General features: G+C 60.8%; 58 protein-coding genes and 1 tRNA gene (2 of these 59 cut by a window edge). 24 read left to right on the top strand and 35 right to left on the bottom strand.

From position 1 onward, the window contains the following. A protein-coding gene (locus A4A58_RS27740) for an acyltransferase family protein (protein WP_068738343.1) crosses the window boundary here: on the bottom strand, positions 1-1,158 show its 5' portion. It extends 132 nt beyond the left edge of the window; the window shows 1,158 of its 1,290 coding nt (coding positions 1-1,158); it begins with the start codon at positions 1,156-1,158; its stop codon lies off the left edge, out of view. Positions 1,159-1,428: 270 nt separating this feature from the next. Here A4A58_RS27740 and A4A58_RS27745 point away from each other — a divergent pair, with 270 nt between their 5' ends. Beyond that, positions 1,429-1,611: a hypothetical protein gene (locus A4A58_RS27745; protein ID WP_068738346.1), complete on the top strand. Its 183-nt coding sequence runs from the start codon at positions 1,429-1,431 to the stop codon at positions 1,609-1,611. Positions 1,612-1,741: 130 nt separating this feature from the next. On the opposite strand, the gene A4A58_RS27750 is transcribed toward A4A58_RS27745, so the two are convergent. From A4A58_RS27750 to A4A58_RS27765, 4 genes are all read right to left on the bottom strand, one after another. Next, a complete protein-coding gene (locus A4A58_RS27750) occupies positions 1,742-2,497 on the bottom strand; it encodes an IclR family transcriptional regulator (protein ID WP_068738348.1) in 756 nt (251 codons plus the stop codon). A gap of 83 nt (positions 2,498-2,580) precedes the next feature. After that, positions 2,581-3,669 carry an extracellular solute-binding protein gene (locus A4A58_RS27755; protein ID WP_068738350.1) on the bottom strand — a complete coding sequence of 363 codons (1,089 nt, stop codon included), beginning with the start codon at positions 3,667-3,669 and terminating at the stop codon, positions 2,581-2,583. A 31-nt stretch (positions 3,670-3,700) separates the two neighbouring features. Then, entirely contained in the window at positions 3,701-5,494 is a 1,794-nt protein-coding gene (locus tag A4A58_RS27760; protein WP_068738351.1) for an ABC transporter permease subunit, read from the bottom strand. Continuing rightward, positions 5,491-6,642, bottom strand: coding sequence for an ABC transporter ATP-binding protein (locus tag A4A58_RS27765; RefSeq protein WP_068738507.1), 1,152 nt, complete (start codon positions 6,640-6,642; stop codon positions 5,491-5,493). Before A4A58_RS27765 ends, A4A58_RS27760 begins: the two co-directional genes overlap by 4 nt. 251 nt (positions 6,643-6,893) lie before the next feature. Here A4A58_RS27765 and A4A58_RS27770 point away from each other — a divergent pair, with 251 nt between their 5' ends. The 9 genes from A4A58_RS27770 (at position 6,894) to A4A58_RS27815 (ending at position 16,696) form a co-directional block, all read left to right on the top strand. Then, positions 6,894-7,700, top strand: a complete 807-nt coding sequence (locus tag A4A58_RS27770; protein WP_068738353.1) for a CoA transferase subunit A — start codon at positions 6,894-6,896, stop codon at positions 7,698-7,700. Beyond that, positions 7,700-8,467, top strand: a complete 768-nt coding sequence (locus A4A58_RS27775) for a CoA transferase (protein ID WP_068738509.1) — start codon at positions 7,700-7,702, stop codon at positions 8,465-8,467. The genes A4A58_RS27770 and A4A58_RS27775 overlap by 1 nt, the downstream gene beginning before the upstream one ends. Before the next feature lie 33 nt (positions 8,468-8,500). Further along, positions 8,501-10,813, top strand: a complete 2,313-nt coding sequence (locus A4A58_RS27780; RefSeq protein ID WP_068738355.1) for a molybdopterin-dependent oxidoreductase — start codon at positions 8,501-8,503, stop codon at positions 10,811-10,813. A 15-nt stretch (positions 10,814-10,828) separates the two neighbouring features. After that, a complete protein-coding gene (locus tag A4A58_RS27785; protein WP_068738357.1) occupies positions 10,829-11,398 on the top strand; it encodes a peroxidase-related enzyme in 570 nt (189 codons plus the stop codon). A 77-nt stretch (positions 11,399-11,475) separates the two neighbouring features. Next, entirely contained in the window at positions 11,476-12,162 is a 687-nt protein-coding gene (locus A4A58_RS27790) for an L-fuculose-phosphate aldolase (protein ID WP_068738359.1), read from the top strand. A gap of 33 nt (positions 12,163-12,195) precedes the next feature. Continuing rightward, positions 12,196-13,155 (top strand): sugar kinase, encoded by a 960-nt coding sequence (locus A4A58_RS27795; RefSeq protein WP_068738361.1) that lies wholly within the window; start codon positions 12,196-12,198, stop codon positions 13,153-13,155. Between the two features lie 39 nt (positions 13,156-13,194). Beyond that, entirely contained in the window at positions 13,195-13,941 is a 747-nt protein-coding gene (locus A4A58_RS27800) for an SDR family NAD(P)-dependent oxidoreductase (RefSeq protein ID WP_068738363.1), read from the top strand. A gap of 358 nt (positions 13,942-14,299) precedes the next feature. Then, entirely contained in the window at positions 14,300-14,719 is a 420-nt protein-coding gene (locus A4A58_RS27805; RefSeq protein ID WP_068738365.1) for a hypothetical protein, read from the top strand. 1,428 nt (positions 14,720-16,147) lie between these two features. Next, a complete protein-coding gene (locus A4A58_RS27815) occupies positions 16,148-16,696 on the top strand; it encodes a tetratricopeptide repeat protein (protein ID WP_139069960.1) in 549 nt (182 codons plus the stop codon). A 130-nt stretch (positions 16,697-16,826) separates the two neighbouring features. Here the strand turns inward: A4A58_RS27815 and A4A58_RS30975 are convergent, their stop codons facing one another. The 5 genes from A4A58_RS30975 to A4A58_RS27830 all read right to left on the bottom strand — a co-directional run bounded on the left by A4A58_RS30975 (position 16,827) and on the right by A4A58_RS27830 (position 18,580). Next, positions 16,827-16,976, bottom strand: coding sequence for a hypothetical protein (locus tag A4A58_RS30975; RefSeq protein WP_158005751.1), 150 nt, complete (start codon positions 16,974-16,976; stop codon positions 16,827-16,829). A 12-nt stretch (positions 16,977-16,988) separates the two neighbouring features. Continuing rightward, a complete protein-coding gene (locus A4A58_RS30980; protein WP_204378215.1) occupies positions 16,989-17,138 on the bottom strand; it encodes a hypothetical protein in 150 nt (49 codons plus the stop codon). A gap of 72 nt (positions 17,139-17,210) precedes the next feature. Next, positions 17,211-17,534 (bottom strand): hypothetical protein, encoded by a 324-nt coding sequence (locus tag A4A58_RS27820; RefSeq protein WP_068738371.1) that lies wholly within the window; start codon positions 17,532-17,534, stop codon positions 17,211-17,213. Positions 17,535-17,615: 81 nt separating this feature from the next. Continuing rightward, positions 17,616-17,798: a hypothetical protein gene (locus tag A4A58_RS27825; RefSeq protein ID WP_068738373.1), complete on the bottom strand. Its 183-nt coding sequence runs from the start codon at positions 17,796-17,798 to the stop codon at positions 17,616-17,618. A 77-nt stretch (positions 17,799-17,875) separates the two neighbouring features. After that, positions 17,876-18,580: a metallophosphoesterase gene (locus tag A4A58_RS27830; protein ID WP_068738375.1), complete on the bottom strand. Its 705-nt coding sequence runs from the start codon at positions 18,578-18,580 to the stop codon at positions 17,876-17,878. 182 nt (positions 18,581-18,762) lie between these two features. Here A4A58_RS27830 and A4A58_RS27835 point away from each other — a divergent pair, with 182 nt between their 5' ends. Both A4A58_RS27835 and A4A58_RS27840 read left to right on the top strand, forming a co-directional pair. Beyond that, positions 18,763-18,966 (top strand): hypothetical protein, encoded by a 204-nt coding sequence (locus A4A58_RS27835; RefSeq protein WP_139069961.1) that lies wholly within the window; start codon positions 18,763-18,765, stop codon positions 18,964-18,966. 317 nt (positions 18,967-19,283) lie between these two features. Further along, positions 19,284-19,592 (top strand): hypothetical protein, encoded by a 309-nt coding sequence (locus tag A4A58_RS27840; protein ID WP_068738379.1) that lies wholly within the window; start codon positions 19,284-19,286, stop codon positions 19,590-19,592. A 65-nt stretch (positions 19,593-19,657) separates the two neighbouring features. Here the strand turns inward: A4A58_RS27840 and A4A58_RS27845 are convergent, their stop codons facing one another. The 7 genes from A4A58_RS27845 to A4A58_RS27875 form a co-directional block, all read right to left on the bottom strand. Next, complete coding sequence (locus A4A58_RS27845) at positions 19,658-19,867, bottom strand: hypothetical protein (protein WP_068738381.1); 210 nt, start codon at positions 19,865-19,867, stop codon at positions 19,658-19,660. A gap of 172 nt (positions 19,868-20,039) precedes the next feature. After that, entirely contained in the window at positions 20,040-20,402 is a 363-nt protein-coding gene (locus A4A58_RS27850) for a hypothetical protein (RefSeq protein WP_244499894.1), read from the bottom strand. Positions 20,403-20,470: 68 nt separating this feature from the next. Beyond that, a complete protein-coding gene (locus A4A58_RS27855; protein ID WP_068738383.1) occupies positions 20,471-21,232 on the bottom strand; it encodes a S1 family peptidase in 762 nt (253 codons plus the stop codon). Between the two features lie 43 nt (positions 21,233-21,275). Further along, a complete protein-coding gene (locus A4A58_RS27860) occupies positions 21,276-21,620 on the bottom strand; it encodes a hypothetical protein (protein WP_139069962.1) in 345 nt (114 codons plus the stop codon). Between the two features lie 82 nt (positions 21,621-21,702). Further along, entirely contained in the window at positions 21,703-23,232 is a 1,530-nt protein-coding gene (locus tag A4A58_RS27865; RefSeq protein ID WP_068738387.1) for a recombinase family protein, read from the bottom strand. Between the two features lie 180 nt (positions 23,233-23,412). Continuing rightward, a complete protein-coding gene (locus tag A4A58_RS30985) occupies positions 23,413-23,775 on the bottom strand; it encodes a hypothetical protein (protein WP_068738389.1) in 363 nt (120 codons plus the stop codon). Positions 23,776-24,123: 348 nt separating this feature from the next. Then, the gene (locus tag A4A58_RS27875; RefSeq protein WP_068738392.1) at positions 24,124-24,375 is read right to left on the bottom strand and encodes a helix-turn-helix domain-containing protein; all 252 of its coding nucleotides are present in this window, start codon (positions 24,373-24,375) and stop codon (positions 24,124-24,126) included. A gap of 131 nt (positions 24,376-24,506) precedes the next feature. On the opposite strand from A4A58_RS27875, the gene A4A58_RS27880 reads away from it, so the two are divergent. The 4 genes from A4A58_RS27880 (at position 24,507) to A4A58_RS27895 (ending at position 28,579) form a co-directional block, all read left to right on the top strand. After that, entirely contained in the window at positions 24,507-25,757 is a 1,251-nt protein-coding gene (locus A4A58_RS27880; RefSeq protein WP_139069963.1) for a hypothetical protein, read from the top strand. A 263-nt stretch (positions 25,758-26,020) separates the two neighbouring features. Further along, positions 26,021-26,794, top strand: a complete 774-nt coding sequence (locus A4A58_RS27885) for a PP2C family protein-serine/threonine phosphatase (protein ID WP_068738396.1) — start codon at positions 26,021-26,023, stop codon at positions 26,792-26,794. A 26-nt stretch (positions 26,795-26,820) separates the two neighbouring features. Then, the gene (locus tag A4A58_RS27890; RefSeq protein WP_139069964.1) at positions 26,821-28,146 is read left to right on the top strand and encodes a hypothetical protein; all 1,326 of its coding nucleotides are present in this window, start codon (positions 26,821-26,823) and stop codon (positions 28,144-28,146) included. Between the two features lie 16 nt (positions 28,147-28,162). Then, positions 28,163-28,579: a hypothetical protein gene (locus A4A58_RS27895; protein ID WP_068738400.1), complete on the top strand. Its 417-nt coding sequence runs from the start codon at positions 28,163-28,165 to the stop codon at positions 28,577-28,579. 321 nt (positions 28,580-28,900) lie between these two features. Here the strand turns inward: A4A58_RS27895 and A4A58_RS30545 are convergent, their stop codons facing one another. Beyond that, entirely contained in the window at positions 28,901-29,332 is a 432-nt protein-coding gene (locus A4A58_RS30545) for a hypothetical protein (protein ID WP_139069965.1), read from the bottom strand. 387 nt (positions 29,333-29,719) lie between these two features. On the opposite strand from A4A58_RS30545, the gene A4A58_RS30550 reads away from it, so the two are divergent. The 3 genes from A4A58_RS30550 (at position 29,720) to A4A58_RS30555 (ending at position 32,386) form a co-directional block, all read left to right on the top strand. Next, complete coding sequence (locus tag A4A58_RS30550) at positions 29,720-30,325, top strand: hypothetical protein (RefSeq protein WP_139069966.1); 606 nt, start codon at positions 29,720-29,722, stop codon at positions 30,323-30,325. A gap of 4 nt (positions 30,326-30,329) precedes the next feature. After that, positions 30,330-30,875, top strand: a complete 546-nt coding sequence (locus A4A58_RS27910; RefSeq protein WP_068738405.1) for a hypothetical protein — start codon at positions 30,330-30,332, stop codon at positions 30,873-30,875. Between the two features lie 494 nt (positions 30,876-31,369). Next, on the top strand, positions 31,370-32,386 hold the full coding sequence (locus A4A58_RS30555; RefSeq protein WP_139069967.1) for a hypothetical protein: 1,017 nt from the start codon (positions 31,370-31,372) through the stop codon (positions 32,384-32,386). A gap of 60 nt (positions 32,387-32,446) precedes the next feature. Here A4A58_RS30555 and A4A58_RS27925 read toward each other — a convergent pair. The 6 genes from A4A58_RS27925 to A4A58_RS27950 all read right to left on the bottom strand — a co-directional run bounded on the left by A4A58_RS27925 (position 32,447) and on the right by A4A58_RS27950 (position 38,451). Continuing rightward, positions 32,447-32,522 (bottom strand) — tRNA-Lys (locus A4A58_RS27925). A gap of 173 nt (positions 32,523-32,695) precedes the next feature. Continuing rightward, positions 32,696-33,349, bottom strand: a complete 654-nt coding sequence (locus A4A58_RS27930) for a Spy/CpxP family protein refolding chaperone (RefSeq protein WP_068738412.1) — start codon at positions 33,347-33,349, stop codon at positions 32,696-32,698. Between the two features lie 138 nt (positions 33,350-33,487). Continuing rightward, positions 33,488-34,813 (bottom strand): TRAP transporter large permease, encoded by a 1,326-nt coding sequence (locus A4A58_RS27935; RefSeq protein ID WP_068738414.1) that lies wholly within the window; start codon positions 34,811-34,813, stop codon positions 33,488-33,490. Beyond that, complete coding sequence (locus A4A58_RS27940) at positions 34,810-35,385, bottom strand: TRAP transporter small permease (protein ID WP_068738416.1); 576 nt, start codon at positions 35,383-35,385, stop codon at positions 34,810-34,812. Before A4A58_RS27940 ends, A4A58_RS27935 begins: the two co-directional genes overlap by 4 nt. A gap of 144 nt (positions 35,386-35,529) precedes the next feature. Then, complete coding sequence (locus tag A4A58_RS27945) at positions 35,530-36,531, bottom strand: TRAP transporter substrate-binding protein (RefSeq protein ID WP_068738418.1); 1,002 nt, start codon at positions 36,529-36,531, stop codon at positions 35,530-35,532. 339 nt (positions 36,532-36,870) lie between these two features. Further along, positions 36,871-38,451, bottom strand: a complete 1,581-nt coding sequence (locus A4A58_RS27950; protein ID WP_068738420.1) for a 2-isopropylmalate synthase — start codon at positions 38,449-38,451, stop codon at positions 36,871-36,873. Between the two features lie 484 nt (positions 38,452-38,935). Between A4A58_RS27950 and A4A58_RS27955 the strand changes: the two genes are divergently transcribed. Beyond that, positions 38,936-39,829: a dihydrodipicolinate synthase family protein gene (locus A4A58_RS27955; protein WP_068738422.1), complete on the top strand. Its 894-nt coding sequence runs from the start codon at positions 38,936-38,938 to the stop codon at positions 39,827-39,829. A 180-nt stretch (positions 39,830-40,009) separates the two neighbouring features. On the opposite strand, the gene A4A58_RS27960 is transcribed toward A4A58_RS27955, so the two are convergent. The 3 genes from A4A58_RS27960 to A4A58_RS27970 all read right to left on the bottom strand — a co-directional run bounded on the left by A4A58_RS27960 (position 40,010) and on the right by A4A58_RS27970 (position 42,816). Next, positions 40,010-40,978, bottom strand: coding sequence for a polyphosphate kinase 2 family protein (locus tag A4A58_RS27960; RefSeq protein ID WP_068738423.1), 969 nt, complete (start codon positions 40,976-40,978; stop codon positions 40,010-40,012). 65 nt (positions 40,979-41,043) lie between these two features. Next, positions 41,044-41,751 carry a hypothetical protein gene (locus tag A4A58_RS27965; protein WP_068738426.1) on the bottom strand — a complete coding sequence of 236 codons (708 nt, stop codon included), beginning with the start codon at positions 41,749-41,751 and terminating at the stop codon, positions 41,044-41,046. A gap of 9 nt (positions 41,752-41,760) precedes the next feature. Beyond that, on the bottom strand, positions 41,761-42,816 hold the full coding sequence (locus A4A58_RS27970) for an ABC transporter substrate-binding protein (protein ID WP_081422107.1): 1,056 nt from the start codon (positions 42,814-42,816) through the stop codon (positions 41,761-41,763). A 129-nt stretch (positions 42,817-42,945) separates the two neighbouring features. Here A4A58_RS27970 and A4A58_RS27975 point away from each other — a divergent pair, with 129 nt between their 5' ends. Continuing rightward, positions 42,946-43,407, top strand: coding sequence for a cupin domain-containing protein (locus A4A58_RS27975; protein ID WP_068738428.1), 462 nt, complete (start codon positions 42,946-42,948; stop codon positions 43,405-43,407). Between the two features lie 201 nt (positions 43,408-43,608). Here A4A58_RS27975 and A4A58_RS27980 read toward each other — a convergent pair whose 3' ends face one another. Both A4A58_RS27980 and A4A58_RS27985 read right to left on the bottom strand, forming a co-directional pair. Beyond that, positions 43,609-44,397 carry an ABC transporter permease gene (locus A4A58_RS27980; RefSeq protein ID WP_068738430.1) on the bottom strand — a complete coding sequence of 263 codons (789 nt, stop codon included), beginning with the start codon at positions 44,395-44,397 and terminating at the stop codon, positions 43,609-43,611. 187 nt (positions 44,398-44,584) lie between these two features. After that, positions 44,585-45,385 (bottom strand): ABC transporter ATP-binding protein, encoded by an 801-nt coding sequence (locus A4A58_RS27985; RefSeq protein ID WP_068738432.1) that lies wholly within the window; start codon positions 45,383-45,385, stop codon positions 44,585-44,587. A 136-nt stretch (positions 45,386-45,521) separates the two neighbouring features. Here A4A58_RS27985 and A4A58_RS27990 point away from each other — a divergent pair, with 136 nt between their 5' ends. Both A4A58_RS27990 and A4A58_RS27995 read left to right on the top strand, forming a co-directional pair. Next, positions 45,522-46,331, top strand: a complete 810-nt coding sequence (locus A4A58_RS27990) for an ATP-binding cassette domain-containing protein (protein ID WP_068738434.1) — start codon at positions 45,522-45,524, stop codon at positions 46,329-46,331. After that, positions 46,328-47,887, top strand: coding sequence for an ABC transporter permease/substrate-binding protein (locus tag A4A58_RS27995; protein ID WP_068738436.1), 1,560 nt, complete (start codon positions 46,328-46,330; stop codon positions 47,885-47,887). Before A4A58_RS27990 ends, A4A58_RS27995 begins: the two co-directional genes overlap by 4 nt. 63 nt (positions 47,888-47,950) lie before the next feature. On the opposite strand, the gene A4A58_RS28000 is transcribed toward A4A58_RS27995, so the two are convergent. The 4 genes from A4A58_RS28000 to A4A58_RS28015 form a co-directional block, all read right to left on the bottom strand. After that, positions 47,951-49,657 (bottom strand): sulfatase-like hydrolase/transferase, encoded by a 1,707-nt coding sequence (locus A4A58_RS28000; RefSeq protein WP_068738515.1) that lies wholly within the window; start codon positions 49,655-49,657, stop codon positions 47,951-47,953. 191 nt (positions 49,658-49,848) lie between these two features. Continuing rightward, entirely contained in the window at positions 49,849-51,594 is a 1,746-nt protein-coding gene (locus A4A58_RS28005; RefSeq protein WP_081422109.1) for a sulfatase-like hydrolase/transferase, read from the bottom strand. 182 nt (positions 51,595-51,776) lie between these two features. Continuing rightward, positions 51,777-53,033: an ABC transporter substrate-binding protein gene (locus A4A58_RS28010; RefSeq protein WP_068738519.1), complete on the bottom strand. Its 1,257-nt coding sequence runs from the start codon at positions 53,031-53,033 to the stop codon at positions 51,777-51,779. A gap of 114 nt (positions 53,034-53,147) precedes the next feature. Continuing rightward, entirely contained in the window at positions 53,148-53,876 is a 729-nt protein-coding gene (locus tag A4A58_RS28015) for a FadR/GntR family transcriptional regulator (protein WP_068738438.1), read from the bottom strand. Between the two features lie 342 nt (positions 53,877-54,218). On the opposite strand from A4A58_RS28015, the gene A4A58_RS31880 reads away from it, so the two are divergent. Continuing rightward, positions 54,219-54,524, top strand: coding sequence for an energy transducer TonB family protein (locus tag A4A58_RS31880; RefSeq protein ID WP_068738440.1), 306 nt, complete (start codon positions 54,219-54,221; stop codon positions 54,522-54,524). A gap of 74 nt (positions 54,525-54,598) precedes the next feature. Here the strand turns inward: A4A58_RS31880 and A4A58_RS28025 are convergent, their stop codons facing one another. After that, positions 54,599-55,426, bottom strand: coding sequence for an SDR family NAD(P)-dependent oxidoreductase (locus tag A4A58_RS28025; protein ID WP_433993658.1), 828 nt, complete (start codon positions 55,424-55,426; stop codon positions 54,599-54,601). A 175-nt stretch (positions 55,427-55,601) separates the two neighbouring features. Further along, positions 55,602-56,053 carry the 3' portion of a TetR/AcrR family transcriptional regulator gene (locus A4A58_RS28030; RefSeq protein WP_081422110.1) on the bottom strand. The gene runs 277 nt beyond the window's last position, so 452 of the gene's 729 nt are visible here — the last part of the coding sequence; its start codon lies off the right edge, out of view; the stop codon is at positions 55,602-55,604.

Consider the following 56,053-nt stretch of genomic DNA (forward strand, 5'->3'; position numbering starts at 1 on the left):
GACGTTTGCTCCCTTTGTGCCGACCGGTTCCACCGGCCTGGTGCCGCTGAAATTCTGTTTCAGCTTCGCCATCGGATTTTCCAGCAGATAGTAAGACAGGATCGACAGACCAAGCGTAATGCCGAAAGCGATCGCGACCTGGAGGATCGGCACCTCGGTGCCATGGGTCGCAGCATCGTTGAGGCCGAGATAGAACAACACCGGCAGGTGAAACACATACATCGCGTAAGAGAGAGAGCCGAGCCTACGGAACAGGGACAGCGACAGGATCGCCGTCATCACACGCTTGACAATGCCGCGATCGAACACCAGCGTCGCGACGAAGGACACGCTCACCATCGAATAGGCGATCAACGCAAGGATCCAGTAGACTGGTTGCGAGGTGATGATGCCGAGGTCGCGGCCCTTGCGATCGATCACGAGGATCACCAACGCTGCGACCACGAGCGCTGCACAGCGCCAGCCGCGCAGCGGCCGGTTCTCGAATTCGCGCAGCGCCAGCCAGCCGCCGCGTGATAGCGACAGCATGCGGGTGAACAGCGACATATAGACGACGTCACCCGCCTCTCGCGGCTCGTGATTGATGAGCAGCAGCGCCATCAACAAACCGCTCGCCACCGCCAGCAGCGGAATCACCCGTCCGGTCACGACATTAAGCCAGCCCGGCGCCACGATGAGGATCAGGAGCGGCCAGAAGAAATAGAACTGCTCCTCCACCGACAATGACCAGGTGTGTTCCAGCGGGTTCGGCACCGCATGCAGCGGATGATAGAAATTGAATGTGTAGGTCAGAAGACTCAGCATATCCGCTGGGCCTAATCTGAAGATGAAGTAGCAGGCGAGCACCGTGAGGTAATAGACCGGGAAGATGCGCAGCGCCCGGCGCATATAGAAGTCCTTGAAGGAAATGCGGCCGGTCTTGGCCCGCTCGCGCAACAGCAAACGCGTGATGAAGAAGCCAGAGATCACGAAGAAGATGTCGAGCGCGATATAGCCCACACGTGACAGCTGATTGGCGTACCAGATTGCGTTGTAGGCGCTGCTGTCCAGCACCTGCGGGCAATGGGTGAACACGACCACCACCACGCCGATTCCCCGAAAGCCGTCGAACGCCGGAAATTTCTCCAGCCGCGTGGCGATACCTGCATTCTCCGACATTGCGATCTCCCCGTTTGAACCGGGGATAGCAACGGCGCGAATAACGAGGGTGAAGGCGATTTACATGTCTACCACCTCAGGTGAAATGTTCGGCCTTAACCTGAATGCCCGTTTGCACGGGAGCGTTAGGGTTGACGCCGCCGCGTTTACCACAACCTGGACAAACTTCACTGCGACTCCAACACCGCTTACGATCCGTTAAGGATCTGGGAACAGGCTGGGAACGATCGAAATTGACTCAACTTGTATCGACAAGTGTGAGGACAGCAGATGACCAGGGTTCAGTATCTCAGAGAACAAGCGACCCGCGCCGAACGGTTGGCAAAGACTATTCTGGATGCCGTCACCGTCACGCGACTTGTCGAAGCATCGCACGCATACCGCCAGGAAGCCGATCGCCTTGAGCAACACGAGGCGAGCGATCAGGCGACAACGATGTGGATGCCTCACTAGTTGAACGGGCGCAAGAGGCATCAGAATCCTTTGCTCGACAAAAAGGACGACTGAACGCCGCTAAGTCTGCCCGCCCTGCGAATCAGAGCCTAACTAGTGAACAGCGCCCCTCGCCGGAAAAATACCGCGTTCACGTCGCACGAACATGGCCGAGTGCCAGGCCGATGGTGTGCGCCGCTTCCATCACGTGAACGGCGTATTCCTTGATCTGCTTTCGTTTGACCCGGATGTCCGGGCCAGACATGCCGATGGCTCCAACGAGTTCACCGGAGCGTCCAACGATGGCGCAAGCACAGGCGGCGATACCTTCCCGCCATTCGCCATGCAACACTGACGAGTAGCCTTGTACCCGTGCCGCATGGATGTCTTCGCGCAACTCCTCGATGGTCGTTCGCGTCGTATCCGTATAACGCCTGAGATGTGGGCGAAAGTTCTCCAGATATTCGTCTGGCATTTGCGCGAGCATCGCCTTCCCGGTTGCCATGGTGAATGCAGGCGCACGCATGCCGACGCTGGTATGCGCACGGATATGATGCGCGCTTTCAATCTTGTCCACATAGACAACGTCGGTGCCCTCGAGCACCGACAGATGAACGGTCTCTCCGGTGACTTCAGCCAGCGTCGTCATCGCCGGGCGTGCGATACGGATCAGATCCATGCGCTGAATGACGTGATTGCCGAGCACCCATAGCTTGGTTGTGAGCTCGTAGGTGCTGTGCGGCGGAATCTGGCGAACGAAGCCCTGCGATTGCAGCGTCGCCAGCAGTCGATGCACATTGCTCTTGGTGAACTTCAGCTCATTGGCGAGATCGGTGACCCCGCGCGGCTGCTCGCTCATCGCGAGCGCCTCGACGAGCCTCAGTCCCTTGATAAATGCCTTATCCATCCAAGCAGCCGATGTGGGGGAGTTCTCTGTTGCGAACAGACCGGCGGCCCTGGGCCGCCGGCCTCATTGTTGTATGGCGCGATTTACTGGGCAAGCAGTGCGTTCAGCTTTTCCTGCGCATATTCTTCATTGGTTGAATTGCCAGCGGGCGAAGGCGCCCCCCAGAAGTCCGGGCTCCATTCGATCGCCTTGGAGATGTTCTCAGGATTGTTCGCCCAATAGCGCGCGACGTTCTTATCCGTCGCCGCGTCGAACACGACCTTCGATGGAAGCGCGACCGGGAAAGTGGAGGTCAGCTGGGCGGCGCGCTTGGGGTCGAGACGCCAGGACAGCAGCTTGAGTGCGTTATCGTAGTTCGGCGCGCCCTTCGGGATCGAGAAGAAGTCGTAATAGACGAAGCCCTGATTGAAGGTGAGATCAATCGGAGCGCCTTCCAGTGCCAGTTTGCTCATCGAGCCCGTATAGGCCTGGCACATATCGGCTTCGCCATCGAGGATCAGCTGCGGCGGCTGCGCGGCGGTGGTCCACCATTTGACGATATGCGGCTTGATCTCTTTGATCTTCTTGAGCGCACGCTCCATGTCGATCGGATACAGCTTGCTCTTGTCGACACCGTCGGCCATCAGCGCGGCCTCGAAGGTGAAGCGCGGCCAGGCTGGCATGCAGCGGCGCCCCGGAAACTTCTTCACGTCCCAGAAGTCGGCCCAGTTCTGCGGTGCCTTATCGCCCTTGAACTTGTCCTTGTTGTAGACGAGGCCGACGCCGATCACCTGCAGCGCAATACCCTTCTTGCGCTTCAGATTGTCCGGCATCGCCGCCAGGGTCTTCTGCGCGGATTCCGACAGTTTGGAATAGTCGATGTCAGCCAGGCAGCAGTCGCCGAGCAGCTTGGTTTCCTGATCGAAGATGAAGGTCAGATCCCACTGCGCCTTGCCGGCTTCGGCCTGCGCCTTGATGCGCGGACCGCTGCGCGCTTCCTGCACGGTGACGACCTTGATGCCGGTTTCCTTCTCGAACGGATCGTACATCACCTTGCGCAGCGCATCGCCATAGCCGCCGCCTGGATCCTGCATGATGACGACGTTGCTCTGGGCAACGGCCAGACCCGTCCCCATGGCGATGAACGCCGCCGAAGCCAAGGCCGGCAGCCTAAAGCGTTTCATTCCCAGCATAGTATGTCTCCTCCTGTTTGATCGTTTGTCATCAGGTCGCTTTTTGCGACGTTGCGAGCACTGGCCGGGCGAGGAACAGTCCTCCCACGACCAGCAGCACTTCGAGCGTGGACACGACAGCCAGTACCGGATTGAGCCGGTAATTGATGTCGCCCCACAGCATCAACGGAAGCGTCTTCAGTTGCGCGCTCGACAGGAACAGGGTCAGCACCAATTCGTCGAACGAATGCAGGAACGCAAAGAAGGTCGCGGCCGCAAGGCCCGGCGCAATGGCCGGCAGCGTCACCAGCCGCAGCACCGTGAGCGACGACGCGCCATGGACCGCGGCGGCCTGTTCGAGCCGCGAGTCCACGCCCTGCAGCGCAGCAGACAGGATCACCACCACAATCGGCAAACCTCCGATGGCATGGGCCGCCGCAAGGCCAAACACCGAGCCGACCAGATCGAACTTCAGGAATAGCGTGTAAAGCGACAGGCCGAGCACCACCGGCGGCACGATGATCGGGCTGACCAGCAGCAGCATGATCACAGATTTGCCGCGCACATTACCCCTGACGATGCCCAGCGCCGCGCATGTGCCGAGACCGACCGCAATGAAGGCCGAGACTGCCGCGATCAGCGCGGATGTCCAGAACGCGCGCATCCAGTTGGTGTCGGAGAAGAACTGCTCGTACCAGCGCAGCGAGAAGCCCGGCGGCGGGAAGGTCAGATAGCTGGCGCTGCTGAACGAGATGATCATGACGACGATGATGGGTAGGATCAGCAGCGCGACCACCACGCCGCCCATCAGACGGACCGTCCATGTGCCGCAACTGGCCGGGAGCATGCCGAATAGCCGGAGCAGCGGCCAGCCGATGGCGTCAGCGAATGCGCTGCCGAAGCTGCGACGTGCGGTGCCGGACGTTGCCGCTAGTGCGGCCTTCCCTGCTGTCGTCTCGGTGAGCTTGCGCCCGCCCCAGATGAATTCCAGGCCAAGGAAACGTCCGGCGATGGCGACCACCAGCAGCGTGATCAGCAACAGCACGACGCCCAGCGCTTGCAGGAAGCCCTCCGACGTCACCGAGTCCGCCTGCTGCGTGATATGCATGGCGAACATCTGGTCGCCCGGGCCACCGAGCAGCGTCGGCGTGATGAAGAAGCCGATCGCGGCCACGAAAACCAACAGGAAGCCGGCGCCGATGCCGGGCAGCGTCAGCGGCAGCAGAACCCGCCAGAATACGGCGATGGGCCCGGCACCGCTGGCCAGCGCCGCGCGCGTCAGGCCAGGATCCAGCCGCGACACGCTCGAATAGATGGTCAGCACCATCAGCGGCAGCAGCACCGCCGTCATGCCGAGCAGCACTGTGCCGCGATGAAACAAGAGCTGAACCGGCTCGCTCAGGATACCGATCGATACCAGGAACTTGTTGACCGGGCCGTTGCGGCCGAGCAGCACCATCCAGGCATAGGTGCGGATCAGGATCGCGATGAAGTATGGCAGCACGATCGCGGTGGCGATCAGAGCACGGGTAATGCCGCGGGTGCGATGGATCAGCAGCGCGGTGGGATAGCCGAACAAAAGGCACAGGAATGCGACCGTGACCGAGATCTGCATAGTCCGGACCAGCGATTCCCAATAGAGCGGCACCGCAAAGACGCGCTGAAAATAGGTCAGCCAGCTCGGCCCGCTGATGCTGATGCGAATGAGATCGACCAGCGGCAGCAGATAGATGAACGACAGGAAAGCGACCGCGGGCAGCAGCAGCAGCGCGGGGTTCTTGAGCTTCATGGCCAGGCTGGAACTCGCCTGATGCCGCGGCTCCTCGGACAGCGAGATCGTCGTCATGTCAGCACCCAGCAGTCTTCCGGACCCCAGCTCACATGCAGGCGATCGCCAACATCGGGCAGCGGCCGCCTAGCGGTGTCGGTGCAGCGGATCAGCAGCGTGTCGCCGCCGTCCATCTGCGCCTCGATGCGCAGGATCTCACCAAGGAAGATCGCCGACGTCACAGTCACCGGCGTCGAGCTTGCGGTCGGCTCATTGGCAATCGCAATGCGCTCGGGCCGCACCAGCACGGTGACGCGGCCAACATCGATGGCGTCGCGGCTCTCGGCATCGAACACATAGCCGGCGCGGTTCTTCAGCGTCACAGTGGTGCCGCGCTTCTGCATGATCTCGGCTTCAATCAGATTGCTCTCGCCGACAAACGACGCCACGAAACGATTGGACGGGTGGCGATAGATCTCGAGTGGGCGGCCGATCTGCACGATCTTGCCGGCATCCAGCACGGCGATGCGATCGCTCATGGTGAGCGCTTCGCCCTGATCATGCGTCACGAACAGGATCGTGCTGCCGATCGTCTGGTGCAGATCGCGTATCTCGATCTGGATCGATTCGCGCAGCCGGCGGTCGAGCGCGCTGAGCGGCTCGTCCATCAGCACGACCTTCGGCCGCATCACGATGGCGCGCGCAATCGCGACGCGTTGCTGCTGTCCGCCGGACATTTCCGACGGCGATTTGTTCGCATGATCCGACAGACGCATGATTTCCAGCGTCTCGGCGACGCGCCGCTCGGTGGTGGCGCGATCGACGCCGGCCATGCGCAGCGGGAACGCGACATTCTGTGTCACCGTCATATTGGGAAACAGCGCATAGCTCTGGAACACCATGCCGAATCCACGCTTATGCGTGGGCACGTTGTGCACCGGCCTGCCGTCCACGAGAATCTCGCCGCCGTCGAGGCTCTGGAAACCGGCCAGCAGGTTCAGCAATGTGGTCTTGCCGCTACCGGACGGGCCGAGCAGCGTGATGAATTCGCCGGGTTCGATATCGAGATTGATGCGATTGACGGCATGGAACTGGCCGTATCGTTTCTCGGCATCGCGAACTGCAATGCGCGAACCGATGACCTGACGCTCGCTTGCGCCGCCCGACTGCGATGCCCGAACACCCGCGCCGGGATATCCCACGCGCAGCGCCAATGGCTCAGCCATCATCAACCTCCCTGGTCGTTCTATATTATGAGACGTTATTCCAATTATTGTTGGCATGACGCATCGTCTTGTCAAGTGAATGCGCGGTGCGACGCCGCGCCAATCATCATCGACTTACCGACGGCTTTGCATTTTCCCCTATCCGCAAAGCGCTCCGCGACACAAACGGATTGACAGCCGCGGCGCCGCGCGACTAATTTTATTTAGAACTACGTTCTACAATATAGAACAAATAAATCGGGAGGCGAATTGTGGTAAGCGATCTTCGCGCGTTGGCGAAGTATGTGGAGCCGGGAGTCCGGCTGGCGCTGCCGGTGGATTATGCCGGCGTCTCGATGGCGATGACGCGCCCGATCATTGAGCGCAACGCGCGCAATCTCGATCTGGTCTGTGTGCCGACCGGTGGCCTTCAGGTGGACCAGCTCATCGGTGCCGGTCTGGTTCGGTCGGTCGAGACCAGCGCCGTATTGCTCGGCGAAGCCGGCGGCGCGCCGCGCTTCAACGCAGCCGTCAAGGACGGCGCGATCGCATTGAAGGACGCCACCTGCCCCGCTATCCATGCCGGCCTGATGGCCGCGCAAAAAGGCAGCCCATTCATGCCAATGCGCGGGCTGATCGGCAGCGACCTGCTGCACCACCGCAGCGACTGGCGCGTTATCGACAATCCGCTGGCGGATGGCGGCGATCCCATCGTGCTCATCCCCGCGATCAAACCGGACATCACGATCTTCCATGCACCGATGGCCGACCGATTCGGCAATGTGTGGATCGGGCGACGCCGCGAGCTCGCCGCGATGGCCTATGCATCGGCCACCACGCTTGTCACTGTCGAGCGCATCGTGGACGAAAGCCTGCTCGCCAGCGAGATGAGCGCGGCGGGCGCGCTGCCGGCGCTCTATGTCACCGAAGTCGCCGTCGCGCCGAAGGGCGCGTGGCCTTACGGCCTGTGGGGCGAATATCCGACCGACACCACCGAGATCCTGCGCTATGCGCGCGCCGCGCGCAGCGCCGTGGGTTTTGCCGACTACATGACGAACGCACAGATGGAACCCGCATGATGAGCGAGGTTCACCCGCGCGAGATCCTGATCTGCACCATCGCCAAACTGCTCGACGGCGTCCGGCATGTCGCTGTCGGCGCGTCCTCGCCGATCCCCGCGGCCGGCGCCATGCTGCTGCGCGCACTGAGGCAGCAAGCCGGAGAGAAAGGCCCGCGCATCTCGATTCTCGGATCGGTGGAGCACAATTTCTTCACCAACGGCTCGGCCGAACTGTTCGATTGCGCCGGCCAGGGCCGCATCGATGCCTTCTGCCTCGGAGGCGGCCAGATCGACGGCCGCGGCAATGTCAACCTGGTGGGCACCGGCGACTATCCGCAGACGCCAGTGCGATGGCCCGGCTCGTTCGGATCGGCCTATCTGTATTACGTCGTGCCGCGCGTGATCTTGTTTCGCGAGGAGCACACGCCGCGCGCTCTGGTCGAGAAGGTGGATTTCATCAGCACGCCCGGCGTCAGCAACGATGGCGTTTACCGCAGTGGCGGCCCGATCGCACTGCTGACCAGCAAGGCGCTGTTCCGCTTCGACAAGACGCGTCCGGGCTTCGACCTGCAGAGCATCCATCCCGGACACGACCTCGCAGGTATCAAGGACGCCACCGGCTTTCAGTTCGCCCATGAAAGCCAGCCGGAACAGACCGCGCTGCCGAATCCGCAGACGCTGGCTTTGCTGCGCGGGCGTGTTTACGACGAGGTCGCAGAAACCTATCCGGACTTCGCCGCGCAGATGCGGCGCGAGATCGAACGGCCGCTGTCCCATGCATCCTGACGGGACCGGCCAGCAACGACACGGAGACGATGCGTGAGTGAGATCAAGCGGATCCCGCATTGCAGTCACTGGGGCGCCTATACGATCCTCGTGCAGGACGAGCAGATCGTGGGCATCGAGCCGTTCGCCCACGATCCCGCCCCCTCGCCGATCATCCATTCGGTACCGGAATGGGCCAATCCTGAACGCCGCGTTCTGCGTCCGATGGTGCGCTCCGGCTGGCTCGACAAGCGCGAACACAGCGATCGGCGCAAGCGCGGCGCGGAGAAGTTCGTGTCCGTCAGCTGGGATGAGGCGACCACGCTGGTGGCCGACGAAATCCGCCGCGTCTCCAGTACCCATGGCAATGCGTCGATCTTCGCGGGCTCCTATGGCTGGACCAATTCGGGCCGGCTGCATCATGCGTCGTCTTTGCTCAAGCGCATGCTCAATCTGGTCGGCGGTTTCACCCGGCATGTGGATACGTATTCCATTGCTGCTGGCCCGGTGATTTTGCGCCATACGCTGGGAAGCTCGGATGCTTGCGACGGTCAGGCCAATACGCTCGACACCATAGCCGCACACACCGAGACGCTGGTGGTGTTCGGCGCGCTGTCGCCGCGCACCGCGCAGACCGAAGCCGGTGGCATCGGCGCCCACCGCCTCGAATCCTATCTCAGGAAAATCGCCGAGCGCGGCATCCGCATCGTTCACGTCTCGCCGCTGAAGGACGATATGCCGGATTGGGTCGATGCCGAATGGTGGCCGATCCGCCCGAACACCGATACCGCGCTGATGCTGGGCCTCGCCGGCGAGATCGTGAAGGCAGGCCGGCCCGCCCGGGATTTCCTTGATCGCTGCACCAGCGGCGCCGAGCGACTGCTCGGCTATCTCGACGGCTCGTCCGATGGCATTCGCAAGGATGCAGCCTGGGCCGCGGAGATCTGCGGGCTCGATGCCGATGGCATCCGCCAGCTGGCGAGACGCCTCGTCGATACCCGCAGCATGCTTACCGTGAGCTGGAGCCTGCAGCGCGCGCATCATGGCGAGCAGCCGTTCTGGGCAGCACTCGGCCTCGCCTCCATCGTCGGCCAGATCGGGCTGCCGGGCGGCGGTGTCGGCTACGGCTATGCCTCGCTGGGCGGCGTCGGCTCGCCCTTCAATCTCGGCAAGTCACCGGCCATCTCGCAACTGACGCGCCCGATCGACAGTTTCATCCCGGTGGCGCGCATCAGCGACATGCTGCTCAATCCCGGCGCGACCTTCACCTATGAGGGCGAGACGCGAACCTATCCGGACACAAGGCTGGTCTACTGGGCAGGCGGCAATCCCTATCATCACCATCAGGATCTCAACCGGCTGTCCGAAGCCTGGACGCGGCCCGAGACCATCATCGTCCAGGATCCGATGTTCACCGCGACGGCGCAGCGCGCCGATATCGTGCTACCGGCAACCACATCGATCGAACGCAATGACCTCGCCGGCAACAAGCGCTCCGACTTCATCATCGCGATGAAGCAGGCCATCAAGCCGGTCGGAGACTCGCTGCCCGACTTCGAGATTTTCGACCGCATCGCCGGCAAGCTCGGCGTTGCCGACCGCTTCAACGAAGGCCGCGACGAAATGGGCTGGGTCCGTCATCTCTACGAGGCGAGTCGGCAGGACGCTTCCGAGCGGCTCGGCTTCGACATGCCCGACTTCGAAACATTCTGGCACGACGGCTACGCGCGCTGCCCGGTGCGCGCCGACCACACTTTCCTCGCCGATTTCCGCATCGATCCCGAGGCGCATGCGCTCAAGACCGAAAGCGGTAAGATTGTGCTCGGCAGCGAGACCCTCGCCCGGCTCGGTTATGCCGATTGTCCGTCGCATCCGGCCTGGGTTGAGCCGGCGGAATGGCTCGGCAACGGCAGCGATGCGTCCGATTTGCATATGATCTCGCATCAGCCGGCCGGCCGACTGCACAGCCAGATCGAAACCGGCGTCGCCAGCGTGGCCAACAAGCGCAACGGCCGCGAACAGGCACGGCTGCATCCCGACGACGCCGCCGCACGCGGCGTCAGTGACGGACAGACCATCCGCATCTGGAATGCACGTGGCGCCTGCCTCGCCACTGCTGACGTCACCGACAGCGTGCGCCCCGGCGTGCTGGTGCTGCCGACCGGCGCCTGGTTCACCCCGCGCGCCGAGACGGGTCTCGAAGTCGCCGGCAATCCGAACGTGCTGACGCTAGACATCGGCACCTCGCAATTCGGCCAGGGCTGCTCGGCGCATACATGCCTGGTCCGCGCCGAACCCCATATTGCAGATCAACGCGACGCTTTTGAAGAATACCAGGACAGACTGGTTGCACTCGCGACCGCCTGAGAGGAAACAGAAACCATGACCACCCCAGCCATCAGCCGCTTCCCCGTCCCCGAAATCTCCAGCCTGCCGGAGGACATCCGCACCCGCATCCTCGCGGTGCAGGAAAAGTCCGGCTTCGTGCCCAACGTGTTCTTGACGCTGGCACATCGGCCCGACGAATTCCGCGCCTTCTTCGCCTATCATGATGCGCTGATGGACAAGCCAGGCCCGATCACCAAGGCCGAGCGCGAGATGATCGTGGTGGCCACCAGCAATGCCAACCAGTGCCAATATTGCGTGGTGGCGCATGGCGCCATCCTGCGCATCCGCGCCAAGAACCCGCTGATTGCCGACCAGATCGCGGTGAACTATCGCAAGGCTGATATCACGCCGCGGCAACGCGCGATGCTCGATTTCGCCATGAAGGTCTCGATGCAGGCTTACGAAGTCGGCGATGCCGATATCGAGGCGCTGAAGCGCCACGACTTCACGGAGGACGACGTCTGGGATATCGCTGCCATCGCCGCCTTCTTCGGCATGTCGAACCGGTTAGCGAATGTCACCAGCATGCGGCCGAACGACGAGTTCTTCGCCATGGGGCGCTGACCCGCCTCACACCGGATATAATGATCGCCCGCAGCGGCCGGTAAGAGCCGCAGCGACGACTTTCGAGGAAACAAGCCATGACGCATCCAAGCCCCGCAGACGTCGCAACCCGGCAGGCCATCATCGATGCCTGCCACGAAATGTCGGCTGCTGGTATCAATCAGGGCACGTCGGGCAATATCAGCGTCCGCACCGAGGACGGCATCCTGCTGACGCCGTCCGGTGTTCCCTACGACAGCATGCGGCCGGAAGACATCGTTGCGATGAAATGGGATGGCTCGTGGACGGCACCGCAAGGCCGCGTGCCCTCGACGGAGTGGCGTTTCCACCTCGACATACTCAAGGCCAAGCCAGAAACGAATGCCGTCGTGCACGCGCATCCGATCTTCTGCACGATCATCGCAATCATGAACCGCAGCATTCCCGCGATCCACTACATGATCGCGGCGGCCGGCGGCAACGACATCCCCTGCGCACCCTATGCGCAGTATGGCACCGCGGAATTGTCGCAAGCGGCACTGGAGGCGCTGCGCTATCGCCGCGCCTGCCTGCTCGCCCATCACGGGCTGATCGCTATCGGCCCTAATCTGCGCAAGGCGATGTGGCTTGCGGTGGAGGTGGAGGTGCTCGCCAAGCAGTATCACGGCTGCTTGCAACTCGGCACGCCGCCGCTGCTGCCGGATGCCGAGATCGACAGCATCCTGAAGCGATGGGGACAATACGGCCTGCGCGACAGCGACGGCACGCCGAAAACCTCGACCTAACCAACCAGCACCAACAATTGCGAGACTTGCCATATGGCCCATCCCCACGACGTCAGCGTCTGCGGCACCTACATCCTGGACGTCCTCGGCGTCCCCATCACTGAAATCCCGGCCGGCGGCGGCCGCGCGCTGATCGATGAGATCCGGCTCACGGTCGCCGGCACCGCGGGCGGCACTGTGGTGCCCTGCGCGCGCCTCGGACTGAAGGCGCTCGCTGTCGGCGCGGTCGGCGCCGACGAGAAGGCCGACTGGGTGCTGAATGCGATGGAGCGCGAGGGCATTGATATTTCGGTGATGGAGCGGATGGCCGGCGTGCCGACCTCCGCCACCATCCTGCCGATCCGTCCGGATGGCTCGCGGCCGGTGCTGCATGCGCGCGGCGCCTCCGCGCGCTGGAAGATTTCGCCCGAAGCGCAGAAAGCCGCTTGCCGCAGCAAGGTCCTGCATCTTGGCGGCGTCGGGTCGCTGCTGGCGATGGACGGCGAGCCCACGGTCGCGCTGCTGCGCGATGCCAAGGCGGCCGGCTGCATCACCACCGTCGATCTCATCCAGGCACGCGGCGAGACGCTGGCGCTGGTCGAACCGCTGATGCCCTATACGGACTTCTTCATGCCGAGCATCGACGAGACCCACGCGCTGGTCGGCACCGACGACCCCGCGGCCTGCGCGCAATATTTCATCGGTAAGGGCGCCGGTGCCTGCGCGATCTCGCTCGGCGAGCACGGCTCTTTCGTCATGACGCGTGACGGGCGGCAATTCACGGTACCGGCCTTCGAGGTGACGGTGCGCGACACCTCCGGCTGCGGCGATTCCTATACCGGCGGCTTCATCGCCGGCCTCGTCCGCGACTGGGACCTGCTGGACTGCGCAAAACTGGCGACAGCCACCGCCGCCATCGTCGCGACGGGGCTCGGTTCCGGCGCCAATCTCGTGTCCTTCGAGGAGACGGTCAAGGCGATGAACACGCTGCCCGTCCGCGGCGCGCGCGCCTAATTCATCCGTCGACAGCTTTCATAGAAGCAGGAACATCACATGACCAGACATGCCATCGTCACAGGTGCCAGCCGCGGAATCGGACGCGCCATCGCCCTTGGCCTCGCCAAGCGGGGCTACAATCTCGCTCTGACCGACATCGCAGCGCAGGAGAGCGCGCTGCTGGAGACCGTCACGGATGTGAAGAAGCTCGGCGGCAACTGCATTCCGGTTCTGGCCGATGTCAGCAAGCTCGAGGATTGCCAGCGCTCGGTTGCGGAAGCGGTCGCGGGTCTCGGCCATGTCGATGTTCTCGTCAACAATGCCGGCATCCTGCGTCTCGCGACCATCGAGGAGACCACGCCCGAACACTGGGACCAGACCTTCGCCGTGAACGTCCGCGGCGTGTTCCAGATGACCCAGGCGATGGTTGTCCACATGAAGGAGCGCAAATACGGGCGCATCGTCAACATTGCCTCGCTGGCTGCACGCACGGGCGGCCCCGGCCAATCGCACTATGCCGCGTCGAAATCCGCTGTGGTGGGCTTCACGCGGGTGTCGTCGATGGAATTCGGTGGCCACGGCATCACGGTGAATGCCGTATGCCCCGGCATCATCCTGACCGAAATGGGCCGCAACAATCTGCGCGATCCGGAGCGGGTCACCTATTTCGAGAAGATCACCGATCTGCATCGGCTCGGCGAGCCGGAAGACGTCGTCGGCCCCGTCGCATTCTTCGCCTCCGACGATTCCGCCTTCGTGACGGGCCAGGCACTCAACGTGGATGGCGGTATCTTCTACAGCTGAGCGACATCAATCCGAAATCGGCGTCCGGTAGCGAACGCACGACCCTGTAGGACTTCCGCGGACGTGCGTGTCCGGGACCGCGCACCACTGCATGGACAGCAACAGGCTGAACCATGCGGTGGCTCCTGCTCCATACTCACGAACGCTTGCGCAGCGCTTCGAGCAAATGTGAAGGCAGCGGTCGGACATCGAAGCGATCCTGGACGCGTCCTATCTGGACGTTAGGCTTGGGACTTTGGCGCGGTCAGAATGAAGTTACGACCGCCTAGGCCGGCAGCTTTTTTTGCCCTGCGCCGCAACCAACGAGGTTCATGAATGTTGCAGCATTTGCTGGGTGGCCGTCCATAGGAGCACATCCATGTGTGATTACAGCCTGCACGCGGTCGCCAACCGTCCCGCAGAGGTGGCGGATAGGTTGGTATCGACAAGATTTCCTTCGACGACAACCAAAGGGTTCGCAAGCTTCGACGACCCGAACGTTGCGGTATGCCTTCGCCCTGGCACCGAGATCGCTTTTGAAGAAAACGTCCGCGTCGATGGATGGGTGTTTCGCCGCAACGTCAACGATCGACTAGCCCGTTTCCGCCAAATTGAGTTGGGCCAGTATCACAATCACCACGACGCGCTGGAATTCTCAAATGGCAGGATTGTCCTCGTCACAGACCTGAGGCCCGGGCAGAAGGCAATCGTGCTGCAATTACCGGTCAGTCAGGCAATCCAGAAAAACAAGACCACTGCGCCTGCTGCGACGCCGCGGGTCGCTCGGACCACTCCCTGACGAGCGTATCGCCAGTAGGTAGAAGAAACCCGCCGGCGCAGCTCGGCGGGTTTTCATTGCATTGGTAGGGTCTGGGCTATGCTCGACGTCTCGCGGCATATCGCCGAACCGAAGACCACCACAGCCCGCTCGATACCCTCCGGCGTTTTTTCTTGGGTTCCCTTGAACCTTTTAGCTAAATCCATCGTACCAACTTACGCTGGGGATTTGAGGCCCAGTGTTGAACCAACGTCGCCGGGGCGATCATACTCCGCTCAGGGCGACGTTGCGCGTGCGGTCTCCACCCGCCCTCACTTGCGGGCTTTTGCAGGGCCGCACGCCATCGGGTAGAGTGGCGGGATGACGAATACAAAAGCATGGCAGTCCAAGCTGCTCGACGAACCCAGGATCGGCTTTGTTGAAGAGCACGGTTCGCGCGCGGCCAATGCCGAGCGCGCCATGGTCGTCGAGCGCCGGCACAAACCGACGGCATCCCCTCGGACGACTCCGAAACACGATCCTCTGGCGAAGATCCTAAACGAACCGCGCGTGGGCTTCGATACTATCCATCGATCCGCCTCAAGGTCGCCAAAATGAAAGGGCCGCCACTGAGGCGGCCTTACGGAGGGGTAAGGTATGCCGAATTGGCTAGGGCTGCTTCGAGTTGACACCTTGCGTGGAATGGTACCGGCGGGATTTTTCGGCGGACGCCGTCGACATCGTGGCGCCAGCGAGGAGAAGCCGCAGCGCCGAAGGTGCCGGCCCGCATGCCCCCGATAAGAAAACAAACGAAGCAAGCCCTTACCGGTCGCCCTCGCGGGCCTGGTGACGGGCCGTAACTTTCGGCCCCAGGCGCAGATGTCCAGCGAAGTTTGATCGGCAAAAGTCAGCTTGGCTAAGACATAGCCGCCCAGATCAAAGACCAGCGACTCATTGGAGCCCTTGAAGCGCACCACCGCGTTGCCGTGCTGGTGAGTGACGTTAACGTGGTCACGAGAATATCCAGTGATGGCGGCGTGATGTCACGGCGGAAATCATCAGGGTGAAACGGGAGGCCAAAATCGCAGCAATGCTGAGACTAACAGTAGGAGTAAACCCGCGCCCATTATCCTTCGCCTGCCATCTACCGCCGCGATGGCCCGCAGCACAATCCATGATCCGATGAGCCAACCAAACGCTTCGCGGACGCCTTGCGCTCTATCTAAAACTCTCGCCACTGCAGATTCATCCCTGTCCACCATCGCCTCCCACGTTATAGGAACATAGTCTGAACGAAGTGTGTTCAAATTATGGGCTTATCATCCTATTTTGATACGAAAGACGCCGTCGGATCAGCGACAGGGCGAATGTCAGCCTCTTGGAGTTCCACTGCAACTGGGCGACGTCGAACCTTCCAGCCTCAGTGGCGACCAAGGGGAAACGCGATCACCCCTCACCCGAGCGCCCACTATGTCTGCGACCCTGCCGCTACGCCTGTCCCACTTCCGCATGCTGGCTGTGGCCGCGCTGATCGCCGGCATCGGCGCGACGCAGGTCACAGCCGCCATGCCGACGCCAATCGGCCCGGCGGGCGATTATGACATCTGCCTGGGCGACACCGACGACAGGGCCATCGCCGCCTGCAATCGTGCCATCGAGCGCAATCACTATCGCGGCGAGGAACTGGCGATGCTCCATGTCAGCCGTTCGGTCGGCTATCTGCTGTCGGGCGATCCGGATGCCGCCATTGTCGATGCGGATGTTGCGATCATGTTTGATCGCGCTCTGGCGGTCGCGTTTTGGAGCCGGGGCAGCGCCTGGCAGAACAAGAATGAGCCTGTGCGCGCCATTGCCGATTTCAGCGAAGCCATTCGCCTCGATCCCGCGGATGCGTCATCGCTGATCCAGCGCGGCATCGCCAGGGAACAGATCGGCGATACCGCCGGCGGCGCCCGCGACCTCGCCGAAGCCACGGGCATCGATCCGCAGCTGACGGCACGAAAATACGTCAGGAAGTGACGGCGCTCATCCTCTCCGACTGATGTGTCGTTGCATCCGTGATGTCAGATCGCCGTGCCCGGCCGTGCAAGCCCGAACAGCGGCTCCATTGGCTCGAGGGGGCCCCTGCGGCGCCGCGCATCGACATCCGTCAGCGATCGCGGTGGACGTCCCAGTAATTGGTCACGCCTTCTTCGTGATTCCTGCCGCTGGGCGGCGCTCGCGGCGTGTGCAGGAAGGCGCGATACAGAACGGCGAGGATTCCGATCAGCAGCAGCAGCGGCAAGACCCAGTCTGGCATTGGCGTATCTCCTCAGGTTTCCGGCCGACATCCAAACAGCAGCTCCATCGGCTGACCGTCGAGATCGCGCAGATCGTGAGTAGCGCCAAGCATCACCAGCGCATGATGCAGCAGGCCGAACGGATCGGCGGGAATCCTGAGGCCGAGTTGCTGCTGCAACAAACGGGCGATTGTCGGCGATCGCCGGGTCGTTATCGATCGCTGCCGCGTCCAGCTCCGCGCCGTCCTCGGCGATTATTTCGCGCATATCGGCCAGGTCGCCGCTGGCGGATGACGCGATCTGCTCCCACCAGGGATGCGCGCGATAAACTCATGCAGGCTGGCCGCCACAATGAGGGCCTGCCCTTCGCTCGTCAGGTGCAGCACATGGTTGATATCACCGACCAGCGCGAAGACGCCGCCAGATCCGTTCTGGCCGACGACCTCAAATGGCTCCAGCACCGAGACATCCATCCAGACCGGACCATGGGACTTGTTGTCCTCGACGGTGAATTCGAACGGCCACAGCCTGTCGCGCATCGCCTGGCTCGCGCCAAGCATCGCCGGTGTCACACTCATGGCAATCGCTCGGTCGGCATCGCCGCCGCGCGACCAGGCACCAGGCGCGGTGGAGCAACAAGGCGGCAAATGCGATGACGATTACGGCCAGCAGGCCGAACGCCTGACGCGGTCGGCGCCGGACGACGACAGTCCCACGACAAGCGCGCCAATCACAAGGCAAACCAGCCCCACCACTTCCCCGACGAACGGCCATTTCGCTGTCGTCAAATCGGAGACGAATTCGACAGCGATATCGATGAGCAGCTCGACGATCAAGGACATAATGACGGTACCAATTCAGCGACGTTGCCGGTTAGGCGTCGCAGCACAGTCTTTGGTTCAAGAGGTCGCCGGCCCGCTCAGGGCATGGCGGTCGGGTCCGCCGGCGCGGTGATCTCGATCAACTCCACCGGCCCGCCCGGCAGCGCGTCATCGAACACGCCGATCACCAGCCGACCGGTTTTCCAGGCATAAGTGTCAAGATTACTGCGGCCCTGTTTCAGCAGCGGCCCATCGGCATGGCGGTCATGGCCGTGCACCACATGGCGCGCGCCCTCACCTGCATCATGGCCGGACGCGTCATCATCCGCATAGCGCTTGGTCATCAGCAATACGGGATCCTGCTGCGCCAACGGCAGCGCGGGATCGACGCCGGCATGGACATAGACGCGATGCGCATCCACGTGCCACAGCGGCCGGCCATCGAGCCAGTCGATGTCATGCACCGGCACATCGGCGATGTCGCCGCCATAGGATGCGAGCGCGGTATCGCCGCCCTTCGCGAGCCAGTTCGCCACGGCAACATCGCCGCGCAAAACGCCGACCATCAGCGCATCGTGATTGCCCTTGAGCATCGCCAGCCGCAGACCCGGCGCCACCCCTGCCCGCAAACGCGCAATCACGCCGCGCGAATCCGGGCCCTTGTCGACGTAGTCGCCGAGCACGACGATGGTGGCTTCCTTGCCGCCGGCATGCGCCTCGATCCGCAACAGTGCCGCATCGAGCAGATCGCGCCGGCCGTGCAGATCGGGGATGACAAATGTTTGGGAACCCTCTCCGGCCATTGCGCGTTCCTGGCTTCGATCACAATAATCCACAGATGCGCCGCAGCCGTTTGCCGCGCAATTGTGCAAGATTGCCACGCAAACCTGACCACGTCACGATTAACGCAGAACAACATATAGTCTTGGTGCCCTGGCAATCTGCGACGACACGTCCGATGAGAACGCACTCCACGGAGAAGATCATGACGACACAGCTAGAAACCACCCGACAACGCGTCAAGCGGATGGTCACGCGCGAACTAGCCGCTTTCGAACGCCGAGAAAACGAGATCAATGCGGAAGAGCGCCGCGAGCGTGCCCGAGCGCTGGGCCTGCCGCTGTCGCTCTCAGAACGGATAAGGGACGATCGCCGAACTGGCGCGCGATCTATGCACTCCTCCGGCTAAATGCTCCCTCCAGCGGCCCGGTTCCCGGCTCCTCGCTCCTCGTTGAGCGTCACGAATTCAGCGCAGTTGCCCAGCCCGATATCGCAAGTTCCGCAGCGTCGAGCGAACGCACGGCGTTTGATCACCTAAACGGATCGATGCCGTCGCATGGGATGATGTAGCGACCTGTCCTCTGTTCCTCATGACTGCTTGGATTTCCATATTGGCTTATGTGAGTAGACCAGCTTTGTGATTTTGCCTTTCCCAGACTGATCTCTCGGAACCATTCCCCCGCCGCAGTCGTTACCTCCATTCACGCAAGCTTTGGGAGAACGACAATGAGACTGACCGATCGCGTCGCGTGTGCGGCCGTGATTGCCGTCCTGGGATCCTTTGCGGGATCGGCGGCCCAGGCTGACCAGACCTTCACGGGGGTCGTCACCATCCTCGATCGCACCACCAGCGAAGTGGTGATCAAGCAGGCGCCGGCTGGCGAAACCGTCGGCGCGAATACGCCGGGCGCGGTGGAAAAATTCAAGCTGCGCACGGTTCCAGAGTCGCTGCATGCAGGCGAGCGCGTCACGGTAACCTATACCGAGAGCAATGGCGTCAAGACGATCAGCAACGTGACCGAGAAGAAGGATTAAGCGATACGGGCGCATGATGCTGCTGCATGGGATGACATGCGCCCTGAATTCTTGGTGCGGACTGGTTAATCCTTCAGCACGAATTTCTTGCGGAGGTCCGTCGCCACTTCGTCGGCGAGTTGCTGCGCATAGGTGGCGTGTTTCGGCGCAGTGATGACCATTGGCCGCCAGCCGAGCAGGGCATCCCTGCGTACCGATACATAGACGCCGCCGACAACGATGCGCTGGGCGATCATTTCCTCAAGTTCGGCTTCGGTCTTTTCTTCTTTTCCCATAACCGACTTCCCGTGATGCGCTGAAGCACCCTCTAGCTAGGGAGGCGTTTCGGAAATGCAGTTCACAAGAATGAGAGACGCCAATATCACAAGGTCGCAGCCAATGCTGTCGCATGAAAACACTGTTGCGCTCTGAAGCCTCCGCAGCTGGCGCGCGGGTTCCGCGTGACGCTCAGCAATAGCCGTAGTAGCCGCAGCCATAGGGCGCGCGGTTATAGATCGTCTCGATCCGGCTGCCGTAATAGTTGTGGTAATAATAGGACGCCGGCTTGCCGTAATAGCCATGCACGATGGAGGGGATATAGACCTCCGGCGCATATTGCATGATCGGCTCTTCCATCGGCCGCTCATCCCTCACCACGACGGCGCGGCGGCTCTTCACCACCGGCTCGTCGAACAGGCGGCCGATGCGGCCTTGGCCGGCCATGTCAGCCGCCTGCGCGCCCGCGATCAGGGCAGCGGCTGAAATGGCCGCGGAAACGGCAAGGATGAGCAGGCGCAGCATATCGGAGACCCCCATGATTCGCGGGATCATAGCGGAGAACCTTTCACGGATATTAACCAGGGCTCCCTTGCGCGGCGCTTGCTTGCACAGGCCTGCGATCAAAGCGGCGTGCCCCAGGCGCGTGCCGTCTGCAGGATCCAGTCGCGATACAGCGTCAGCGGCGTCACGCCGGTGAGGCCGCCGCAACCGGCACTGCTCTTGGCGCCGGTTGACCAGGACACCACGCCGATCACGATGTTGCGGCCATTTTGCTGTTGCAGCACGGGCCCGCCGCTGTCGCCTGTGCAGGCGCCGAGGCCGTCGCGTGTATTGTCGGTCGCGGGATCGACCAGGCGGATCTGCAATTTGCCGGGATGGCTGGTGGAGGTGAGCTGTGCCGCGCGCACGGTGCCGCCGCTCTTGCCGTCGCCGCGCGCGGCGACGCCGATGCCGGCCACCAGGTAGCTCTGCCCTGCAGCGAATGGCTCGGTGGGCACGCCGAGCGGCAGCGCGGTCTTGCCGGGCAGTGGCTCGGCGAGTTGCAGCAGCGCCACATCGGCGCTGGCGCGATGCGCCTTGATGCCCTCCGCATTGAACTGCGGATGATCGGCGACGCGTTTCACCGCCAGCAATTGCGGCTGCCGCTGGGCGTCATAGAGCACGATCTTGTAACTGGCGCCGGGCGTCACGCAATGCGCCGCCGACAGCACCAGGGTCGGTGCGATCAGCGCGCCGGAACAGAAATTGCCGCGCGAGCCGACAATGGTGATCACCGCGCGGCCGATCTCGTCATCGCGCACGCCGGCGCCGCCGACCAGGCATTGTGCGGCCGAAGAACCAAGGATCGAAAGCGCCAATGAAATCAGAATTGTAGAACGCATCCGCGATGTAGAAACCCGACGGCTCGTGCTGTCAAGAAACCTGTCATTGAAAGAAGGTCGTGCTGAGAGGCGTTCGCCGCTCGTCCAGGAAGGGCCCGTTCATTACAAGCGCGATGAACGTGTCCTTGAATTCGTCGACGAAACCCGGCCATTTCTTTTGAAGATATTCTAGCATTTCTCGGTTCGACAACATCGGAAAGATAAACTTCCAAGCGATTACAAAGTCGAGCACCGACTCAGCGTGACGCAAGGCAACCTCCGCCTGTCTTTCATTGCTCGCGCGAAGCAGGAGGCGCCGGGGTGCCCATTCAACGCCATGCGATGACGCCAACTCAATAAATTCTGCATGCGAGAGGATTTGTGCCACTTTTGCGAGAGTCTGCGACAAACGAGCGCGCCTCGCTTTGGCCTCCTCATCGGCTAACTTCGCTTTGACCGCACGATATATGCGTGCGCGGTCTCTTGCGATTTCACGTGTGCGGGGCATTGACGAGACCAATTCGTTCTCTGGAACACAGTGCAAGAAGTGGATCCAACGTCGGTGAGCGAAACGCCTCCATTCGCTGTAGACGCTTCCTTGAGATCGTGAGCCAAGACTCATTCGCCAGGAATAGAAGCGGTATAAATAGATAGTCCTCGACGACAGTGGACACTTGGTCGTGCACTCTCGCAGCCACTAGGATGTCCGGCTTAGCCCATGCCGATCGCTTAATCTGCCATTGATTTTTCCCGCAGCCGGGCGTCGCACATCCAGCAACAACAGCCAGCACCAATTCCTGGTTGATCAGCATTTGAGAACTGCCCGAATGCCACTCAACCTGGCACCCCTCCGCTTTGAGCTTTGCTGATATCTGGCTCATAATGACAATCCGGGCCTGCGGGCTACGGCCACGACGAAATGGAGGCGCATAGCCGATCATTTGGTACGCTGCCGCTAGCCCACCGAAGTGCTCCTTGTATGTGTTCACACGAGGCATCACAGGTATCGAATCGATAAGAGCCGCGCTGATCCGCCCTCGACTGCACCAAATGGCAGTTAGCGCATCGAGCAACTCGCTGTCGCGGTAAGCTCGCGCATTGTAGACTAGCTGCTCCCGGGCTTGTCGGAATCGCTCCTTAGAAACGATGCCCTCGAATGCTCCGATTTTCTCGACCCATTCCGATCTAAAATTCTTTCTGCTCGGCGCGCCCAATTTTCTTGACGTTTTGTTGAACTGCGCACTTCCAATATATTTTTCGTTGGACAAAACCTCTCGTACGGAAACGTCGTTCCACTGACGTTGGGCGACGTTTGCAATCCCTTCTTCGTTCAGAAGTCTTGCGATACGGCTTAGCGAAAATTTCTGGTCTATGAAGAGTGAATAAATTCGATCGACAACCTCGATCTCTTCCGCTGGGCCGGGAACCAAGATCGTCCGGTCCGTCGAGAGCCTCTTTCGCTGGCCGAGCTTGAGGATGGTTCTTTGAGCCGACCCGTCTTCGATGAGACATCTTCGCAACCCGTAGCCTGGCGTAGAACCTCGATGAAAGCCATTCCTTACGGCTTTTGCCTGCCCCGCAAATACCTTCGCAGACAATTCCCGGCTGTACTCGCCGGCCATCGCTCTCTTCAAGTTTTTTAGGATTGTGGTCGTCAGGCTGCCGTCGTTGCTGAACTGTTCAGCACAGTATTCGACTGCCACACCATTGGATCGGCATATAAACTCATAGTAGGCACTCTCATCCGTATCTTGGAAGCGTCCCCATCGGCTGACGTCGTATATTAGTATGGTCCGAAAGTCGGCTGTGCCCGATCTCACATCACTAATGAGCGTCTGTAGCGCCGATCGACCATCGATTGTCACGCCGCTTCGACCAGCATCTTCGTAAGTTCGGACGATTGTCAATCCTCTGCGTGCCGCGTAGAGCGCAATCGCTTCCGCCTGTATCGCAATAGAGTGACGCTGCATGTCGGTGGACATACGAACGTACTGGACGGCTCTGTTCTCGGCGAGCAACATCACGGCAGCTTACTTGAAAAGCTCTGAAAAAATTGCCCCATGGTCTTGTACAATTCGGCGCCAATATTCAGAAAGTCATTCCCAATCTGAGAACCTGTAGCCTGAAGACCCTGCTTCCGACCGCTATGGAGCTCGTAGTCTAGTCGGAGCGCTCCGCAATCTCTAAGCGCTCACGGCTCGCTAGCCGAAGATGTCGCAAACCGAGCTGGCTCGCTGGGCCAAGGTCGAGCAACCGACAATGGTCCAGATGCCCGCCCGTATGGAACGCGGCATCAGGATAAATACAGGTCGCCTGCCGTGATGGTCGCTGATCAGAACGAGGACGGGAGCCGCGCAGAATAAGCAGAGCGCGAACACTGAAACGATGAGACTGACATACAATCCGACCAGCTCCAGTTGGACGTACCGTCCGACCAGAAATGGAATGACTGGCAGGATGATGGTGAAGCCAGCAACGTTGAGAGAAACCGATACGCCGACGATAGTCGTCCGGTTGGAAAAAAATGAACGCGAGTGAGCGGTCGCATGGATGGGGCCGAGCAATGCAATTCACTCCGGGTTATCAGGTTCACCCGGAGCGATCTATCGGCTGACAACCACACGGACGAACCTGTGGCACGACGGAAGCCGCATCAGAATCGTCGGGGATTCCCAGGTCCACAGATAGTCAGCGGAGCGAGGAGCAGAGCCTCCTAAACCGGAGGGGCGCGGGCCTACCGAGCCCGTGCCTGCCTTTCTCAACGCGGCTGGCGCCCGAGGTCATCTTGCCTCACGCCACCGACCTTTAATTTGACCGGCGGGCCACTCGGGTGGGCAGATCAACTACGGCTGTCGCCATGTTTACAGACCGGTCAGTGACGCCGCAGAGAGGTTCTTATCTGCCGGGAACGGCTAGCTTTTGCCCAGAGCCGATCGGCTAGGGCGCCGTTTTGATTCGTCAAAAAAATCGCGAATAGGGACCTCTAAAGCCTGAGCGACGTGCCAGAGACTAATTACGGTCGGATTGCGTTGCCCTTGCTCCAGACCGCTGACATAGGCGCGATCGACCCCCATTCGATTGGCAAGCTCCGCCTGAGACAGTTCGGCGGCAAGCCGTAGCCTCTTTACGTTATCGCCCACCATGCGCCGCACGTCATCTGACATGGGCCCAATGCGCCATAGTGTTGCATTTTAATGCGACGCATTATATTGCACATCCTACACATTTTTCCGCCTTGCTGAACCTTAGCAGCCCAAGAGTGGCCGGCTGGCTTCAAAATTTTAGGATGAGCTGAATGAAACTGCCATTAATGGTATTGTCGCTATTATTGATTCAGACTGCCTCCGCATCAGCAATAAGCCCCGAGGTTGTCAGCAATTTACAATGTTCACAGGTCACGCAAGGCGGCATTGCCCGACAATCGTGGTCCGCTGGCGGTGCTCCCTTCGGTGCGCCCCTGCCCGAATGGAACGCACCGGCATTCGATCAGCTCCGACATCGCATTTCGGAGTGCGCCAGCCGAGCGGGCCAAGATCCACGCGGATCGCTGGCCTATCTTCAGCGCCTCGAAGGCATGACGCGGCTCCAGAATGCTCAATCGGCCGCCGCTGGGGAGCGCGGACAACGGCGGGGGACGAGCCCGGACGTGGCCGCAGAGCGCGACGCCCGGTCGAGCGAAGACCGGCAACGCAGCCAAACCGCCTATGAACGCTTCGTCCAGCAGCGCGACCAGGAAGTCCAAGCGGCGAATTCGCCTGACACCAACGAACGCAGCCTAGTCGCCAAGGTCGAGACCTTCACTTTACAGGACGAACTGAAGGCTTTTTGCAATGGCGTTTGGCGCTCTCAACTTCCCGAGAATACCCGCATCAACGTTATAGCCAACTGCAAAAGGCGACTGCAGCTCATGGCGATCGACGATCAGAAGGACGCCGAAACTCGCCAGATGGAGGCATCAGGCGAACTGTTGCCAGAGCTGATCCAACAACTAAAACAGATGCCCGACAATGAGGATACTCTACGTCAGTTGCAGAATTTGAAATCTGACAATCACTACCGGCTGCCAAGCCTCAGCTTTCCCGACCAAAACAAATATCTTCAGGCTATCGACAGCCGCCTCGCGCAAATCAGCACCAAGCGCTTAAATGACAAATGTGCGGTGGTGACATCCAAGATCTCCGTGCCCAATGGGATACGGGATGCGGTCGTTATCGATGGCCTAGATGGCGTTTCATTGGCCTACTTCCTTTGTGGACCGGTTCTTACCACCGACAAGGTATCCATCACCCTCAGGCAAGACGACGTTGTCGACGTCAAAGTAGGTTCATTCACGCTGACCTTCGCAAGACGGCGCTATCTCAAAGATCGAAAGATCGAAGTGGCCCTTAATTCGCCGATTCAAGGCGGCGTCAATGCCCTCATTCTGACGGGCGCTTCCAACGGAACCGACCAACTTGCGATTGGCAATCCCAATTTCTTCGTCGTGAACTTCTATTCGCAGTTCTCGCCCCAAGTGGACGCCCACCTATCGCAGCCTGCGCAATAGCAGCTTCCTCCGCATCCCAAGTCCCTGCCGCTTCTGCATCCCTTCAAGGCTTCGTTAGCAAGGAACAGGTGTTTTTGGTCGGAAGCGACGTGAGGGAGCCGCGCATTGCGTTCTGATCGCTAAAATTGCGACAAAAATGACACACCCAGTCTTTCTTCCGAAAAGCCCGCAATTTCTCGGGGCCTAAATTGAATCTATGGAGATCGCGCTCTTCGCCCGATCAGCCAACCATCTGCCGGCTCCATCATAGCGAGGACGTTTCGATGCCCATCTGGGAGATTGCCGCCTTTACCCACTGCGGCCGCGTTCGCACGTCAAATCAGGATGGCGTTGCAATCGACGACCGCCTCCTCGTTGGGGATATGGCAACGCCAACGAACGTTACGGTCAAGAAGGACCACTGTATTCTAGTCGTCGCCGACGGGATGGGTGGTCATGTCCATGGCAACAAAGCGAGCCGTGCTGTTCTTGATTGCTTGATCGCGAAGCGTGATCAAGCAATGCAACCTGCGACCTGTATCACCGCGATTCATGAAACCTGCGATCATCTCCATAAGCTGATGGAGACTGACCCGACCACGCTAGGTATGGGGGCCACCGTGGCGGGCGCCCTGCTCTCTCCCGCTCAGTTGCTCATCTTCAATGTGGGCGACGCAAAAGTCTTTCTGCACAGTCACGACCATCTGATTCAACTCAGCCACGATGACATACCTCCGGCCGACCTGAGCCGATCTGGACACCGCATATCCCATGTAGTCACGCAAGCGATCGGCGGGTCCGCATTTCCTTTTCCAATCGACCCGCATGTCAGTGTCGAGCCAGCATTGAGGCGCAACGAAACGCTTCTGCTCTGCAGCGATGGACTGACCGACATGGTCGCGCATCATCAGATTCAGGACACGCTAAGTCGCACGGCAAACGTAGAAACGGGAACACGCTCCCTCGCCGCTCAAGCCTTTCGCGCTGGCGCAGCCGACAATCTCTCGATCGTACTCGCTCGGTGCGGCTCGCCAGACCACGTTCGCTCACACAATTAACCGCAGATCAAAGAGTAAGGGATGACATGGCCACAACTCGGATAGCTCTTCCACGCGCAATGCATCTTTTTCAAATTTTCCTCATCCAATCGCACCGAACGCCCGTGCAAATCTTCATGCGCCTATCAACAATCGCGCTACTCGCAATGGCATTTTCATTCGTCAAACTATCGACGCCCGCGTTTGCCGACAATGAAAGTAAAGTCCTGCCGATACAGATACTCGTAAGAGGTCCGATGGGGATGATTGCTACCGGCATTAGCATTGGTGAGCTCAAGCAAGACTGTGAATATCGGAAGGGAGAATATGCCTTTGTCTACTCATCTTCGACGCTACTAACGTTCCGATGCATCGCCTATGATGTCGACCTTAAGCGTTTGGCAGGCCGCTCAATTGCGTTCACAAGCCTCGGTGTCAAAGCCGCTCTCGACTCCAGTGAAGTGCTGGCCGCGGTTGTCACTTATGACGACCGTGACCTGTCGGTGGAGGAAAAGGCGCTCTATTTTGCGAATCTCGCTAATTCATCTGCTGGCGACGCTGCATCACACGCGAAAAACCTGAAATCCGGCGAACTCACAATCGACGATATTTTGCGCGCTGAGGTGTGGATCCCTGATCAAGGCAGAGAATCACCTGCGGGCTTTCCCGTTCGCCGGATCGCGCAGGCGTGCAACGTTAGCCAAGGTGCTGTTAGCATATTTCAACCGAGCTTTACAAAGCTTGTCATTCGATGCCGTCTTCCAAAACCGCAAGGCGCCGTCCGAACTCCGATTTCCGCGGTCGTCCTTACGCCTACGGCAGCCGCGCCGAATGATCTCCGCCGGTTCCTCGTTGCAGGCACTGCTCACAACGATGGTGCCACGTCCAGTGACGTCGAGATCGCGCGCACAATGTCAATCATTGCAAAGATGAAGATCGATGACGAGACACCATCAGATATTGCGCCCGACGAAGGAGAAGAGCGCGATCAGGCAGCTGCGCACGGCGAGATTGGACTCGGTGATTTCATGGATGCCGAAGTCGTTTTACGCGAGCGAGGCAAATACGTTGGCCTCGGATTTCCAGTTCGCCGAGTGGCTCAGTTCTGCAGGGCGGGAAACGGCCGCTATCATCTTTTTCAGATTGATTTCACGCGAATGAGTATTCGCTGTCAGCTGCCGGACAAGGATGGCAAGCCGCCGCTCGTTGCGACCTACTCATTCGTCGTCATCAAAGGGAAAAAACCACGATGTCTCCTGGAGGACCTCAAATATGCGGGCCAGTCGGAAAATTCCGACGGGCGCCTAAACGCAATGTTGGCGATGAAAGCCCTCACGACCCTGGACGATAATTATCCGATTGAGCACCAATAACGCGGGACATCACAGAATGATAAAAAGCTCGCTGTATTCAAGCAGCATCGCCTTCATGCTTGCTTGTTGCCTCTCTGCCTGCGGTGAGGAACCACTTTGTCGCCGGCCAGAAGTATTAGAGAAGGTAAAGCAGCTATTTGATCAACAGCAGTTCGGATCGTTCATTCACGCTCCAAACGTCTTTAAAGTTCGAGAGGAAAGCGCCACACTTTACACCAATAGACCGGAAGGCGGCGTCAGCAAGTGCTCGGTCCTGATGACGACAGATCTAATCGAGATGCTCAGACTATCGGGCCAACAGTCCGCAGAGGATATCGAGAAAATCAGACAGGAAGCACCGAAAAAGGGCTTCTCGCTAACGAAGGACGACCTTGTGACATATCTGGTCCAGCCCCTGTCATCCGGAAAGCATTATGTAACTGTGTTTCCGTGACATCTGGAAGAGCTCTTTCCTAATCACCGCGCTAAATCCCTGGCCAGAAGGTCTGATCGGAACAATGATGAGGACCCATCTTCCGTGACGCAGATGGTGGAATGGCCGGTGCCACCTTAGCAGTATATCATCGCCGGAAAGATCGATTCCAAGCTGGATGCGCAGTGGTCTAGGTATCCCGCGCATCTGATGATCGATGCGCCTCATTAGTAGACAACTCATACTGACACAAGAAAACGGGCGGCACCTGATGATGCCGCCCGTTCTTTCCAAATTTTTCTTTTTAATGTGTACTAGGGGACCGTAGCGAAACGAGCAACGTTAGGGCACTTTCTGGTCTTGCCCATCGATTTCCTCGACCAGATCTTTCACAAGAAGATCGATGACCTCACGGAGGTTTCTCTGATCGGCCCCCTTTTCGATCATGAGGCGCGCGTGAGCTGCGAAAGTTTCAAATTTTTCTCGCAGTTGACGATAATCAGCAGCTACACTTTTTGCGATCTTGATGTCCATCTTGTTTCCATCGTCGATCGTGATAGCGGATATATATCGGAATTTAAGCTCAAGCATCGCTTCGTACTGATCGATGCCATCGATCACTTCACCATTCAAATTAACGACGATAGGCTGCTTTTGTCCGTACACGATCGTCCGCTCGAACACTTCGCGGTAGTGCGGACCTTTGGCTTCTAACGGCCTAGGCTCCGTTCGCAAATCTGAACGATGGACAAGTTGAACGACTGTAGGGTTCATAGAGTGAGCTCCAAAACGGGCGACAATGCTCTTCCTAAAGAGTTTGCATGGTCAGCGGGGGAAGGGCGAACGGCTGGTTTGAAATTGTCATAAGGCCGAAGCGACTCTTACACCCGCGTTTAACGCGAGCGTTGTCCCGGAGTTTCACAAACTAAAAAAGTAGGCGCACCCAATTTAGTGAAAAATATTTTCTGATAACTACATATGTTCGGTTGTTTAATCGCTCTCACGTTCCGCGATTCAATAACTCGCTTGGATGCGTCTTTATTTCTGCTTAATCGAACCCTTGCTTGGATTAATCAATTAGTGGGTACGCCCTTCGCGTATAGCAATCCTGGGGTGGCACTGTGCATTCGCCAGCGTAAACGATGACAGACTGAGATTGACATGAGCGTTCCCCCCAACAGTCCCGAGACACAGACCAATCCCGCCAACCCGGGTTCTACAACTTCCGCAACTACACAAAACCCAACTGTCATTTCGTTAGATCAACGTCCGGTTCGATTAGGGGATGAACGCCCCAGACTCATTAGCGGCGAAAACCCGAACGATTTCAATGCACTAAAGGATAAAATCCTAGATTTTCTGAAGCCACAGAACGTCATTGAGGAAATCTATGTTTCCGATTTCGTGCAGCTGGAGTGGGAGGCGCGGCGGTTGCGCGCGCTCAGCTCCGCGATGTATTCCGCCGGTCGCCCCTTTGCCGTAGCAAAGTTGCTAGGCTTTTCGGAAGAACGGTTTTGTGACAGCCCCTTGCCCACAGGCCAGTACGGCCAGAAGATCGAAGAACTGACGCGCAAGGGATATGATCCAAAGGATTTCAATGCGCAGACCACGATGATTTTTGCGTCGACCTTTGAGTCCCTCGACAAACGCCTCGCGGTGGTCGAGTTGCGTCGTGATCAAGCTCTGAGCAAGCTGGAGGATCGCCGTGCCGCTGATCTCGCCGTGCTGAAGACGATCGATGCATCGGCTTCACCGTTGGAGGCCTGATCACGTGGAGAGCAATGCAAAATCCGATCGTCACGAAGCTAACCGACGCAACGCCGCCAAGAGCACGGGGCCCCGCACGACCGCCGGCAAGCGCAAGTCCGCCAAAAACTCACTTCGCCATGGCTTGAATGTTCCGCTCCCGGAATATTCAGCTGTTGTTGGCAAACTCGCAGAACTGCTTGTCAACGATTTGGTTGGGGTTGACGTGGAGGAGGCAGCGATCGAAGCAGCGCGCGCCATCGTGAACTGTAAGCGAGTTAGCGATGCTTACGCATTTGCTTACCGACGCTTGGCCGTGCCGCTGAAGATGTTTCCTGCGCCGCCCGTGGCCGCGGAGGGCCTGAGCGACCTCGCAGCCACGGTGGCGCACTTGCTCGCGAAACTGGAAGAGCCCAAGGGGGCCGCGCCGCTGACGCTGCCGGAATTTGCAAAAGAGCTCAACACTTTAGCACGCTACGAACAACGCGCTTACTCGAGGCGCTTGCGCGCTTTGCGGCAGCTCGACGCGGCAGTTGCAAAAGCAAAGCGTCTAAGCCGCACCGACGCATAAGTTGCAGAACGGCAACAGCTCGAATTTCTTTCTAAAACCCCACAACTTCTCGGCCCTTCATTTGAATCTATCAGAGGCCTCGGCAAGTCGGCTTGCCGGGGCCTCTGCCGTTTTGGCGGAACGAACCCATCGTGGGTTGGGCCGCTCAGCGATAGCGAAGGTAGAGAGCCACGTTTGGCGGAACGAACCCAACCATGGCTCGGTCACACCATCTGACGACAAGGAGAGATCTTGAACGAGCAACGATGTTCTTGCGCATGGCCCGCAGAAATGCGCGCCGAGCGCGCCGCTGGCTATTGCGACGAGCCAAGTGTCGCGAGCTTCCTGCAGCAAGTCGCGCGCGGGATCTATCCTCCACCCTTGATATCGGACTGCGATCCCAAATGGCATCGGACCAGGCTCGATGCCGCGATCGACGCACGTCACGGTTTGTCGGGATGCGCGGCCCCCGATCAAGACGTCGTCGACTTAATCTGAACAGGAGGGTGCACCGCATGACCACTTTGTCACTTCACAACCCAGCGAGCGTTGTAGATCCACTCGTAAGCCCGGTACGTGGCTCATTCGACTGGCTGATCGAAGCATATCAGACTTCACCAAGATTTCTGGACTTGCCGGCTGCAACGCGGCGGAGTTACGCCGGTGTGCTCCGCCGCGTAGCCAACTATGAACTCAAGGACGGCCGTCGTTTTGGCAGTTTGCCGCTGACAAGCATCACGCCGGGGGCGGCTGATCAGATCTACGCAAAGCTCAAAATACGTCCCGATGGCAGCAAGCGGCTCCGATCTGCGATGTTGTCGATGCGCGTATGCCAGCGAGCATGGTCCGTTGCTCAAAGAAGATACTCTCCGGAAATGCCTGCTCTCAACCCTTTTGCAAAAATGGGCATTTCATATCGGCCGACGCCGACACGGCCCGTGACCTATGCGGAGTTGATCCGGTTTGTAGCCATGACGGATCGCCTCGGGGATCACTCGATCGGCACAGCTGCGATGCTCGCTTACTTTTGGTTGCAGCGCCAGGTCGATATTCTCGAACGGCTCAGTTGGGAGCAATATCGTCCCGCAGATGCGCCCGACATCGTCCGAATCTTCCATCACAAGACACACGAGATGGTCGATATTCCGCTGGTTGACACCGACGGATCCCTACTTTGGCCGGAGATGTGTGAGCGGCTTGACCGCACGTGCCGACGGGGACCGCTGATCATCATGCGCGACCGTCCTGACCGCCTTAGAAAAGCGTATCTACCGTGGCGTGAGGATTACTTTAGACATCGTGTCGCGGACATCCGCACTGCCGCCGGCATCGATGCTGAGGTCAAGTTCATGGGCTTGCGGCACGGCGGCAATACGGAGGGGGCTGACGCCGACCTCAGCGACGCTCAGTTGCGGGCTCTTAGCGGGCATCGCACGGCGAGTATGGTCGTGACCTATGCGCGCACCTCGATGCAGCAACGACGGGACGGCGCGCGGAAGCGTCGGGACGCCCGCGAAAATCTTCTGGAATGAAGTGTCGTTCTGGGAGCCAATGCGAATGGTTTTGATCGAACCACAAAGCAAGAGCGGGGATGGTGGGCGCACTAGGGCTCGAACCTAGGACCCGGTGATTAAGAGTCACCTGCTCTACCAACTGAGCTATGCGCCCGGATCCAGATCCGGATATCCCCGTGGGGACGGCGTCGTTTAGCAAAGCGATCCCTTGATGTCCAGCGACGCTGTCACAAAAATTGCACCGATTTTCGCAATCGCAAAAATGCGAAAAAGCCGCTGGATTTCAGCGACTTCTTCGTCATTGCGACCGTGGAAAACTGCTCCGGATCAGAGCCGTTCGGCGCCCGGCGCGGGGTTGCGCTCGAATCTGTCGCCGGGGCCGCCGGGACCGCGATCGTCGTCATCGCCGAAACGCGGGCGGTCGACGCCGGGAGGGCCGAATCCCTCGCCGTCGAAGCTGCCGCGCTCGAAGCCGGGCCGCGGGCCGCGATGACGCCAGCCGCCCTCCCCGCCGCCGAAGCCGCGGTCCATATGGGTCAGCACCGCCAGCCGCCGCTTCTGCCCGTCATCGAGGGTCTTGTAGAGCGGGTCGGCGGCATCGGCGATCTTCTTCAGCGCGGCAGCCGTGGTGGCCATGTCGCCAGCGCGCTGCTGCAGGCGGGCGACCGGATTGTCCGGCGTGTCGGTCCGCTTCGCGTCGTCGTCGCGATCCTTGCGCTCTTCCATGCGCGCATTGGCGCGGTCGATGCGCAGCTTGGCGAAATCGCGCACTGCGCTCTCTACCGCCGGCCACATCTTCTCCTGGTCCGGCGTCAGCTTGAGCCCGGCCTTCACGGCAGCGATGCGCGCATCGGCGAAGGCAGCGCGGTCTTCCGGATTTATCCGCACGTGATGATGCATCCATGGACGGTGCTGGGCATAGACCGCGGTGGAACCGGCGATCACGGCGACAGCGGCACCGGCGAGCAAGATCTTCTTCATGGCAACCTCCTTTGGAAAGTCACCTGAAGATGATCCTGCACTGCCGGACCTTCAACTTACGCTTTGGCCATATGTTTTCCGGATGTGTTCGTTTTCTGAATATGCATTCACGATGGAACGCACGACAGAATTCTTTTGTCACAGCATCCCGAGCAATCGCGGCAGCCATAGCGAGAGTTCCGGAATGTAGGTGATGAGGCCGAGGAAGATCAGCAGCGTGATCAGCCACGGCAGCACGGCAATGGAGAGTTCGGTGATCCCCATCTTCGCGATACCGGAGGCGACGTAGAGATTGAGTCCCACCGGCGGATGACACATGCCGATTTCCATATTGACCACGATGATGATGCCGAAGTGCACCGGATGAATGCCGAGCTTGACTGCGATCGGATAAAGGATCGGCGCCATGATCAGAACGATCGAGGACGGCTCCATCACATTGCCGGCGAGCAGCAGCAGCAGGTTCACCACCAGCAGGAACGTGATCCAGTTGATGCCGCTGTTCGTGATCCAGTTCGACATCGCCTGCGGGATCTGCTCGCTGGTCATCAGGAACGAGAACAGCACCGCGTTGGTGACGATGTAGAGGATCATCGCGCTCATGCTGGCCGAGATCAGAAGAACCTTGGGCACGTCCTTCCATTTCATGTCCTTGTAGATGAACATCTCGATCAGGAACGCATAGACGGCGCTCATGGCGGCGGCTTCCGTCGGCGTGAACCAGCCGAGATAGATGCCTCCCAACACGATAACGATCAGCGAAATGCCCCAGGCTGATTCCCGAAAGGCGTGCCAGCTCTCGGCCCAGGTTGCCTTCGGTATGCGCGGATAGTTGTTCTTCCACGCGCGATACCAGGTCGTGGCGGAGAGCATGATGGCCAGGATCACACCCGGTACCATTCCGGCCATGAACAATTGTCCGACCGAGGCGGAAGAGACCTTCTCGCCGGCGGGGCCGAAGTAAACCGCGCCGCTGGTCGATACTGCGTAGATCACCATGATGATCGAAGGCGGAATCAGGTTGCCGAGCGCGCCGCCGGTGACGATGACGCCCGCGGCAAAGCGCTTCGGGTAACCGACCGACAGCATGGCCGGCAGCATGATCGAGCCGATCGCCACCACGGTTGCCGGCGAAGACCCCGACACCGCTGAAAACAGCGCGGCGGCCATCGTGGCTGCGATACCCAGTCCACCGGCCCAATGGCCGATCATTGTTCGTGCGAATTCTATCATTCGCCGGGCGACCCCGCCATGGGTGAGGAAATTGCCGGCCAGGATGAAGAACGGGATCGCCATGATCTCGAACTTCTCAATGCCGGTAAACAGCTTCAGCGCGACGGATTCGATCGGCACGTTGGTCATGAAAAACAGGAACGTCAGCACCGTGAGACCGAGCGCGATCGAGATCGGCATGCCCGTCAGCATCAGCACAACAAGCAGTCCGAAAATAATGGCAGCGATCATCGGATGATCCTCGCGGCGCTGGCGGCGGCGGCTTCGGGATCGATCCCCTCCACGTCGGTCTCGTCATGATGTGGGAGTTCGCCGGTGCGCCAGAACTTGCGAGCAACCTGCAGGAAGCGGAAGCACATCAGATAGGAGCCGAGCGGAACGCAGAGATAGATGATCCAGCTCGGCAGTTCGAGATCGGGCGTTACCTGATCGGTGTACATCAGCCCGTAGACGAATTTCGCGCCCATGCTCCCGACCACAAATGTGAAGAGCGCGCCGCAGAGCAGACCGAACATCACCACCGTCTTGCGCCAGGGCGGGTCGAGTTGGTTCACCAACACATCGACGCCGACATGGATGCCGGTCCGCACGCCGTAGGCGGCGCCGAACTTCGCCATCCACACGAACATCAAGATGCACAGCTCCTGCGCCCACGACAGGTGGATCGGGAACAAAAACGGATAGAAGAACGGGATGCCGACGAGGTAGCGATGTGCCACTGCAATGAAAATGATCACGGTCGCGGCCGCGATCAATGTCATGATCAGCAGTTCCTCAAGCCGATCGAGGATGCGAAGAAACATTTAGTCCCCCAGTGCGGGTCAACCGGCAATTGATCTGATCGCGGCGTGACCTTGCGCTAACCCCATTCCGCAGTCAGGCAACTGCGGCCCCCGGGGCGTCAGTGGCTTCCGCACCCGAGGGCGCGGAAGCTCACATCGTCAATCCTAGTTGGTGGCGCCGCGCGTTTCCTTGAGAAATTCGTCGATCAGTGGCTTGCCTACCCGGCCTGCCACATCGGTATAAACCGACTCCACCGCCTTGCGCATGCCGGCATCCTGCTCCGGCGTCAGTGTAACAAATTCGGTCTTGCCGCTCTTCTTCATCTCGGCGAGTGCGTCGTCGTTTTCCTTCGCCGACTGGCCGTTGCCATAGGCGGTGGCTTCCTTCATGGCCTTTTCCAGAAGGCCGCGAGTATCCGCCGGAATGCCATCCCAGAATTTCTTGTTCACCACCACAACGTAACCGATGTAACCGTGGTTGGTCAGCGTAGTGTACTTCTGCACCTCATGCATTTTCTGGGTGTAGATGTTCGACGGCGTATTCTCCTGACCATCGACCACGCCCGTCTGCAGCGCCTGGTACACTTCCGAGAACGCCATCACCTGCGGAATCGCGCCAAGCGTACGGAATTGAGCTTCCAGCACCTTTGACGACTGAATGCGGAATTTCATGCCTTTGTAGTCCGCGGGAGTGAGCAACTTCTTGTTCGCGGTCATCTGCTTGAAGCCGTTGTCCCAATAGGCAAGGCCGGTCATGCCTTTGGAATCCAGCAGCTTGAGCAGCCGCGCGCCAAGCGGGCCGTCAGTAACCTTGCGCAGGGTGGCGAGGTCCGGAAGGATGTAGGGGAGATCGAAAACCTCGAACTCCTTGACGCCGATCGGCCCGAACTTCGAGTTCGACGGCGCCAGCATTTGTACCGCGCCGAGCTGCAGCGCTTCGAGTTCTTCCTTGTCCTTGTAGAGCTGCGAGTTCGGATAGACTTCGACCTTGACCTTGCCGTCGGTGTATTTCTCGGCGAGTTCCTTGAACTTCTCCGCAGCGAGGCCCTTCGGCGTGTTCGGCGCGACGACATGGCTGAATTTGATGATGATAGGCGCCTGCGCGGCGGCCGGTCCGATCAATGCAAGCGCGGCAACCGATGCTGCTGCGAAAATCAATTTGCGCATGTGTTTCTCCCGTATGACGTGGGAGCTCATTGAGCGGCTCCCGCTTGTATGCCAGTTGCAGCAATACAGAGATCAATGCGCAAACGCCATTGCCCCTTCGCAGGGGTACAACATGAAATCGATGCTGCAACGCAAAACGCGGCGCGCCTGCTCCCTCTCCCCGTTCTGCACGGGGAGAGGGAGCAGGGGTGAGGGGCGAGGCAATGGCCTACAGCGTGGGGAATCGTGCGGGTGCGACCCGTTAGCAAGTGAAGGATGAGAGGCCGACCAACCGCCCCTCACCCGCGCGCAAGAGCGCGCGACCTCTCCCCGCGCAGAGCGGGGAGAGGTTACCCGAGATCAACTCGCGGCAGCAACCGGCGCCGGCATGTCGCGCGCGCGCTTCATGACGATCTTGTTCAACCCGCCGAGATAGGCCTTGGCCGAAGCGACCAGCGTGTCCGGATCGGCCGCACGCGAGGTCATCGATCGGCCTTCATGGGCAAGACGCACCGACACTTCCGCCTGCGCGTCGGTGCCTTCGGTGACGGCGTGGACCTGATACAGTTCCAGCTTGGCCTCGTGCGGCACCAGCGCCTTGATGCAGTTGAACACCGCATCGACCGGACCATTGCCCTCGGCCTCCTCGATCTTCACCACGCCATCGACGTTCAGCTTCATGGTCGCGCGCTGCGGACCATGGGTGCCAGCGATGACAGTCAGCGACACCAGCTTGATGCGATCATGGGCGGCGGTCATTTCCTGATCGACCAGCGCTTCCAGATCCTCGTCGTAGATGTCCTTCTTGCGATCGGCCAGGGCCTTGAAGCGCACGAAGGCGTCTTCCAGCTGGTTCTGGCCCAGCTTGTAGCCCATCTCCTCCAGCTTGTGGATGAAGGCATGGCGGCCGGAATGCTTGCCCATCACCAGCGAGGTCTGCTTCACGCCCACCGTCTCCGGCAGCATGATCTCGTAGGTCTGCGCGTTCTTCAGCATGCCGTCCTGATGGATGCCGCTCTCATGGGCGAAGGCATTACGCCCGACGATCGCCTTGTTGTACTGCACCGGGAACGAGGTCGCAGCCGAGACTTCCTTCGACGCCCGCATCAGCATGGTGGTGTCGATGTTGTTCCAGTACGGCAATTTGTCATTGCGCACCTTCATCGCCATCACAATTTCTTCCAGCGCAGCATTGCCGGCACGCTCGCCGATGCCATTGATGGTGCATTCGATCTGCCGCGCGCCGCCGCGGATGCCGGCCATCGAATTGGCGACGGCCATGCCGAGGTCGTTGTGGCAGTGCACCGAGAAGATCGCCTTGTCGGAATTCGGCACGTTCTCGCGCACGCGCTTGAACAGGTCGTAATATTCCTCGGGCACCGAATAGCCGACGGTGTCGGGGATGTTGATGGTGGTCGCACCGGCCTTGATCGCCGACTCGACGCAGCGGCACAGGAAGTCGAATTCGGTGCGGGTGCCGTCCTCCGACGACCATTCGACGTCATCGGTGTGGTTGCGTGCGCGCGTCACCGACGAGATCACCAGATCGTGGACGGCGTCGGGCTCCATCTGCAGCTTGTACTTCATATGCACCGGCGAGGTGGACAGGAAGGAATGGATGCGGCCGCGCTTGGCCGGGCGGATCGCCTCGGCGCAGCGGTCGATATCCTTCTGGCCGGCGCGGGACAGGCCGCAGACCACGGCATTCTTGGTGCGCTTGGCGATCTCGTTGACGGCTTCGAAGTCGCCGTCGGAAGCGATCGGGAAGCCGGCCTCGATGACGTCGACACCCATGGTGTCGAGCATCGCGGCGATCTCCAGTTTTTCCTCGAAGGTCATGGTGGCGCCGGGGCACTGCTCGCCGTCGCGCAAGGTGGTGTCGAAAATGATGACGCGGTCCTTGTCGGACTTGTCCTGAACGGACGGGGTTGTCGAAGTCATGAGATATTCCTTAGGTCGGGGCGCACCTGTCTGGGCGCCAGAGGGAGCTGATGGTTCTGAATGTCATGATCCCCTGAGTACCCAGGCCAAACGGCCCAGACGGCGCTCAGGGGCAGATAAGCAGAAGCAGCCCGCCGAGAAGGAGGTTGGACAGCAGCACAGCCGGAATCGCGTCGGGACCAGCGGCAACAGCCACTCCCCCGGAAACTCCAACCATGTCGCTGCGAATCAGCATTGCCACACCTTCAGGCCCACATCCTCGGCCAAAACCATTGATGGTTCGTTGCCGACCGGAGCCTGAGGTCGTTCTAGACGACAAATGCGGGGGCCTGCAACGGCTAAGAGGGTCAGGAAGGCTGACCTAAATCCTGCTGGGAGAAGCTCGGGCGCGTGGCCGACTGGCCTAGCCAGAACATCGCCAACTGGACGTTTTCGCAGCCGTCCATTTGCCCTAAGACCGAACGGCAATTGTGAGGACAGGACGATGACTTTCGCTAGGGGATTATCCGCTTTCCCGATCACGCCGATGAATACGAATGGCAGGGTCGATACGCCCGCGCTACAGCGGCTGGTGGCGCCGCTGACGGCCGCCAAAGTGGATTCCATTGGCCTCCTGGGCAGCACCGGGTCGTATCCGTTTCTCAGCCGTGACGAGCGCCGGCGCGCCACTGACGCGGCCATCGCCGAGGTCAATGGACGCGTCCCCGTGCTGGTCGGTATCGGCGCGCTGCGTACCGACGAGACGATCAACCTTGCGCGCGACGCCAAGGCGGCAGGCGCTGCCGCAGGCCTGCTCGCGCCGGTGTCCTACACGCCGCTCACCGAGGACGAGGTGTTCGAGCACTTCAGGACGGTTGCCGAGACGAGCAAACTGCCGATCGTGATCTACGACAATTTCGCCACCACGCATTTCAAGTTCACGCCCGACCTCACCGGCCGCATCGCACGTATTCCCGGCGTCGTCGCGGTGAAAGGCACCTCCCCCGAAGCCAGCCTCGCCGCAGATCACCTGAAGCAGATGCGTGCCGCCGTGCCATCAGGCTTCTCCGTCGGCTATGCCGGTGACTGGAATTCGATGGAAACACTGCTGGCCGGCGGCGATGCCTGGTATTGCGTGGCGGCGGGCCTGTTTCCAAAGAGTTGTCTGGCCATCACCCGCGCGGCGCAGGCCGGCAATGCCGACGAAGCGCGCCGCCTCAACAACGCGATGCAACCGCTGTGGGATCTGTTCAAGCAGTTTTCCAGCCTGCGCGTGATGTATGCGGCAGCCGAGCAGATGGGGATCACCGATGCGCAGCCGCCACGCCCGGTGCTGCCATTACCACACGCTGCACAGGACAAGGTGGCAGAGGTGCTGAAGGAATTGAAGTTGAGTTAGGCGTTACACACTGTCATTCCGGGGCGGGACCGGCGCCGCAGGCGACGGGGCCGAACCCGGAATCCCGACGTGTTCAACACTGCTAAATCCCGGGCGGCAGAGAGGTGACCTCCATGCCGGGATTCCGGGTTCGCAATCCAGCGGCTTCGCCGCTGTCTTCCGCCCCGGAATGACGAAGAACTACGCCTTCGCCACTTTCTTCTTGGCCTTCTTCGCCACTTTCTTCTTCACGACCGGCTCGCGTTCCCGCGGCGGCCCTTCCTTCTCCAGCGCCTCGCGGATCAGCGTAAAGTCCTTCTTCGCCTCGCCATCCACGGTCGGGAAGTGCAGGTCCAGCTTCTCCAGCGCGTTGACGATGGCCGAGCCGATCACCACGCGTGAGAACCATTTGCGATCCGCCGGCACCACATGCCACGGCGCCTCCTCGCAGGACGTATGCTTGATCAGGTCCTCATAGGCCTCCTGATACTTGTCCCACAACGCGCGCTCGGCGATATCGGCCGATGAGAACTTCCAGTTCTTGGCCGGCTGCTCGAGACGATCGAGGAAGCGCTCGCGCTGCTCTTCCTTGGAGACGTTGAGAAAGAATTTCAGCACCACGGTGCCGTTGCGCGCGAGGTATTTCTCGAAGGCGGTGATATCATCGAAGCGCTCGCGCCAGATATCCTTCGTCACCAGCTCCGGCGGAATTTTCTGCTTGGCAAGAATGTCCGGATGCACACGGACGACAAGACATTCCTCGTAATAGGAGCGATTGAAGATGCCGATGCGGCCGCGCTGTGGCAGCGCGATGGTGTGGCGCCACATGAAATCGTGATCGAGTTCGTTCGACGACGGCGTCTTGAACGAATGCACCTCGCAGCCCTGCGGATTGATGCCGTCGAACACGCTCTCGATGGCGCTATCCTTGCCGGCGGCATCCATGCCCTGGAAGATCAGCAGCAGCGACCAGCGGTCCTGCGCATAGAGCTTTTCCTGCAATTCCTGCAGCCGGCGGCGGTTGGCCTCGATGATCTTCTTGCCGGTTTCCTTGTGCAGTCCGCCGCTGCCATTGGTGTCATGCGCCTTGAGGTGGAAAGCTTTCGAACCGTCGACCCGATACGGCTCGATATAGGACTTCAACGCGGACACAACTGGCTTGGCAGACATGGGATCGGCAACTCCGGACACGGGGATTGTAAGCGTAGCGCGCCGATCCCGGCAATACCAGCAGATCACGCCGCTGGCGTCAGTTGCGCTGTCATAAACGCTGTCACAAACAGCGGCATCGACGGGGTGAAGTCGGCTTCGCTGCGCACCAGATGAATTCCGCTGAGCTCCGGAGTGGCCTGACCGGCAAGATTGGCCTCGATGATGCTGCGCAGCGTCTCACCCGGCTGATCCGCATCGAGAAGACGCATCATCGCCACCGAGAAATCCGTCACGACGCAAGACCAGCCAGCATCGGCCCGGTAATCGGCTTCTGTGAGGCCGAGCTCTTCCTCGACTTCACGGGTCACACTGCCGGCAATATCGACCACGTCGCCGCGCAGATCGTCCAGATCAGGCGTACCCGCTGCAAAATAGATGCGTCCGGCATTGGATGTATGCTGCCCCATCTCGCCGAGCACGAAGGCGCCGTCACTGGCACGCAACGCGCCCATGCCAAAGCCGTTGAACACATCCGGATCGGGACAGCGCCAATCCCGCCATGCCAGAAAGCTCGCAAAATCGGTCTCGAAATACTCCGCGCGAAACTGGTCGCCGGTGAACTGCGCATTGCGCGCGAGCAACACGCGCCCATTGAACAGTTGCGGCTTCTCGGCGCGCTTCAGGGCAAAGTGAGCGTCGATCTCGTCCCGTCGCTCACGCGCGAACGGCCACTGCCAATCGCTGCGTGTGAGGTCGAGTTGCGTGACGCGGTGAATGACCGGCGTCATCATGCGCAGAACCTACTTCGCATTCGTCCCCATCGTCTTGGCGAACTGCTCGACATATTTATTGGTGTAGGTCTTGCTGACATCGATATTGGCCTTCGCCACTTCGGGCGAGCCCTCGCTGAACACGGCGAGCACGGCGGCGGCGCCCTTCGGGTCCATCAGCCCCGTCTCCGAATACATCGGGAGCGTGTTCTTCAGCGCCGCGAGATAGAGCTCCTTGTCCTTGCCGACAATGCCTTCGGGCATTTTCGCCATGATCTCTTCCGGCGTATGGCTGTGGATCCATTTCAGCGTATTCATGATCGCGTTGGTCAGCCCCTGTACTTCCTTCTCATGGCCCTTGACCCAGGCCGTCGTCGAATACAGCGCCCCGCCGGGATATTCGCCGGAGAACACCGCCAGCGTGTCCTTCTGCGTCCGGGTATCGCTGAGAATCGTGAGGTCTTTGTGGCTGCCCTGCAGCACGGTGACGGCAGGATCGAGCATCACGGCGGCTTCGATCTGGCCCTGCTCCATCGCCGCCACCGCGGTCGCGCCGAGGCCGACGCCGATCACCGACGTGCCCGCCGGATCGAGACCGTTCTTCTTGAGCTGATACTTCAGGAAGAAGTCCGTCGACGAGCCCGGCGCGCTGACGCCGACTTTCTTGCCGGCGAGATCCTTGATCGACGTGATCTTGCCGGTGTGCTTCGGCGATACCACCAGCACCAACCCAGGATAGCGATCATAGACCACGAAGGACTGCAGCTCCTGCTTCTTGGCGGCGAGGTTCACGCAATGATCGAAATAGCCGGAGACCACATCGGCGCTGCCGCCGAGCACGGCCTTCAGCGCATCGGAGCCGCCCTTGAGATCGACCAGTTCGACGGCGAGGCCCGCCTTCTCATATTCGCCGAGCTGCTTGGCCAGCACCGTCGGCAGATAACACAGGCACGCCCCACCACCGATGGCGATGGTCACCTTGGTTTGCGCTGCAGCGGGATGAACGAAAAACAGTGCGAACAGACCCGCAAGGAAAAGACGTGCAAGGAATAAACGGCTCAAGCCGGTTTTTATGTTTGTTGTCATCGTTTCCTCCGCTGCTTGCGGCGCGGAGGATAGATGAGCCTCTGCCGGTTGGAAAGCCGGCACTGGTCAACGCACATTCCGCGACATAGCATCCGCGCGGCAAATCATTGTCATCCAGGGGGAACGTTCATGAAGCGCATCACCGCAACACTCTCCATCACGGCCGCTTTCGCTGCTGGCTGCCTCATCACACATCTCGTGCCCGAGGGCATCACGCCGGCACAGGCTGCGGAAAACATCACCGCCCAGGTCATCCACGTCCCCGAACTCGTCGGCGACGCACTCGGCCCAGCCTCGCCCACCGGCTTCCGCTCCAAGATGTTCATGCAGGCCGACGGTGCCACTATCTCGGTGCAGGACGGCAATGTGGTGAAGCATATGCATCCGAACACCAATGAGATCCAATACATCCTAGAAGGCACCGGTACCGTGTGGCTGGGCGACAAGGAAGTTCAGGTCAAGGCCGGCGACCTCATCATCATCCCCAAGGGCACGCCCCATGGCGGCACCAAGCCGGACGGCAAGCCGTTCCGCGCCATCGCCATCAAAACCCCGCCGCAGGCGCCGGACGACACCAAGCCGCTGCCGTAACAAGCCACGTCAAACTCGTCATTCCGGGATGCGCGTCGTCCGGCAGAGCCGGACAAAGCGCAGACCCGGAATCCGGATGTGTTCATCACCTCTCGATGCCGGGCGTGAGACGCGATGAACATGCCGGGATTCCCCGCCATTCCAATTGGAATGGCTGAGGTTCGCGCAAGGGCGCGCCCCGGAATGACAGCGTGGGGCAACCTAGCTCCGCCCTTCGCTCGCCACCGGCTTCCACACCAGCAAGCGTTTCTCGACCATCGTCACCAGAATATCGATGGCAATGACAAACGCCGACAGCACGAACATCCCCGCGAACACGCCGGCCACATCGAATGTGCCTTCCGCCTGCTGGATCACGTAACCCAGCCCCGCCGCCGAGCCGAGATATTCGCCGACCACCGCACCGACCACGGCAAAGCCCACTGCGGTGTGCAGCGAAGAAAACATCCATGACAGCGCTGACGGCCAGAACACATGGCGCATCAACTGCCGCTCGCTCATACCCAGCATGCGGCCATTGGCGAGCACTGTCGGCGAGACTTCCTTGACGCCCTGATAGACGTTGAAGAATACGATGAAGAACACCAGCGTGACGCCGAGCGCCACTTTCGACCAGATGCCAAGCCCGAGCCACAGCGCGAAGATCGGCGCCAGCACCACGCGCGGCAGCGCATTGGCCATCTTCACATAGGGATCGAAAATCGCGGCGAGGCGCGGCTGGCGCGCGAACCAGAAGCCGATCAACACGCCCAGTGTGGAGCCGATGACAAAGGCCAGCACGGATTCCAGCAGCGTGATTCCGAGATGCTTCCAGATAATGCCTGACGCGAACCAGCTATAGATCTGGCTGCCGACATCCCAGGGGTTGGAGAAGAAAAACGGTGGCAGCAGGATGCGGCCGAACACCGGCACGGTGGTGAACACATGCCACAGCCCGATGACGACCACGGCAACCAGCACCTGACACAGCAGCAGCACGGGACGCGTCATGACGCGGCTCCGATCTTCTCCCCTCCCCCCGTGCGAAGCGAAGCTTCGCTAGGCGGGGAGGGGTCGGGGGTGGGGGTGCCACGAGCGACGTCGCTTGTAGACCCCCCACCCCGGCCCTCCCCCGCAAGGGGGGAGAGAGCACACAGCGCGGAGCGTGGGGCATCAAAATTTTGCAGTATGTCGATCATCAGCCCACCGCCTGCGCCGATTGCGCATAGCCCTTCATCACTTCGTCCTTCAGCACGCTCCAGATCTCGCGATGAAGCGCGTGAAATTCCTTGTCGAGCCGCACTTCGAAAATATCGCGTGGCCGCGGCAGCGGCACCTTCCAGTCGCCGATGATGCGCGAGCCCGGCCCCGCCGACATGATGACGACGCGATCGGCCAGCGCGATCGCTTCTTCGAGATCGTGGGTGACGAACAGAACTGCCTTGCGATCCCTGCTCCACAGATCCAGCAGCAGGTTGCCCATCACCTGCCGGGTCTGTGCGTCAAGCGGCCCGAACGGCTCGTCCATCAGCAGGATTTTCGGATTGCGGATCAGCACCTGCGCAAGACCGACGCGCTTGCGCTGGCCACCCGACAGCATATGCGGGTAGCGCCCCGCGAAGGCACCGAGCCCGACCGAGGTCAACCACTCCTGCGCACGCGCCAGCGCCTCGTCGCGTGCTATGCCCGCGATCTCCAGCCCAATGGCGACATTGTCTAGCGCAGTCTTCCAGGGAAACAGGGCGTCGGCCTGAAACAGATAGCCGGCCTGCGCGTTCAATCCATCCAGCGGCTGCCCGAAGATCCGGACAGCACCGGAGGCTGGCGTCAGCAGACCGGCAGCGACATTGAGCAGTGTAGATTTGCCACAGCCGGTTGGCCCGACGATGGCAACGAACTCGCCATCCGCGACCCGGAGCGTCGCCTTCTCCACCGCCGTATAGACGCGATTGTCGGCGATGCCGAATGCCACTGTCGCGTCATCAAGCGCCACCGCCATCGATGCCGCGGCCCCACCTGCCTGCACGCGCGTTCCCCAAAGTGTTTTTGTTCCGGGACTGGCTTAGCGCTGCAGGGCAGACAATTCAACGTCTGGGCCGGGTTGGTGGGTTGCCACGGCTGTGATAGTCCGGGACATGACCTCCGCTGCCCCCCTGATCGCCTTCCAGCATGTCAGCAAGAGCTTCGACGGCGGGGCCATCAAAGCCGTCGATGACGTTTCGCTCGATACTGCCGAGGGCGAGTTCCTCGCGGTGGTCGGCGGCTCCGGCTCCGGCAAGACCACACTGATGCGACTGGCCAACCGGCTGATCGCGCCGGACAGCGGCAATATCACCATCGCCGGCGAGGACGTCGCGCAGGTCGATCCCATCGAACTGCGCCGGCGCATCGGCTATGTGTTCCAGAGCGGCGGGTTGTTTCCGCATATGAGCATCGCCGACAATATCGGCATCACGCCCAAACTGCTTGGCACGCCGCCCAAGGAGATCGCCGCACGCGTCGACGAATTGCTCGATCTCGTGCGCCTCGACCGCACACAGCATCGCGACCGCTTCCCACATGAACTCTCCGGCGGTCAGCGCCAGCGCGTCGGCGTCGCACGGGCGCTGGCTGCGAAGCCGCGCATCATGCTGATGGACGAGCCTTTTGGCGCACTCGACCCGCTGACCCGCGATGCGCTCGGCGACGACTACCGCGCGCTGCATCGCAGCCTGGGCCTCACCACCATCATGATCACCCATGACATGACGGAGGCGATCCTGCTCGCGGACCGGATCGCGGTGATGCGCTCCGGCAAACTGCTCGCGGAGGGCACGCCCACTGAGTTGTCCGAAAGCACCGATCCATATGTCGGCGAGTTGCTGGGCACACCGCGCCGGCAAGCGGAACGACTTCAGATACTGCAGCCGAAGGATGGTGCGGCGCCCCAAGGCGGCGCGACATGAGCCTGTTCACCGATCCGCGCTGGAGCGACGCGCTCGGGCATCTGCCGGATTATCTCGGTAGCCACGTGCGCGTCAGCCTTGCAGCGCTGGCGCTCGGCCTCATCATCAGCCTACCGCTGGCCATCATCGCGCGGCACCGGCCAGTGATGCGCGGCGCGCTGCTCGGTGTGGCCAGCATCGTGCAGACAGTGCCCGGATTGGCGCTGCTGGCACTGTTCTATCCACTGCTGCTGGCGCTCGCAGCGCTGTCGCTGCAATATCTCGGCGTCGGCTTCTCGGCCTTCGGCTTCCTCCCCGCGGTGCTGGCGCTGGCGCTGTATTCGATGCTGCCGGTGCTGCGTAACACCATCACCGGCCTGAACGGCGTCGATCCCGCGCTGACCGAAGCCGCGCAGGGCGTCGGCATGACACCGCGGCAATCGCTGACCATGGTCGAACTGCCGCTGGCATTGCCCGTGATGATGGCCGGTATCCGCACTTCCGCCGTCTGGGTCATCGGCACCGCGACGCTATCAACACCGATCGGCCAGACTTCGCTCGGCAACTACATCTTTGCAGGCTTGCAGACGCAGAACTGGGTTCTGGTGATCTTCGGCTGCGTCGCCGCAGCAGTGCTGGCATTGGCCGTCGATCAATTGCTGGCGCTGATCGAGACCGGCATCCGCCTGCGCTGTCGTATCCGCACCGCCATCGGCGTGCTCGGTATCGCGGCGCTGGTGATCGTCACACTCGCGCCGTCATTCGCCCGCTCCAGCACGCGTATCGTGGTCGGCGCCAAGACCTTCACCGAACAATATGTGCTGGCCGCGCTGATGTCGCAGCGCCTGCAGGCGGCCGGCCTGCCCGCCACGACGCGGCAGGGTCTCGGCTCCAGCGTGATCTACGATGCGCTGGCCTCCGGCGATATCGATGTCTACGTGGACTATTCAGGCACGCTGTGGGCCAACCAGTTCCATCGCACCGAGATCCTGCCGCGAGAACAGTTGCTCGCCGAACTGAAAGCCACGCTGGCGAAAGCCAACATCACCCTGTTCGGCGAACTCGGTTTCGCCAATGCCTATGCGCTGGTAATGCCGCGTACGAAAGCGCAGGCGCTTGGCATCAAGACCGCGGCCGATCTCGCGGCGCTGAGCGGCACCATGACCATTGCCGGCGATTACGAGTTCTTTTCGCGGCCGGAATGGGCGGGACTGAAAACGGCCTATGGCCTGTCGTTCAAGACCCAGCGCACGATGCAGCCGGATTTCATGTATGCCGCCGTGGCCTCCGGTGAGGTCGACGTCATCGCCGGCTACACCAGCGACGGGCTGATCGCGAAATACGATCTCGTGGTGCTGGACGATCCCAAACACGCCATCCCGCCCTATGACGCGATCATGCTGCTGGCGCCGAAACGCGCGGATGACGAGAGGCTGCGCAGTGCGTTGCAGCCGCTGCTCGGGAAGATCGATCTGACCTCGATGCGCGAGGCGAACCTGCGCGCCGCCGGGAATGATGCGACGAGTTCGCCGGAGAGCGTGGCGAAGTGGATGTGGGAGAAGATCGGGAAGAAGTGAGACTTCTCTTCCCCTCTCCCCCGTGCGAAGCTTCGCTAGGCGAGAGAGAGGAAGAAAGAGCGACTACAAATTCTTGATCATCCCCGCATCGATCAGCAGCCTATTGAATCGCCGCGCTTCCGCGCCGTCCTTGCAGGCGTAAAACAGTCCCTTGCAGCGAAGCATGATCTTCTTTTGCTCCTCGAAGGACGGGTCCAGCGGAATGCCTGCAGCTTCCTGGATGACCAGCGGCAGATACGGCCCGTCGATCGTGTCCATCACCGTTGCGCTCTTCACCGGCTCGAAGTTGATCGCGTCGATGGCATAGTAGGTCGCGTAATAGCGCGGGTCGTAGCTCTGCAGCTTCTTGCCGAGGCTCGCTTCATCCATGTTGGGATCGAGAATGCCCGGCGCGAATTCCGGCTGATGATCGCCATAGCGTACGATCAGAAACGGCTGCGCTGGAAACTGCTTCTTCAGCTTCGCGACGAACGCGCCATAGTGATCGACGCTCATCGCTTGCCGGCGCAGATATTCATCGACCACCGGCACATTGCCGGGCGCACGCCAGCCCGGCGTCATGTCGGGGCGAAACTTGGTTTCCCACGGAAAGTGATTAGCGGCGAGGTAGACGAACATGAACAGCGGATTGGTCGGCGGCTGCTCGGCCATCAGGCGCGCCGCTGAATCGTAGAAAAAGCTGTCGGGCTCGACGCCCTTGGCGCCGAGATCCTTGGCGTCATAGAAGCGCTCGACGCCAGTGGTGGTCTGGAAGCTGCGAGCGCTCATGAAGGCGCCGAAGGCCGGATAGAGCGAGATGGTGCTATAGCCGCAGCGGCGCAGCGCCAGGGGCAATCCGCGCTCGACGCGGCCCGAAGCGATCCGCGTGACAAAATAGGAGAACGGCCCGAACGAGCGCGACGACAGCCCGGCCAGCACGTTGTATTCGGTGAACCAGCTCGGTCCGCCATTGCTCTCGGCGAGAAATTTGCGCGCCTTGCCGTCCCATGAATTGAAGTGGCTGCCATAGCCCTTCGGCGTCTTCACGCCGGCGGCCTGACGGATGTCGAAGGACGACTCGTCATGCACCATGATGATGTGCGGACGACGTCCCGACGGATGGCAGGAATCCTCCAGCGGCAACTTCAGCCGCTCGGTGATGACCGCGTCGGATTCCATGAAACCGTAGCTGCTGAAATCGGACACGGCGGTGACACCGGAGCGCGCGAATTTCGACAGATAGCCGTCGTCATAATAGCCGCGCCAGGCTTCATCGGGCCAGGTCAGTGCGTAGCCGGTCAATCCTGCAAGGCCAGCCATCAGCGCGGCCAGCGCCGGCAGCCGTCGGATGCGGAACGGATCGAGCCACCACAGCGCATACATCAGTGGCACCACCACGACGGCGGCGCCAATGGCGGACCAGCGCAGGTTCGGAAAGATCGTGAACAGGAAAGCCGCGGTGTCGCGGTCGATCACCATCAGGTCGACGAAGTTCGCGGTCATCTGGACCACGTCGTGCTTCAGCCGCGACAGCAGCACCAAGATGACGACCAAGGTCAGCGACAGCGCCCCCGACAGCGCGGGGCGGCGCAAGAGCGCAATCCAGAAGCAATTGAGGATCGCCCAGGCCAGCACGAAGCCGATCCGGCCCACCAGATCGGTCTCGGTCTGGACCATCACCAGCAGCGCGCCGAAATGCGGCGCAGCCACGGCCAGCAGCCGCCACACGCTGGTCGGCGCGGCAACAGCGGTTGGCGAGACGCTGGGTACTGGATTGAGCGGAGGCGCCATGGCGGCACGCAACACCACCGGCGAGGCCTCGGGCCTGGGCTGGCGACGGCCAGAGGGCGCATGTCGCAGCCGGAAACTGCGATATGTCATTAATTTGTAATGTAATCGTCATGAACGAGCAATGAACTTGGCTCGAACGGGATCGACGGAACCGGTAGGCTCCGTCCTCACCCGTTGCAGCCCCGGCCAACTCATAGATCCTTGATCAGCCCCGCATCGATCAGCCAGCGATTGAACCGGCTGGCTTCATCGCCGCCCTTGCAGCCATAGAACACACCCTTACAGCGAAGCATGATCTTCTTCTGCTCGACGAAGGACGGATCGAGCGGCACCCGCGCGGCTTCTTGCACCATCAACGGCAGATAGGCGGCATCCAGCACCGGCAGCGCCGATGCCAGTTCGGGGCGGTAGTTCAGCGCGTCGATGGCGTAATAGGTCGCATAATAACGGATATCATGCGTCATGATCCGGTCGGCGCGCTTCGGCTGCGGCAGTTCGGGCTCCAGCAGCTTCTGCGCGATCGCGGGCTGATGGTCGCCGAACCGCACCAGCAGGAACGGCTCGGTCGGATGGTCCTTCTGCAGCTGCGCGACGAAGGCCTTGTAGTCCGCAGCCGTCATGGCCTGGCGGCGGATATATTCGTCCACTTCCGAGGTGTTGCCCGGTGCCTGCCAGCCGGCCGGCGTCAGGTCGTCGCGATAAATCGAGGTCCACGGAAAATGATTGGCAGTGAGATAGACCAACACGAAGACCGGCTGGTCGGTCTTGCTCTCGCGCGCGATGAGGTCCCTGGCCTGATCGAAATAGAACCTGTCGGGTTGCATGTCCTCGCTGACGCCCATCGCCGCCATGTCGATGAAGCCATCGATGCCCGCGCCCTCCTGGAAGCTGCGGGCGCTGAGGAAATTGCCGTAGGTCGGATAGAGCGAGAAGGTCTTGTAGCCGCAGCGCTGCAGCGCCTGCGGCAGGCCGCGCGAGATCTTCCCGGCGGCGATCCGCGTCACATAGAATTTCAGCGCACCGAACGAGCGCGCCGACAGTCCGGTGAAGATGTTGAACTCGGTGTACCAGGTCGGCCCGCCGCTGGATTCGGTAATCAGCGCGCGCTGCTGGCCATCGGCAGACTTGAAATAATCATGATAGCCCGCCGGCACCTTCACCCCGGGCGCCGCCGACACGTCGAATGACGACTCGTCGAGCACCATCACGATATTCGGCCGCTTCACGCCCGGCTCGCAAGTGGTCATCGGCGACGCCTGCGCCGAACTCACGAGGCTCTTGGAATCCGCCTCGATCCAGCCGGTCGCGGTCAGATGCGAGACCGAGACCACACCCGAACGCGCCAGATTGGAAATGTGATTGACGCCCTGAAACGGCTCCCATGGCTTTTCGGGATTGGCCGCGGACAGACCGACGATTCCGACCATACAGACGCCCGCGCAGGCCAGCGCACTGCGGCGGCGCAGGCGGAACGGATCGGCGCGCCAGATCAGCCACAGGATCGGCAGCGCCACCGCGGCCGCGATCAGCAGATGGGTGCGCAGCTGCGGGAAGATCGAATGCAGGAAGGAGATCGTGTCACGATCGATGATCAGGAAATCCAGGAAGGTCAGCGTGAGCTGCGTGATGCCGAACTTGAACTGCGACAGCACGATCAGCGCCGTGACCAGCAGCAGCGACAGCACCGCACTGACCCCCGGCCGCCTGAACAGTGCGAGGAACAGAAAATTCAGCAAAGCCCAGGTGAACAGCGCCAGCGTGTTGGCGAACGGGCCGTATTCGACCGAGGCGAGCACATAGATCGCGAGCGTATGGATCGCAGCGATCAGCGCCGTGCGCAGCGGCCACTGCCGAACATACTGCCAGGCGGCCGCCAATCGCTCCTTGAAGCGGCGGCCGGCTTGCGCCGGAGAGACTGAGATCGGCGATGGCAGCATGGCTTGCCTGCGAACACCCGGCAAGAAAACTGCCCTGTCTGGCAACGGCCAGCCGGCTCACACCGCGACCGGACCCTGCGGAATGTCATAAAAACGTAATACAGGCGTCATGAACGGACAATGAACCTTTCGACGCAGGCGGTGCCGGTCCGGGCGCCGCCTGCCGTCGTCATCCCTCGGCGCTACCGCACTGCGGTCGGCGTCTCGCCCTTGATGATCTCGCCGAAGCGCTGCCAGCGCTCGCCCTTGAAGCTCATCATCTGGAACTGGTCGATGGGCGAGAAGTCGGTCGGGCTGGTGTTGACGGTCACGCCTGGCAGCAGCCCGTCGAGCTGCACGTTCTTGAGGTTGGCGGCCTGTTTCATCAGGTTCTCATGGGTGAGATCGTCGCCGCACTGTTTCAGCGCCTCGACCATGGTCTGGGCGATGCTGTAGCCGGACAGCACGGTGCTCTCCATCGCCTTCCCTTCCGGAATGTATTTCTCGACATAGGCGTAGAACTTCTGCATGCCCGGATCGTCCTTCCACTGTGGATCGGTCGGATCCTTGGCGAAGGTCGCGGAGACGACGTCCTGCGCATTATCGAGGCCGGCCGGGCGCAGCACGCTGCCGAGCGACGAGCTCGCATTCGGCACGATGTGCAGCGGCTTCCAGCCGAGCTCGGCAACCTTCTTGATCGACTGCGCGGCAAACTTGCCGGTGGCGAAAGAGAAGATCGTGTCGACGCCCGCGGCCTTCAGCTTGACGATGTGCGAGTCGACGGTCGGCTCGGAGACCTCGTAGCTCGTCTCCATCACGATCATCGTTGAGGCCTTGTCGCCAAGACCTTCCTTCAATCCCTTGACATAGTCCTTGCCGAAATCGTCGTTCTGATAGAACACGCCGATCTTGGCACCCGGCTTCTCCTTCAGGAGATACTTCGCATAGGCCGCAGCCTCGGCGTGGTAGCTCGGCAGCCAACCCATGGTCCATGGAAACTGCTTCGGATCGTTCCAGCGCGTGGCGCCGGTCGCCAGGAAGAGTTGCGGCGTCTTCTTGGCATTGACGTATTTCTGGATCGCGGCATTCGCGGCGGTGCCGACATTGCCGACGATGGCCATCACCTCGTCGCTCTCGACCAGCTTGCGCGTCTGCTCCACAGTCTTCGGCGGCGAATAGGCATCGTCATAGGAGATGAAGACGATCTTGCGGCCGTTGATGCCGCCCTCGTCATTGATCTTCTTGAAATAGGCGCCGTAGGCCTTGCCGAGAATGCCGTAGGCGGAGGCCGGGCCGCTATAGGGCACGGTGTTACCGATCTTGATTTCGGTGTCGCTGGCGCCGGGGCCGTATGTCTTCTGCGCCAGCGCCGGGCTCGCTGCCATAGCCATCGCAGCTGCGAACGCAGCCATGATGCTGGCGGCCGCTGGCGCTGCCCTGGAAGTCGTCGTGATACGCATTTTCTGTCCTTCTTTTTGCGTTTCCATAAGTGACGGCCGTTGCCGTATGCGATCCGAGCCTTCCCGTTTGTCGGGATTGTTGAACGGCTCGTCAGATGCGTGTGTTCGTGGCGATCAGTCCTTGCTGTCAGAGTCCGTGGCGCCCTGCTCGGCCAGCGCACGGACGTCTTCGGCTGCGGTCTGCACGTGGCGATGCACCAGCATCGTGGCTGTCGCTTCGTCGCGGGCTTCGATGGCGACGACGAAGGCGCGGTGATCAATGAGCGAGCGCTGGCGGATCTCCGCGGAGGCGAAATAGCGGCGCCGCCAGCCCGTGCTCATCAGCATCAGCGGCGTCAGCGTGCGCACCAGCACGCGGTTCTGGCTCGCCGCAACAACCGCGAGATGGAATGCGACATCCTCATCGGCGAGGTTGCTGCCATTGGCGACAAGCGCGGCATAGGTGTCGAGCAACTGATCCAGCTTCGCGAGATCGGCGTCGGTGCGGCGCTGACAGGCCAGCCGGAACGCCTGTTCCTCGCAAAGAATTCTGGCCTCGGTGACATCGCGCGTCACCTGCGCATCGAATGGCAGGCCGAGATCGGCCTGCAGCACCAGCGCATCCAGCCCGCTGTCTTCCAGCTCGTTGCGCAGATAGATGCCCGATTTGGGCTTTCGCTCGGTAATGCGCATGGCATCGAGCACCGCCAGCGCCTCGCGGACGGAGCCGCGGGTGACCCCGAACCGCTCCGACAAATCCCGCTCCGACGGCAGCCGGTCGCCCTTGGACAGCCGGTGGTGCCGGACGAATTCGAGCGTTTTCCGAACAGCGTCGGAGGTTTCGGTACTGACCGCAGCAAACATGGGCTGACCCTACCAATCTGGTAGGACCAGATCAAGGCGACGAGCGTGCGACGAGTCCGCACGGCGGCCGCCACGGAACTTGTTGTCAGAGGGTTGTAAACATGAAAGAGAAGATTTGTAATATAATACCTTGATTTTCATCATATCCTTCATCGTCTCGTCTCTCGCATTGGCCGACATGCCCTTTTCATCACGAAGACGTCTGCCCGCACTGCCGCGACGGGTGCTTTTCACAGGACCCTGCTGCAAATCGTCGGGGCAATTATTCTGCTAGGCGCAACAAGCCTTGGGGCTGCAGCACAGTCTTCCCCGGCATCCGATCCGGGGACTACGTCTCCGGCCATGCAGGCATGGAAGCAGCGCACGAATGCGCGTATCGCACGCGCGGCAAACCGTCTCGCCGATGGTGCGCCTCACGCGCATATCGTCGTCGGGTTTGTGGTCAATCGAAGTGGCCGGATCATCGAAATGGGTATCGTGCAGAGTTCGGGAAATCCGTATATCGACGGCGCTGCTCTTGCCGTCATCCGGATGGCAGGCCCGTTCTCACCGCTGCCGTCGAGCTATACGGGGCAGATTTTGCCACTCGTCCAGGCAATCAACTTCGTTCACCGCCAGCCAGATCGTCCCGCCAGGCGAGGCAGATGACCTCATAGTGGAAGAGCCAAAGATCGCATCAAGGCACAGCGGATTTCACCGGGCGACGGCAATCGGCGCTTCATTCAAACGGTCGCGCATTCAGCCCCAACTGCTTCGCCATAATGCGATCGAGCCAACGCCTTGGCCGGCTGCGGCGACGCCACCACACGTAGCTTCGGGCGGGATGCGGTCAGTGCCCGGTAGACCAGCTCGCCGATCCGCTCCGGCGGCAGCCCGTTCTTCGCCAGCTTCATCAGCATCTCGCGCAGCTTCGTTAGCGCCGGCACAAACGGTGACGCATCGAAGCGCGCCATATCGATCGCCTCGGCCTTGTCCCAGATCGGCGTGCGCACGGCTCCCGGCGCAATCACCAGCACCTCGATGCCGAACAGCATGAATTCGCGCCGCAGGCTTTCGGCCAATCCCTCGAGTGCGAATTTCGACGCGCTATAGGGCGACAGCAGTGGATTGCCGAACTGGCCGGACACCGAACTCATCATCACGATTCGTCCGGGCGCACCAGTCATCGCGGGATCGGCGCAGAGCAGCGGCGCGAAGGCCTTGGTGACGATCACCGGGCCCATCACATTGATCTCGATCTGCTGGCGAAACTCATCCACCGCCAGATCGAGCAGCGCGCCCGGCACCGCAACGCCGGCATTGTTGACGAGGCCCGCCAGCGTCTCGCCGTTCAGCGCGGCGCGAACCTGCGCGGCGGCGGCCAATACAGCGGCCTCATCCGTGACATCGAACAGCAGCGGGATGAAGTTTGCGCCGAACTCGGCTTGCAAGCGCTCGGCATCGGCCTGCCTGCGCACGCTACCGAACACGCGAAAGCCGCGCGCGAGCAGAAGCTTCGCCGTGGCGTGGCCGATGCCCGTGGAGACGCCGGTGATGACGATGGATCGCATGAAAAGCACCTGAGATGTGATAGTCTGTAAATTCGGCCGGGACCGAGACCGCATCGCCGCGGTGACGGCGAGAGTTACGGATCGCGGCCTCATTGATTTTTGACGATCGGCACGCTTTTGTCGATCTGCGACAGCCAGCCGCGCAGGCTCGATGAGTATTCGAGCGAAACGCTGCTCAGACAGGCTTTGCGATCCCATCGACGAACAGCGTGATGATCGCCTCTGCCATCTGATCTGCCTCGGCATCCGCGACACCCCAGCGTGGAAAATGCCCGTCGATCTTCATGCGGGCAAACCCATAGACCAAGGCACGGCCGGCAATCTTTATCACGCGCAGATCGGAGGAGCGCAGTTGTCCCTGCGCCAGGGCATCCATTAACAATTGCTCGGTCATGGCGATCAGCTCATCATTGTCCTCGCGTAACGCTTCCGACTGGTCGTGGGAAAAATACTTGCCGCTCGAGATCACTTCGAAATGCGCCGGGTTTGTCATCGCCCAGCGCATATAGGCCATGCCAAAGGCGCGAAACCGCGCCAGCGGATCGTCGGCGGACGTGCCGGCGATGGCCGCGGCGATCGAGACTCGGAAGCGGCGCTGAGCCTCTTCGGCCACCGCGCTCATCAGGT

Source organism: Tardiphaga robiniae (assembly GCF_001618955.1).
Taxonomy (GTDB): Bacteria; Pseudomonadota; Alphaproteobacteria; order Rhizobiales; family Xanthobacteraceae; genus Tardiphaga; species Tardiphaga robiniae_A.

Coding starts and splice junctions, on each gene's coding strand:
- A4A58_RS27945 (WP_068738418.1), bottom strand. CDS start 36,531: ATGCGCAAATTGATTTTCGCAGCAGCATCGGTTGCCGCGCTTGCATTG.
- A4A58_RS28015 (WP_068738438.1), bottom strand. CDS start 53,876: ATGTTTGCTGCGGTCAGTACCGAAACCTCCGACGCTGTTCGGAAAACG.
- A4A58_RS28005 (WP_081422109.1), bottom strand. CDS start 51,594: ATGCTGCCATCGCCGATCTCAGTCTCTCCGGCGCAAGCCGGCCGCCGC.
- A4A58_RS27940 (WP_068738416.1), bottom strand. CDS start 35,385: ATGTTTCTTCGCATCCTCGATCGGCTTGAGGAACTGCTGATCATGACA.
- A4A58_RS27825 (WP_068738373.1), bottom strand. CDS start 17,798: ATGTCCTTGATCGTCGAGCTGCTCATCGATATCGCTGTCGAATTCGTC.
- A4A58_RS27785 (WP_068738357.1), top strand. CDS start 10,829: ATGACCACCCCAGCCATCAGCCGCTTCCCCGTCCCCGAAATCTCCAGC.
- A4A58_RS27930 (WP_068738412.1), bottom strand. CDS start 33,349: ATGAAGAAGATCTTGCTCGCCGGTGCCGCTGTCGCCGTGATCGCCGGT.
- A4A58_RS27950 (WP_068738420.1), bottom strand. CDS start 38,451: ATGACTTCGACAACCCCGTCCGTTCAGGACAAGTCCGACAAGGACCGC.
- A4A58_RS27970 (WP_081422107.1), bottom strand. CDS start 42,816: ATGACAACAAACATAAAAACCGGCTTGAGCCGTTTATTCCTTGCACGT.
- A4A58_RS27750 (WP_068738348.1), bottom strand. CDS start 2,497: ATGGATAAGGCATTTATCAAGGGACTGAGGCTCGTCGAGGCGCTCGCG.
- A4A58_RS31880 (WP_068738440.1), top strand. CDS start 54,219: ATGCAGGCATGGAAGCAGCGCACGAATGCGCGTATCGCACGCGCGGCA.
- A4A58_RS27755 (WP_068738350.1), bottom strand. CDS start 3,669: ATGCTGGGAATGAAACGCTTTAGGCTGCCGGCCTTGGCTTCGGCGGCG.
- A4A58_RS27875 (WP_068738392.1), bottom strand. CDS start 24,375: ATGTCAGATGACGTGCGGCGCATGGTGGGCGATAACGTAAAGAGGCTA.
- A4A58_RS27745 (WP_068738346.1), top strand. CDS start 1,429: ATGACCAGGGTTCAGTATCTCAGAGAACAAGCGACCCGCGCCGAACGG.
- A4A58_RS28010 (WP_068738519.1), bottom strand. CDS start 53,033: ATGCGTATCACGACGACTTCCAGGGCAGCGCCAGCGGCCGCCAGCATC.
- A4A58_RS30550 (WP_139069966.1), top strand. CDS start 29,720: ATGAGCGTTCCCCCCAACAGTCCCGAGACACAGACCAATCCCGCCAAC.
- A4A58_RS27840 (WP_068738379.1), top strand. CDS start 19,284: ATGAGACTGACCGATCGCGTCGCGTGTGCGGCCGTGATTGCCGTCCTG.
- A4A58_RS27975 (WP_068738428.1), top strand. CDS start 42,946: ATGAAGCGCATCACCGCAACACTCTCCATCACGGCCGCTTTCGCTGCT.
- A4A58_RS30545 (WP_139069965.1), bottom strand. CDS start 29,332: ATGAACCCTACAGTCGTTCAACTTGTCCATCGTTCAGATTTGCGAACG.
- A4A58_RS30555 (WP_139069967.1), top strand. CDS start 31,370: ATGACCACTTTGTCACTTCACAACCCAGCGAGCGTTGTAGATCCACTC.
- A4A58_RS27775 (WP_068738509.1), top strand. CDS start 7,700: ATGAGCGAGGTTCACCCGCGCGAGATCCTGATCTGCACCATCGCCAAA.
- A4A58_RS27765 (WP_068738507.1), bottom strand. CDS start 6,642: ATGGCTGAGCCATTGGCGCTGCGCGTGGGATATCCCGGCGCGGGTGTT.
- A4A58_RS27995 (WP_068738436.1), top strand. CDS start 46,328: ATGAGCCTGTTCACCGATCCGCGCTGGAGCGACGCGCTCGGGCATCTG.
- A4A58_RS28025 (WP_433993658.1), bottom strand. CDS start 55,426: ATGCGATCCATCGTCATCACCGGCGTCTCCACGGGCATCGGCCACGCC.
- A4A58_RS27865 (WP_068738387.1), bottom strand. CDS start 23,232: ATGTTGCTCGCCGAGAACAGAGCCGTCCAGTACGTTCGTATGTCCACC.
- A4A58_RS27985 (WP_068738432.1), bottom strand. CDS start 45,385: ATGGCGGTGGCGCTTGATGACGCGACAGTGGCATTCGGCATCGCCGAC.
- A4A58_RS27800 (WP_068738363.1), top strand. CDS start 13,195: ATGACCAGACATGCCATCGTCACAGGTGCCAGCCGCGGAATCGGACGC.
- A4A58_RS27850 (WP_244499894.1), bottom strand. CDS start 20,402: ATGATCCCGCGAATCATGGGGGTCTCCGATATGCTGCGCCTGCTCATC.
- A4A58_RS27935 (WP_068738414.1), bottom strand. CDS start 34,813: ATGATCGCTGCCATTATTTTCGGACTGCTTGTTGTGCTGATGCTGACG.
- A4A58_RS30975 (WP_158005751.1), bottom strand. CDS start 16,976: ATGCCAGACTGGGTCTTGCCGCTGCTGCTGCTGATCGGAATCCTCGCC.
- A4A58_RS27990 (WP_068738434.1), top strand. CDS start 45,522: ATGACCTCCGCTGCCCCCCTGATCGCCTTCCAGCATGTCAGCAAGAGC.
- A4A58_RS27955 (WP_068738422.1), top strand. CDS start 38,936: ATGACTTTCGCTAGGGGATTATCCGCTTTCCCGATCACGCCGATGAAT.
- A4A58_RS27880 (WP_139069963.1), top strand. CDS start 24,507: ATGAAACTGCCATTAATGGTATTGTCGCTATTATTGATTCAGACTGCC.
- A4A58_RS27835 (WP_139069961.1), top strand. CDS start 18,763: ATGACGACACAGCTAGAAACCACCCGACAACGCGTCAAGCGGATGGTC.
- A4A58_RS27980 (WP_068738430.1), bottom strand. CDS start 44,397: ATGACGCGTCCCGTGCTGCTGCTGTGTCAGGTGCTGGTTGCCGTGGTC.
- A4A58_RS27815 (WP_139069960.1), top strand. CDS start 16,148: ATGTCTGCGACCCTGCCGCTACGCCTGTCCCACTTCCGCATGCTGGCT.
- A4A58_RS27805 (WP_068738365.1), top strand. CDS start 14,300: ATGTGTGATTACAGCCTGCACGCGGTCGCCAACCGTCCCGCAGAGGTG.
- A4A58_RS27885 (WP_068738396.1), top strand. CDS start 26,021: ATGCCCATCTGGGAGATTGCCGCCTTTACCCACTGCGGCCGCGTTCGC.
- A4A58_RS27820 (WP_068738371.1), bottom strand. CDS start 17,534: ATGAGTGTGACACCGGCGATGCTTGGCGCGAGCCAGGCGATGCGCGAC.
- A4A58_RS27960 (WP_068738423.1), bottom strand. CDS start 40,978: ATGTCTGCCAAGCCAGTTGTGTCCGCGTTGAAGTCCTATATCGAGCCG.
- A4A58_RS27890 (WP_139069964.1), top strand. CDS start 26,821: ATGGCCACAACTCGGATAGCTCTTCCACGCGCAATGCATCTTTTTCAA.
- A4A58_RS27790 (WP_068738359.1), top strand. CDS start 11,476: ATGACGCATCCAAGCCCCGCAGACGTCGCAACCCGGCAGGCCATCATC.
- A4A58_RS27845 (WP_068738381.1), bottom strand. CDS start 19,867: ATGGGAAAAGAAGAAAAGACCGAAGCCGAACTTGAGGAAATGATCGCC.
- A4A58_RS27965 (WP_068738426.1), bottom strand. CDS start 41,751: ATGATGACGCCGGTCATTCACCGCGTCACGCAACTCGACCTCACACGC.
- A4A58_RS27760 (WP_068738351.1), bottom strand. CDS start 5,494: ATGACGACGATCTCGCTGTCCGAGGAGCCGCGGCATCAGGCGAGTTCC.
- A4A58_RS27830 (WP_068738375.1), bottom strand. CDS start 18,580: ATGGCCGGAGAGGGTTCCCAAACATTTGTCATCCCCGATCTGCACGGC.
- A4A58_RS28000 (WP_068738515.1), bottom strand. CDS start 49,657: ATGGCGCCTCCGCTCAATCCAGTACCCAGCGTCTCGCCAACCGCTGTT.
- A4A58_RS27895 (WP_068738400.1), top strand. CDS start 28,163: ATGATAAAAAGCTCGCTGTATTCAAGCAGCATCGCCTTCATGCTTGCT.
- A4A58_RS27795 (WP_068738361.1), top strand. CDS start 12,196: ATGGCCCATCCCCACGACGTCAGCGTCTGCGGCACCTACATCCTGGAC.
- A4A58_RS27855 (WP_068738383.1), bottom strand. CDS start 21,232: ATGCGTTCTACAATTCTGATTTCATTGGCGCTTTCGATCCTTGGTTCT.